We start from the raw sequence: 57,174 nt of genomic DNA, 5'->3' as shown, positions 1-57,174 counted from the left end.
CCCGGGCGCCCGAACCGCTGCCGGACCCGGCCGCACGGAGCCTTCTGGAGGCCGTGCGATGAGCATGGTCCACCTTCTCCTCGCCGCCCTCCTGGTGCTGGCGAACGGCTTCTTCGTCGGCGCCGAGTTCGCCCTCGTATCGGTACGGCGCAGCCAGATCGAGCCGCTGGCCGCGCAGGGCTCCGGCCGGGCCCGCACGGTCCTGCACGGTCTGGAGAACCTGCCGCAGATGATGGCCGCCGCCCAGTTCGGCATCACCGTCTGCTCCCTCACCCTCGGAGCCGTCGCCGAGCCGACCGTCGCCCATCTCCTGGAGCCGGTCTTCCACGCGGCGCACGTCCCCGACGGACTCGTCCACCCGCTCGGCTTCGCCCTCGCGCTCCTGTCCGTGGTCGTCCTCCACCTGGTCATCGGCGAGATGGTCCCGAAGAACCTCGCGATGGCCGCACCCGAGCGGACCGCGCTGTGGCTGAGCCCCGGCCTGGTCGCCTTCGCCCGGATCTGCCGTCCGGTCACCACCGCGCTGGGCGCCTGCGCCGGGCTGGTGCTGCGGTTGTTCGGCGTCGAGCCGAAGGACGAGGTGGAGGCGGTCTTCACCAGCGAGCAGCTCAACCGGCTGGTGGGGGACTCCGGACAGGCCGGCCTCCTCGAACCCGAGGCGGCGACACGTCTGGAGGACGCCCTCGAACTGGGCAGCAGGCCTGTCGCCGACGTCCTGCTGGAGCCGGCTTCGCTGGTCACGGTCGACCCGTCCGTCACCCCGCGCCGGATCGAGGAGCTGACGGTGCGCACCGGCTTCTCCCGCTTCCCGGTCTGCGCGGACGGCGGCGGCCCCTTCATGGGGTACCTCCACGTCAAGGACGTCCTGGAGCTGGAGGACGCGGAGCGGGCGGTCCCGCAGCAGATCTGGCGCCCGATGGCGACCGTAGGGGCCGAACTGCCGCTCGACGACGCCCTGACCGTGATGCGCCGCGCCGCGACGCATCTGGCGCAGGTCGCGGACTCCTCGGGCCGGATCCTCGGCCTGGTCGCCATGGAGGACGTCCTGGAGACCCTGGTGGGGGAGGTGCGCGACCCGGCCCACCGGGTGGTGTCGGTGCCCCGCCGCACGGTGGACGTACCGAAGGCGTCGGAGCTTCCGGCACCCCAGGCCCTCGTGCACTGACGTACCGGACGGCCCTTAGGCCGCGGCCGGGATCGAACGCCCCGGCCGCGGCCTCACACCGCTCCCGGCTCCTGCTTGCCCCGGCCCACCGGCCCGCGCCCCGACAGCACCTCGCCGTACGCCTGCATCAGGTCCGCCAGCCGCAGCGTCGACAGGTCCTCCCGGGTCAGCTCGCCCGCATAGCCGGAGAGCCGCAGATCGCGATAGGCGCAGCTCTTCTCGTACAGCGTCCGCAGGAACCGGCCGTTGCCCAGCTCGTCGATCCAGCCCTGGTCCACCACATGGCCGCTGATGGAGCGCAGCTCGTCCACCGACTCCTCGTCCCACACGTCGTCGTTCTCGGCGGCCAGGACGCTCCCGATCGCGGTGAGTTCGAGCGGCCGGTAGCTGGGGAAGTCGACCCGGCTGGTGAAGCGGGAGGACAGCCCCGGGTTGGTGGCGAGCAGCCGGTCCATGCCCTCCGGATAGCCCGCGAGGATGACGACGAGATGGTCCCGGTTGTCCTCGGCCCGCTTGAGGAGGACCTGAAGGGCCTCGTCGCCGTACGCGTCGCCCTTGCTGTAACCGGAGTTGGCCAGGCTGTACGCCTCGTCGACGAACAGCACCCCGCCGAGCGCCGAGTCGATCAGCTCATTGGCCTTCACCGCCGTCTGGCCCAGGAACTCCCCGACCAGATCGGACCGTTGCGCCTCGACCAGGTGATCGCCGCCGAGCAGCCCGAGGGCGTAGAAGACCCGGCCCAGGATGCGCGCCACGGTGGTCTTGCCGGTGCCGGAGGGGCCGGAGAAGACGAAGTGGCGCTTCGGCGGGTGGACGGGAAGGCCCTGCTCGGCCCGCAACCGGGCCATGTTCAGCTGCGCGGAGAGCGCCTTGACCTGCCGTTTGACCGGCTCGAGACCGACCATGCGCTCCAGCTGCGCCAGCGCCTCGGCCAGCAGGGCGGGATCGCTGGGGCCGGCCGGGAAGGAGGGGGGCTTCCGGGTCCTGGTGCGGCGCACGCCCTCGACGGGCACCGGCGGCCCGGGGGCCGGGTCGTCGCCGAGCAGTCCCGCCTCGCCCAGCGGCCAGGACTCCCGCCCCTCCACCAGATCGGTGCCGAGCAGCGCGTCGCCCTCCGGCTGCGCCTCCGCCGCCGAGCCCCCCGAACCGAAACCGGTCAGGGTCACGGCGGCCAGGTCCGCCGACTCGTCGTACCCGTCGCCCTCGACGAGCGCCGCCAGCCGTGCGGAGGTGTCCATGAACGCCGGGTCCACCCGGTGCACCGCCCGGTACAGCGGCAGGGCGGCGGCGCTGCGGCCGGTGCCCTCATGGGCCCGCGCCAGCCAGTAGCGGAGCTCCTTGCGCTGCGGCTGCTCGCTGCGACATCGCATCAGCGCGGCCGACAGCATCGGCTCGGCCTGTCCGAACATCTCCAGCCGCACCCGCGCCATCCCGCCGAACAGACCCGCCTCGATGCCCAGCATCGGATCGTCGACGAGCTGCTCGGTGCAGCGCACCAACTGCTCCCAGTCCTTGACCAGATAGGAACGGCAGGCGTGCAGGAACCGCACCTGCGGATCCGCGTCCACCGGCGGCAGACCGGCCAACGCCCGGTCCAGCTCGGGCACATGGCGTCCGTCCAGCCAGTGCGAGGCGTGCGCCAGCAGCAGATCGCGCCGGCTCTCCAGCACCGGCTGCACCCACCACCCCAGCCAGTACCAGGAGTTGAGCGTACGGCGGTGGCGTGCGCGCTGTTCGCCGAAGCGGTCGCGGTGCCGGTACATGCGTAACAGGGCCGTGGTGGTGTCGATGCGCAGCGCGTGGAGGCCGAGCCAGCCGTCCGCCATGCCGGGATCGAACCGCACCGCAGCTCTGAACTCCTCCTCGGCCTGGGGGTAGGCGCCCATCGTGTAGGCGTCCATGCCACGCAGCCAGGCGAGGTCGGCAGGGGCGCCAGCGCCCTGTGTGCCGATGTCCATCAGGTCCCCCACAAACCGTGCCCCCAGGATGTCCCGCCCGCACAGCATGCCCACCTGAGCGTGCTGAATCACGGCGCGGAGGAAGGGAATTGACCACACCGAGGTGCATCGTACCTGCGCACGGGGGAGGCGACCGCTCGGTGGCCGGCCTTCGGGGCCGGTGACCGAGGGTGAGGGAATCGCTCTGCGCGGTCGCCGGGGCGGCGGTGGGAGCACAGAGCAAAGCCCCCGATCACGGGGGAACAACCGGGGGCTTCGCGTCTGCGGGGGCTCCGAAAAGCCGCACAATGAGAACGTAAGACCAGTACGGTCCCCCGGTCAAGCGGAGTTGAGGCACTTCTGAGCTGATTTCCGACTGCTCAGTATGGCGGGGCATTTCGGCTACCGTGCGTGACGATTCGGTTCGCTCCCGCGGTCGCGCGAGGCCCCGCCAGCCACATGTACCCCTCCGGCAACTGGCGTACCAGCGCGTCGGCGAACGGCCGTGAGGGATCATCGGCGAAATGCCGCTCCTCGGCGAGCGTCCACCCGTCCCAGAACCCGGTGAGTGCGACGCCGTCGCGGCGTCGGCCCCGCTCCCAGGACGTCTCCCGGTCCAGCTCCATCCAGTGCAGCGCGGCCAGCCACGGGCGCACCTGGCGGCGTCCCGCGCCGACCCCCTCCATCAGCACCACCGGGGCGGGCTCCAGGGACCGCGCCGGGCCGAAGCGGCGCTCCGTCCAGTCGTACGGGGCATAGTGGGCGCGCTCGCCGTGCGAGAGCGGCAGGAGCACCTGCTCCCGCAGCCGCCCCGTCCAGCCGAACAGCTCCTCGTGCGTGGCGAGATCGTCCAGATGGAGGACCGGCGCACCGCCCAGCGCCGCCGCGAGGCGGGCGGTGAAGGTGCTCTTGCCCGAACCGGCGTGGCCGTCGACCGCGACGAGCCGGACCGGCCCGCAGGACGGGGGCAGTGAGCGGAGGTCATCGGCGTGGCGGGCCAGGTCGTCCATGGCCCCAGGGTACGTTCCGGCACGGAGCCGCCCCGGGGAGCGTCTCGAGCCACCGCAGGTCACGCCAGTGGTCCAGACCCATATTGGTCCGGCGGGGCCTGCCGAACCGCTGGCCCGACCCGGCCCGGAACCGGGATAGTTGGCGCACCGCACGGCACCCGCAGACCACCTTCCGCACCCGACCGGGGGTCACGACCATGACCAGTCCGACTTCGCGCAGAACCGTTCTGACCGCCGCGCTCGTCGCGGCGGCAGGCGCCGGCACGGTGGCCTCCGCCGCGTCCGCGTCCGCCGCTCCGTCCTCGCCCCGCGGCTCCGCCGCCGCTCCGGGGGCCCTCGTGGACAACCGCTTCTGGCACACCTACACCGACTGGCGCTGCGGCACGGGCGACGGCACCCGGGTGCTCCCCGGCGCCCGCCCCGGCCTGGTGATCGCCGCCCCGGCCGGCCGCAGGGACTACACCGACCCGCACACCGGCGCGACGGCCGCCTGGGACTACGCCACCTGGACCTCGTCCGTCCACCGCTCCGCCGTCCCGGCCACCGAGGTGATCGCCTCCTGGAACGCCCGCACCCCGGCCGGCACCTGGATCCAGGTCGAGCTGAGCGGCGCCTACGCGGACGGCACCGCGACCCCCTGGTTCGTGATGGGCCGCTGGGCGTCGGGCGACGGCGACATCCGCCGTACGTCCGTGGACGACCAGGGCGACCCCCACAGCTCCGTATGGACGGACACCCTCTCGGTGGACGACCCGGCGAGCGGCGTGCGCCTGGTCTCCTACCGGCTGCGGCTCACCCTCTACCGCGCCCCGGGCAGCCGCCTCACCCCGACCGTCTGGCGGGTCGGCGCGATGGCCTCCGACGTGCCGGACCGCTTCACCGTCCCCGCGAGCACCCCCGGGCTCGCCCGCGAACTGCCGGTGCCCCGCTACTCGCAGAACATCCACATCGGGCAGTACCCCGAGTACGACAACGGCGGCGAGGCCTGGTGCAGCCCCACCTCCTCGCAGATGATCATCGAGTCCTGGGGCCGTCGTCCCACCGCTGAGGACCTCGCCTGGGTCAAGCCCGGCCTGCCCGACCCCCAGGTCTGCCACGCCGCCCGCCACACCTACGACTACCAGTACGAGGGCTGCGGCAACTGGCCGTTCAACGCCGCCTACGCCGCCACGTACCGCGACCTGAACGCCGCCGTCACCCGGCTCGGCTCGCTCACCGACCTGGAGCGGCTGATCCGCGTCGGAATCCCCGTCATCACCTCCCAGTCCTTCCTGAAGGAGGAGCTGACCGGCGCCGGATACGGGACGGCGGGCCATCTGATGACGGTCGTCGGCTTCACTCCCGAGGGCGACGTCATCGCCCATGACCCCGCCTCCCCGGACAACGACGCGGTGCGCCGCGTCTACCGTCGGCGCGAGTGGGAGAACATCTGGCTCAGGACGAAGCGCTACGACGCGAACGGACAGGTCAGAGGGGGTACGGGCGGAGTCTGCTACGTCTTTTGGCCGGCCGAATCGGCGCCGTCCCGACAGCGCGTTCTGCGCTCGCTCGGGCTGGCCTGACCGGTACGTCGCCGCCGCAGGCGGCGGGGCGTCTCAGGCCCGGTCGTGGAGCGTGATCCGGTAGCCGTCGGGGTCGGCGAAGGTGAAGGTCCGGCCGAAGGGGCCGTCGATCGGTGCGGAGACGATGGTGTGACCGTCGGCGGCGAGAGCGTCGTGGATGGCCTGGACGTCGGTGGCGTGGAGCCAGATCGCGGCACCGACGCCGGGCTGGGCGACGGAGGCGAGGTCGGTGCCGGGTACGACGTCGCGGAGGGCGAACGCGATCGGCTTCGTCTCGAATACGACGGCGTGCGGCGGTCCGGCCTGTGAGCGGACGAGGCCGAGGTACTGCTCGTAGAAGGCCTGCGAAGCGGCGAGGTCGCGCGCCTGGAGCGAGATGAAGTCGGGGCCGGTGGCGGGCATGGTGATACTCCTTCTCTCTATGTCAGATTCCTGACATGGGTCACCGTATGTCAGAATCCTGACATGAGTCAAAACGGTGTCGGCGTCGACCTGGACACATCACTGGGCTACCTGCTGAAGGAGGCTTCGAGCGCGCTGCGCGCAGCCATGGAGGAGGTGCTGCGGCCGCTCGGGATGACCGTGACGCACTACTCCTGCCTGGAGCTGCTGGCCCAACGGCCGGGCTTGTCGAACTCCGAGCTCGCGCGGGGCGCGTTCGTGACACGGCAGTCGATGAACGTGCTGCTCCAGACCCTGGAGCGCGAGGGCTCGGTGACCAGGCCCGCGGAGGAGCGGGTCGGGAAGGTTCTTCCCGCGCGGCTCACGCCCCGCGGCCGGCGGAGCCTGGACGAGGCGTCCGTGGCGGTCCGGTCCGTCGAGGTCAGAATGCTGGCCGGGATGACCGAGGCCGAGGAGTCGGGCGCGATCCGGATCCTGCGGAGCATGATCCGGTCCCTGGGCGAGGGCGGCGCGGAGGCGCCCTCCGCCGTCCCGGGGGGCAGCTCCTAGCCCGCGCGGACCGCGGCCTCGATCTGGGCGAGACGGGCGGCGCGGACCCCGGCCGGTCCCGCCCCTGACCCGGCGTCAGACGGTACGCCGTCGGCGTACCGCCCCCACCACCGTGTCGGCCACCAGGAACCCGGCCAGGGTCACCCCCAGGACCGGCAGCGCCCAGCCCAGGGCGGCCACGGCCGGGATGCCCAGGACGAGGGCCGGCAGCGGAATCCGCCGCCACGCCCCGCGCTCCGGGGCCCTGCCGACCGGCGCGGGCCGCTCTCCCCGCGTGGGCCGCCGCTGCCACCACATGCGATAGCCCCAGAAGATCACCGCGCTCAGACCGAGTGCCAGGAGCGCCAGCGCGATCTGGTTGACGATCCCGAACAGCACGCCCATGTGGCCCTGCACACCGAGCTTGCTGAGCTTGTTGAGGGTCGGGTGGTCGGCCCAGCGGGTGCGCGAGGTGATCTCGCCGCTCGCGGTGTCCACGGCCACCTGGTCGTAGTGCACCGGCCAGACGTTGTCGGTCTGCGCCACGACCCACGCGCTCGCCGCGTCCGCCGGCGGCGTCACCTTCACGGTCCCGCCGAGACCCGCGCCCCGGGCCGCCGCGAGCGCCGCGTCGAACGCGGCCGGGTCGGCGTCGGCCGTCGCTCCGCCGGAACCGCCGTGCCCGGCATGCTCCGTGTGGTCCTCGGCGGGGGCCTCTCCACCCGGCAACGCCGTGTCCAGGGCCGGGGCTTCGCCGTTCGCCGCGTCCAGCAGCCGCCCGAACCGCTCGCCGCCGTACTGCGACCAGGTGAGGCCGGTGGCGCTCAGGAACAGCAGCCCCAGCGCCAGCCACACCCCGGTCGCCGCGTGCCAACTGCGCGTCCGGCGCACTCCTCGGGCCCCGCGGTCCGGAAGCAGCACGCCCCGGGCCGACCTCGCGCGCCGCCCCCGGCTGCGCCCGAGCCACAGGACGAGGCCGCCCGCGACGGCCACCCACAGCCAGCTCGCGGCGGTCTCGGAGTACAGCCGGCCGGTCTCGCCGAGGTGGAGATTGCGGTGGAGGTCGTCGAGCCAGGTGGTGAGCGGCGTCGAACCGAACCAGGTCGTCAACTCGCCCCGCACCTCGGCCGTGTACGGATCGACGAACACCGTGCGCTGGTTCTCGCCCAGCTCCGGCACCGCGAGCACCACCCGGGTGGTGTCCTCGGGGCCCGGCGGGGTGATCACCGACGCCAGGGCGCCCTCGGGGTGCGCCGCCCGAGCGGCCGCGATCTGCTCCGTCAGCGGGCGTACCTCGTCCCCGACCCGCTCCACCCGGAGCTGGTCGCCGTACACGAGCCGGTCGAGCTGGGGCGTGACCGTGTAGGCCAGCCCGCTCAGCGCGGCCACCAGCAGGAACGGAGCGACGAGCACACCGGCGTAGAAGTGCAGCCGGACCAGGAGATGCCGCACCTCCGCCCAGGAGCGGGCCGGTCTCGGCCGCCCGGACGGGGGTTGCGCGAGGCCGTCCGGTCTCCCGGAGGTCGGCCGGTCCCCCGGGGCGTCGTCCGCGGCGGGATCGTTCTGCGGTATCTCTTCGGTTCTGTGGGACATGAGCGCTCCTCGGGGGCAGACGGTGACGGACGCGGGCCCGACGGTCAGCCCTGTCGCGAGGTCCGGCGGGGGAGCCGGGCCCGAGGACTGCTGCCGCGGTCTCTTCCCATGGGGCAGTAGTCGGCCGCGTGGCCGAAAAAGTTCCCGTACGTCCCCGGATCCGCCAGAGGCCCGGCTGCGGCGTCCGCGCCGGAGGGCTCAGCCCCCGCGCTTGTCCCCGGCGTCCAGGGCCGCCCGCTCCAGCCGGTCCCGGTGGCCCTCCCAGTACGCGGCGTCGCCCGGCGGCATGCTGTCGTTGCCCTGGTTCATCCCGACTGAGCCATCGATGAGTTCGCGGAGGATGTCGGCGTGCCCGGCGTGCCGGTGCGTATCGCCGATCACGCGTACGGCGGCGTGGTGCAGCGTCACGTCGTCGCGGCCGGCCGGCCACCACGGCACCCTGCCGACCGTGTCCAGCGCCAGCGCGTCGAGCGTCGCGTCCGCGTGCGCCCACGCCCGGCGGTACAGGCCCACGATCCGCTCGCGCGACTCGTCGGCGGTGGCCCACATGTCGGCGTTCGCCTCGGCGCCCTCCGCGACCCAGGGCAGCGACTCGCCTGACGGCCGTCCGAAGGTGTCTCCGAGGTAGCCGAGTTCGACGCTCGCCACGTGCTTGACCAGGCCCAGCAGATTGGTGCCGGTGGGCGTGAGCGGGCGGCGGATGTCGTATTCCGAGAGCCCTTCGAGCTTCCACAGGAGGGCGTCGCGGGCGTTCTGCAGATAGAAGCGGAGTATGTCCTTGGGGGCTGATTCGTTCATGGGATCAGTCTGCCGCTCGGCCGATCGGTGTGGCGTCGCCCACAGCGCGCCCCGTCCGCGCCGCCGGCCCCCGGCGGCGAAATCCGTGCCGTACCGCGGGAGCGGGACGCCGGTGGGCCCCGGGCCGCGTCCGGGCGTGACCGGGATCTCGTTCTGCGCTGCCCCGGCCGCTGGCACTCTGGTCGGGTCGGGGGACCCCAGCCGAAGCCGCACGAAGAGTGAGACGCCCATGACAGCGACCACCGCCGGAAACGCCCACCACGCCCGCCGCTCCCGCACCGGCGGCCCCGAGGACGGCTCGAAGCTGATGGAGCACATCGCGGGCTGGGCGTTCGTGGTCGTGTTCGCGATGCTCGTCACCCAGCTCGGCCTGCTGTGACGTCCTGACGCCGATCCGCGGGGGCCCGGCGCCGATTCCCGGGGGCAGGGCACGCGAAGGGGCGGAGCGCCCGCCCGGCGCCCCGCCCCTTCCGTCGTGCCGTGAACGCTAGCCGATCGACTTGATCAGCTCGCCGTTGCCGGTGTCACCGCTCAGCTCCCAGAAGAACGTGCCGCCGAGGCCCTGCTCGTTCTTGTAGTCCATCTTGGTGCCGATGGTCTCCGGGGTGTCGTAGCTCCACCAGTTGTTCCCGCAGTGGGCGTACGCCGTGCCGGCCACCTTGCCCGTGGCGGGGCAGCTGTTCTTGAGGACCTTGTAGTCCTCGATGCCCGCCTCGTACGTACCCGCCGCCGCGCCGGTCGCGGTGCCGCCCGGCTCGGACTGCGTGACGCCGGTCCAGCCGCGGCCGTAGAAGCCGATGCCCAGCAGCAGCTTCTCCGACGGGATGCCCAGGGACTTCAGCTTGGAGATCGCGGCGTCGGAGTTGAAGCCCTCCGACGGGATGCCCGGGTAGGAGGTCAGCGGGGAGTGCGGGGCCGTCGGGCCCTGCGCCGCGAACGCGCCGAAGAAGTCGTACGTCATCGGCAGGTACCAGTCGAGGTGCTTCGCCGCCCCCGCGTAGTCCACCGCGTCGATCTTGCCGCCGTCGGAGCCGTCCGCCGTGATCGCCGAGGTGATCAGGTTGTCGCTCCCGAAGGACTTGCGCAGCTCGCCCAGCAGCGCGCCGTAGGCGTCGCGGCCGCTGGTGTCACAGGTGAGACCGCAGGCGTTGGGGTACTCCCAGTCGATGTCGATGCCGTCGAAGACATCGGCCCAGCGGGGGTCCTCCACCAGGTCGTGGCAGGACTTCGCGAACGCGGCCGGGTTCTGCGCCGCCTCACCGAAGCCGCCCGACCAGCTCCAGCCGCCGAAGGACCACAGGATCTTGAGGTCGGGGTGGAGCTTCTTCAGCTTGCGCAGCTGGTTGAAGTTGCCGCGCAGTTCCTGGTCCCAGGTGTCGGCGACCCCGTCGACCGACTCCTCGGCGGTGTAGGCCTTCTCGTAGTCGGCGTAGGAGTCGCCGATCTGGCACTTGCCGCCGGTCACGTTGCCGAAGGCGTAGTTGATGTGGGTGAGCTTGTCCGCGGAACCCGACGTCACGATGTTCTTGACGTGGTAATTGCGGTCGTACGTACCCCAGTTGGTGAAGTATCCGATCACCTTGTCGCCCGCCGCGGTGGGGGCGGCCTCGGCGGCGGCCGGGGCCGCGGCCGGCTGTACGGCGGGGGTCGCGCCGGCCGGGGACATGCCCGCGACGCCGAGCAGAGTGGCGCCGAGGGCCGCCGTACAGGCGGCCGCGGCGAGCGCCCGGAGCCGGGCGCGGGGACGGTGCAGCTTGAGCATCGTGGCTCCTCGTGGGGGAGGGCTGGTGCGTGGGGGGTGCGGGTCGAACTCCGGGCAACCGCGCCCGGTTTGACATGAACGCGGTGGGGCGTTCGGTCGAACCGTAGAAGGACTAGACCAGTGGGGTCAATGGTTCGGACCAACCAATTCGCTGATCTCCCACGGTCCCTGCGGGCCTCCGACCTGCCCGTTGCCCCGTGACGGGAGCCATCCGATCGGGCATACTCAAGCCGCCACAGCCGATGACCGCGCCACCCGTGACCCGGGAGGGCAGGATCGGCGGGGCAGTCTGTCTTTCCCGGGTCACTTCCGGGAGATCACCCGGCGGCGCCTCTCACACCCCGAGCGCGCGACCGCCGCAACGCCCGACAGGGAGGAGAGCGCCGTCATGTCCGACCGTGCCCCGCAGCCGGTGGAACGCCGTCTGCCCACCGAGGAGTCCCGGCAGCTCGTCGCGCTCGTCCGCGACATCGTGTCGAAGGAGATCGCTCCCCGGGCGGCCGATGAGGAGGAAGCGGGCGTCTTCCCGCGCGAGGTCTTCACCCTGCTGTCCGAGTCCGGACTCCTGGGACTCCCGTACGACTCCGCCCACGGCGGCGGTGACCAGCCCTACGAGGTCTACCTCCAGGTCCTGGAAGAGCTGGCCGCCGCCCGGCTCACCGTCGGCCTCGGCGTCAGCGTCCACTCCCTCGCCTGCCACGCCCTCGCCGGGTACGGCACCGACGAACAGCGCGCCGCGCACCTCCCGGCGATGCTCACCGGCGGCCTGCTGGGCGCCTACTGCCTCTCGGAGCCCGCCTCCGGCTCCGACGCCGCCTCGCTGCGCACCAAGGCCGTACGGGACGGTGAGGAGTGGGTCATCACCGGGACCAAGGCGTGGATCACCCACGGCGGCGTCGCCGACTTCTGCACCGTGCTCGCCCGGACCGGCGTCGAGGGCCCCCGGGGCATCACGGCCTTCCTCGTCCCCGGCGACGCCGAGGGGCTGAACGCCGCCGTCCCCGAGAAGAAGATGGGGATGAAGGGCTCGCCCACGGCCCAGCTCAACTTCGACGGCGTACGGGTCGGCGACGACCGGCGCATCGGCGAGGAGGGCCAGGGCTTCGCGATCGCCCTGTCCGCACTCGACTCCGGGCGCCTGGGCATCGCCGCCTGCGCCGTCGGGGTCGCCCAGGCGGCCCTGGACGAGGCCGTCCGGTACGCCACCGACCGCCACCAGTTCGGCCGCCCCATCGCGGACTTCCAGGGGCTGCGGTTCATGCTCGCCGACATGGCCACCCAGATCGAGGCCGGCCGGGCGCTGTACCTGGAGGCGGCGCGCCTGCGCGACGCGGGGGAGCCCTTCTCCCGGCAGGCGGCCATGGCGAAGCTGTTCTGCACGGACGCGGCCATGCGGGTGACCACCGACGCCGTCCAGGTGCTCGGCGGATACGGCTACACGCTCGACTTCCCGGTCGAGCGGCTGATGCGCGAGGCGAAGGTCCTTCAGATCGTGGAGGGCACCAACCAGATCCAGCGCATGGTCATCGCGCGCCACCTCGCGGGTCCCGAGACGCGCTGAACCGCAGCGGCGTATCCGGCCAGGAGGGCAGCGCCGCGGCCTGGGTCCACTCCAGGTCGCGGCGGCCCGGCAGGGTCCGTCCGGCGCTCTCCCACTGCCTGAGCAGCGCGCTGTAGATCGGCGGGTCCGCGGGGGAGCCCATGGGCGAGGCCCCGGTGGACCGGGGCAGCGGCTGGGCGGGCCTCTCCGGGGCGGGACGGTCGCCGGACACCGGCCGGGGCGCCGCCGCCCGATGGTCGGCCGGACCGCCCGGCTGCGGGGCGTGCGTACCCGGCCGCGGAACCGATTCTTCGGGGGCGGGTGCGGCGAGCCGGCGGCGACCCGACCCGACTGTTGAATGCAGCGTGGTCATACCGGGCCAACGCGGCAGGGCGGGCCCGGGTCACTGTCCCGCCGATTCGTGCGCTCGTTCGCGGGGGCTCGCGCCCCGGGCCGGCGACCGCGAGAAGCGGCGCCGCGGCACCACGGCGGCCGGGCCGTCGTGGTGCTGGGCAGGGCGTACGGCGTACGGGTCAGGCGGCCTCGTGCCGCATCCGCTGCACGCGCAGCGGACGGGAGCCGGGTCCTCCGGCGTGCGAGAACGGCTGCATCCGCCAGTCGAGCTCCTGGGGGAGCGTCAGCAGCAGCCCCGCCTCCTGCTCCTGGAGCTCCAGCGTCTCGTCCGCGGGCCGGGCGTCCGTGGCGCCGCGACCGGTTCCGGCGCAGACGGTGAGGACGAAGGGATTCCACGGGGTGGGGCACCGGGCGTGCTCCGGCAGGACGTCCTCGTCGGCCAGCAGCGCGATGGGCTGGGCGCAGTCCGGGCAGATCACCCGGACCATCTCGAACATGTCGTACGCGTCGGCGCCGTCCTCGTCCGGATCGACGGGCTCCGGCTCGGTACGTCCGGTGAGCTTCAGGCTCTGCATGGAAATTCCCCCCTCGGGTGGGCCGACCAGGCGACACGCCCTCGACCACAGCAAGCACTTCCCGGCACGCGTGGCCGGTAACCGCGAGGCGGCCCGCTACCGACCCGTAAACCTGTGGCATTCGTCACATGCCGCCCGCAGGTGCCGTTCCGTGACCTTCGCGACTGTGCCGTTGGCCGCCCGGGGCCATAGGTTGATCCGCATGGAGGAGCTGGACCGTCAGATCGTTGAGTTGCTCGTCAAGGACGGGCGGATGAGCTACACCGACCTGGGCAAGGCCACGGGCCTGTCCACCTCGGCGGTTCATCAGCGCGTCCGCAGGCTGGAGCAGCGCGGGGTGATCCGCGGCTATGCGGCGGTCGTCGACCCCGAGGCCGTCGGACTGCCCCTCACCGCGTTCATCTCGGTGAAACCGTTCGACCCGAGCGCGCCCGACGACATCGCCGAACGGCTCGCCGGAGTGCCCGAACTGGAGGCCTGCCACAGCGTCGCCGGGGACGAGAACTACATCCTCAAGGTGCGCGTGGCGACTCCGCTGGAGCTGGAACACCTGCTCACCCGGATCCGCTCGCTCGCCGGCGTGTCCACCCGGACGACCGTCGTGCTGTCCACTCCGTACGAGGCCCGGCCCCCGAGCATCTGAGGGACGGGGCCATGCGCGCCGCGCGGGGGGCCGGGGGCCGGGCGGCGTCCGGCAGGCGCGAGACTGGACCCATGAGCCAGAGCACCGCCCCCCAGAGCGCCCCCGAACACCGCACCGTGCTGTTGCGCGGCGGCGACGTCCACAGCCCCGCCGATCCGTTCGCCACCGCGATGGTCGTCGAACGCGGGCATGTCGCCTGGGTGGGGTCCGAGGGGGCCGCCGACGCCTTCGCGAGCGGCGTCGACGAGGTGGTCGACCTCGAAGGCGCCCTGGTCACCCCGGCGTTCACCGACGCCCATGTGCACACCACCGCCACCGGCCTGGCCCTGACCGGGCTCGACCTCCGGGGCGCCCACACGCTGGCCGAGGCCCTCGACCTCGTCCGTGCGTTCGCGAACGCACGGGCCGCCGGGGACGTCCTGCTCGGACACGGCTGGGACGCCGCCCGCTGGCCCGAGCAGCGCCATCCCTCGCGCGCCGAGCTGGACGAGGCGGCCGGCGGCCGGGCCCTCTACCTGCCGCGGATCGACGTGCACTCCGCGATCGTCACGACGGCCCTGCTGGACCTCGTCCCCGGCGTCACCGCGATGGCCGGATACCACCCGGACACGCCGCTGACCGGCGACGCCCACCACGCGGTGCGGGCCGCCGCCCACGGCGCGCTCCCGTCCGCCCAGCGGGCCGATGCCCAGCGCGCCGCCCTCGACCACGCCGCCTCCCTGGGCATCGGCAGCGTGCACGAGTGCGGGGGCCCCGAGATCTCCGACGAGGAGGACTTCACCTCGCTCCTCGCCCTCGCCGCCGAACGGCCGGGACCGCGCGTCTTCGGCCTCTGGGCCGAGGAGGTCGCCGACGAGAAGGCCGCCCGGCGCATCCGCGAACTCGGCGCGATCGGCGCGGCCGGCGACCTGTTCGTCGACGGCTCCCTCGGCTCGCACACCGCCTGCCTGCACCAGCCCTACGCGGACGACCCCAGCAGCGGCACCGCCCACCTGGACGCCGCCCGGATCGCCGCCCATGTCACCGCCTGCACCGAGGCGGGCCTCCAGGCGGGCTTCCACGCCATCGGCGACGCCGCGGTCACCGCCGTCGTCGACGGGATCAGGACCGCCGCCGGGACGCTGGGCCTCGACCGGATCCGGGCCGCCCGGCACCGCGTCGAACACGCCGAGATGCTCACCCCCGAGACCGTCGCCGCCTTCGCCGAACTGGGCCTCACCGCCTCCGTGCAGCCCGCCTTCGACGCCGCCTGGGGCGGCCCGGACGGCATGTACGCCCAGCGCCTGGGCGCGGAACGGGCCGCCACCCTCAACCCGTACGCGGCGCTGCTGCGGGCCGGAGTGCCGCTCGCCTTCGGCTCCGACAGCCCGGTCACCCCGCTCGACCCCTGGGGCACCGTCCGGGCCGCCGCCCACCACCGCACCCCGGAGCACCGCGTCTCGGTCCGCGCCGGATTCACCGCCCACACCCGGGGCGGCTGGCGCGCCATCGGCCGCGACGACGCGGGCCTCCTGGTGCCCGGCGCCCCGGCCGACTACGCCGTCTGGCGGACCGCCGAACTCCTGGTCCAGGCCCCCGACGACCGGGTCGCCCGGTGGTCCACCGACCCCCGCTCCGGCACCCCCGGCCTGCCGGATCTGACGCCCGGGGCCGACCTTCCCGTCTGTCTGCGGACCGTGGTCTTCGGACAAACTGTCTACGTACGACCGAACGAGTGACGTCGAGCCATTTCGTACCGCCGATCGATGGCCTGACGGCTGGTCCGCGACCTGCGCCCCTTCGGCACTGACCAGGCAATATCGGAAAAAGTCGCAGGTCGCACGGGTGTTGACAGAACGCGCCCACCGGCCGGTAGGTTCGGCCGGGTCCACCACAGGACGTCCGACCGGTTAAACCTCCACGCAGTCGTCGAACGCCGCTGGGTCATGAGGTGGTGTGCCGCACCGGCGCACCACCGCTGACAGCCAGGTTCAGCGCCCGCGCCTCGGGGGCGAGGGAAGGGTTCAGCCGGACGGAGGGTGGGACCCGGGTGGGGCCCGGACGTTCAGTAGACAACGGCTTTCGGTCGACCCGCAGCCAGCGGGTCCCAGGTCGGCCCGAAGGGCGCCGGGCCCCGATCCGCAGTTCCTCCGTCGTCCTGCCGCCGTGCCGCGGACCCGTGTTCTGTCCGTAGTTCCACGGATCTGTCCGCACCGCGCCACACGCCCGCGCGACCGCGTCGGAGTCCGGCGGCAGTGTGCTGGATATGGTGTCCCCCTGTGTACGGACTTTAAGGGGCAGTAGTGAACGACGGCGGTCAGAGGCAGTTCGGCCCGCTCGGCAAGGTCCTGGTGATCATTCCGACCTACAACGAGGTCGAGAACATCGGGCCGATCGTCGACCGGGTGCGCGCCGCCGTCCCGGATGCCGACATCCTGGTGGCCGACGACAACAGCCCCGACGGCACCGGCAAGGCGGCCGACGAGATCGCGGCGGCCGACGGCCAGGTGCACGTCCTGCACCGCAAGGGCAAGGAAGGGCTCGGCGCCGCCTATCTCGCGGGCTTCGCCTGGGGCTCCGAGCACGGCTACGGCGTGCTCGTCGAGATGGACGCCGACGGCTCCCACCAGCCCGAGGAGCTGCCCCGGCTGCTCACCGCGCTCAAGGGCGCCGACCTGGTCCTCGGATCCCGCTGGGTGCCCGGCGGCCGGGTGGTCAACTGGCCCAAGAGCCGTGAGGTGATCTCGCGCGGCGGCAGCCTCTACTCCCGGCTCGCCCTCGGTCTCTCCGTCCGGGACGTCACCGGCGGCTACCGCGCCTTCCGCACCGAGACCCTGGACGGCCTCGGGCTGAGCGAGGTCGCCTCGCAGGGCTACTGCTTCCAGGTGGATCTCGCCCGCCGGGCGGTCGAGGCGGGCTACCACGTGGTCGAGGTCCCCATCACCTTCGTCGACCGGGAGATCGGCGACTCGAAGATGAGCCGGGACATCCTCGTCGAGGCGCTCTGGCGGGTCACCGGCTGGGGCATCACCTCCCGCGCGAACAAGGTCCTGGGCCGCAAGCCCCTCTGACAGCCGCTCCACGAGGGCGGCGGGGGCCGGGCTTCATGATCACCCCCTTACGCCGCTTGCACGCCGGTACGGGCACACTGGGGGCATGACGACCGGCACTCCGCCCCCGACCCGTCCCCGGCGCTCGCGCGCCCGTAGATTCCTGCCGCTGGCCCTGGCCGCCTGGCTGGTCCTGGAGATCTGGCTCCTGACCCTGGTCGCCTCGGCCGTGGGCGGCCTCGTCCTCCTGCTGATCCTGGTGGCCGGAGCCGCGCTCGGCGCCGTGGTCATCAAGCGCGCCGGCCGACGCGCCTTCAAGAACCTGACCGAGACCCTCCAGCAGATGCCGGGGCAGCCCGGCGCCCCCGTCACCCCGCCGGCCGCCCCCGCGGGCGGCAAGGGCACCCGGGGCAACGGGCTGCTGATGCTGGGCGGTCTGCTGCTTCTGATCCCCGGCCTGATCTCGGACGCGGCCGGACTGATCCTGCTGGTGCCGCCGGTGCGCACCATGATCAGCCGCTCCGCGGAGCGCTCGCTGGAGCGCCGGATGCGGGCCGCGTCGCCGGGCAGCCTCTCGGACGCTTTCCAGCAGGCCAGGATGCACCGGCCGGACGGGAAGGTCGTCCCGGGCGAGGTCATCCGCGAGGACGGCTCCCAGGCGCCCTCCGGGCCCGACGACGACCCCCGGGGCCCCCGCCCGCCCCTCACGCCCTGACGGACCGGGCTCCCGGCCCCGGCCGGGAGCGCTGTCATCGGAGGCATGCCAAGAGCCGCGGGCCGTGACACATGTTCTGTGTCACGGCCCGCGGCTCTTGTGCTGTGCTGTTGTCGCGCTGGGTGCGGTGCTCCGCGGTCAGGCAGACTTCCTGCTGTCCCGCGGGTGCACGGCGATGTTCATGGCTCCGGAGCGCAGAACCGCCAGCCTCTCGGCCAGCACCTCCTCCAGCTCCTCGCGGGTGCGCCGCTCCATGAGCATGTCCCAGTGCGTGCGCGCCGGCTTGCCCTTCTTCTCTTCGGGGCCGTCCCCGTTCACCAGGAGTGCCTGGGCGCCGCACGCCTTGCACTCCCACTCCGGCGGAATGTCCGCCTCTACCGAGAACGGCATCTCGAATCGATGTCCGTTCTGGCATGCGTACTCCACCGCCTGGCGCGGGGCCAGATCGATGCCGCGGTCCGTCTCGTAGCTGGTAACCACAAGTCGCGTGCCGCGGAGAGCTCGCTCACTCATGAATCGTGCCTCCCGGGCTTGTCGCCCACAGGACAAAATGTCGCTGTCGTCGTCATCCGGTCAACGTCCGGTCGGCGGCAAAGATTCCCGTTGCCGGTCATGCGTCGCCCGTCGTGCCGCTGCTTTATCTGGGTTGGATACCCGTCCATGCCCGGTTTGTCACCTCTGGTGGATGTTGTCACCCAACGGTTGAACCGCTTCCACTCGCAGTAACGGTCCTCCGGGCAGGCCAAAGACGTATACTACCGGCCTTTGACTTCAACGTCTAAATCCGTTCCGGCACCGGGTTGCCCGCGGCCACGACCGCCCGCCTCACCGGGACCCGCGCGAGCAGCACCGCGCCGAGGACGAAGAACACGATCAACGAGATGATCGCCTGCCGGTAGCTGCCGGTCATCTGGTACGCCAGACCGAACACCAGGGGCCCCAGCCAGCTCAGTCCGCGGTCGCTCATCTCGTACGCGGAGAAGTACTCCGCCTCCTTGCCGCGCGGCACCAGATGCGAGAACAGCGACCGCGAGAGGGCCTGGCTGCCGCCCAGCACCAGGCCGATCGCCGACGCCAGAACGAAGAAGAACACCGGCGAGCCGGCGGGCAGCAGGTACGCGGCGACCAGGATCACGGTCCAGATGACCAGCGACCCCAGAATCGTGCGCTTGGCGCCGTGCGTCCGGGCGAGCCGCCCCATGCCGAGCGCCCCCGCCACCGCCAGGACCTGCACCAGCAGTACGGCGACGATCAGCGTCGTCTGATTCAGGCCCAGCTCCTCGGAGCCGTACAGCGAGGCCTGCGAGATCACCGTCTGGATCCCGTCGTTGTAGACGAGATAGGCGAGCAGGAAGGAGAGCGTCAGCGGATGGCGGCGCATGTCGCGCAGCGTGGCCCTCAGCTGCTTCCACCCGGATCCGACCGCTCCCTCGCCGCCCGGCGGCACCCGGCGGTCGCGCAGCCGGCGCAGCGGTACGAGGGTGAACGCGCCCCACCACACCCCGGCCGAGGCGAGACAGATCCGCACCGCGTCGGACTCCGCGAGCCCGAAGGACTCGTGGCCGGTGTAGAGGATCAGGTTGAGGACCAGGACCAGGGCGCCCGAGGCGTAGCCGAAGGCCCAGCCGCGCGAGGAGACCGCGTCGCGCTCCTCCGGTTCGGCGACCTGCGGCAGGTAGGCGTTGTACAGGACCATCGACACCGAGATCGAGGCGTTGGCCACGATCAGCAGGAACGCGCCCAGCAGATAACGGTGACCGTCCAGGAAGAACATCCCGGCCGTCGCCGCGGCCCCCGTGTAGGCGGCCGCCGCCAGCAGCGGCTTCTTGCGCCCCGTACGGTCCGCGGCCGCGCCCACGATCGGCATCAGGACCACGGCCACCACGATGGACGCCGAGACGGAGTACGCGAACAGCGAGCCCGCGCGCACGGGTATGCCCAGGGGGTGCACGAAACCGTCGGGACCGGCCGCCGCCTCGGCGATCGACGTCAGATACGGACCGAGGAAGACGGTCAGCACGCTGGTGGAGTAGACGGAGCAGGCGAAGTCGTAGAAATACCAGCCGTGCCGCTCCCGTCTGCGGGCGGCCGCCGTCCCGTCGCCCGGCGGCGGTCCGGACGGATCGGCCTTCCCTGCGGTCCCGGTGCTCATGCCGCGTCCCCTCGGTCGTCCCCTGTGGACGCGGACGGACCGGGCGTCAGGACCAGGCCCCCCGCTCGCTCAGCACCGTACGCAGCGTCTCGATGTGATCGGTCATGATGCCATCCACGCCGAGGTCCAGGAGCGCCGCCATCCGCTCCGGTTCGTTCACCGTCCAGACGTGCACCTGGAGCCCGAGCGCGTGCGCGGCGCGGACGAAGCGGGCGTCCACCACCGGTATGCCGCCCTGCCGCTCCGGGACCTGGGCGCAGACCGCGCCCGCGCGCAGCGCCGCCGGGATCCCGTACGAGCGCAGGCACAGACCGAGGACGCCGCGCACGCCGTACGACGTGGCCAGCCGCGGCCCGGCCAGGCGGTGCGCGCGGGCCACCCGGGCCTCCGAGAACGAGCCGACGCAGACCCGGTCCCAGGCGTCGGTGCGGCGGATCAGGCCGAGCAGCGGCTCCAGCGCCGACTCGGCCTTGAGGTCCACGTTCCAGCGGGCCCGGGGGAACTCCTCCAGCAGGTCCTCGAAGAGCGGGAGCGGTTGGCTGCCCCCGACCCGGGCCCGGCGCACCGCGCTCCAGGGCAGTTCGGAGATCCGGCCCCGGGCGTCGGTGACCCGGTCCAGGGTCGCGTCGTGGAAGGCGACCAGCCGGCCGTCCGCCGTGGTGTGCACATCGGTCTCGAAATAGCGGTAGCCCGCCTCGGACGCCCGGCGGAAGGCGGCAGCGGTGTTCTCCACACCGTCCGCCGCCCCGCCGCGATGGGCGAAGGCGATCGGCGTCGGGTGGTCCAGATAGGGGTGGCTCGGTTTCACTGCGGCAGTATGGCCTGCCCGGATGCCGGGTCGGCAACGGGCCCGGAACCGGTGGGCGGCGCGGGGGTGGACGGCCCCCCGGAAGCGGGCGTGACCTCGGGGCCGGCGGGCGCGGGCAGTGCGAACATCCGCAGGAAGAACTGGGCCAGTGGGCCGATGGCCAGCGCGTACAGCACCGTCCCGGCCCCCAGCGAGCCCCCCAGCAGGAAGCCGGTCGCGACGACCGCCACCTCGATCGCCGTGCGGACCAGTCGGATCGAGCGACCGGTGAGGTGGTTCAGCCCGGTCATCAGGCCGTCGCGCGGCCCCGGCCCGAACCGGGCCGCGATGTAGAGCCCGGTCGCCACCCCGTTGAGGACGATGCCCAGGACCATCACGGGGACGCGCCAGCCGAGGCCCTCCAGGTCGCCGACCACGGCGAGCGTCCCGTCCATCGCCAGCCCGACCACGAAGACGTTCGAGACCGTGCCGAGCCCCGGCCGCTGGCGCAGCGGGATCCACAGCAGCAGCACCACCGCGCCGATGATGATCGACACGACGCCGATCGAGATCCCGGTCCGCTCGGCGAGGCCCTGATGCAGCACGCCCCACGGCTCCAGGCCCAACTCGGCCCGCACCAGGAGCGCCGAGCTGGCCCCGTACAGCGTCAGGCCGACGTACAGCTGGACCAGCCGCCGGGTGAGATGGGTGGTGCTCCGGCCGGTGGTCCTGGCCACGTCGTGCCCCCTGGGCTAGTGATAGTGGACTGCTTCATGTCACCCTGTGGCAGGGGATCGGCTGCCAACCATGGCCAATGTGATGAAGGTGGACTGATTTTCGATGGCGCAGTGGACATCGACGGTGGGAGCAGCCCAGTTCGCCCGGCAGCTCCAGTCGCAGCAGGCCCGGCCCACCGGACCCGGCGGCCGCAAACCGCCCGCCTACCGCGCGCTCGCCGACGGCGTACGGCTGCTCGTCCTGGAGGGCCGGGTCCCGGTCGCCGCCCGGCTCCCCGCCGAACGCGAGCTGGCCCTGGCCCTGTCCGTCAGCCGGACCACCGTCGCCGCCGCCTACGAGGCGCTGCGCGCCGAGGGATTCCTGGAGTCGCGGCGCGGTGCGGGAAGCTGGACCGCCGTCCCGGCCGGCAACCCGCTGCCCGCCCGCGGCCTCGAACCGCTGCCGCCGGAGTCGCTCGGCTCGATGATCGACCTGGGCTGCGCGGCGCTGCCCGCGCCCGAGCCCTGGCTGACCCGGGCCGTCCAGGGAGCGCTGGAGGAGCTGCCGCCGTACGCCCATACCCACGGCGACTACCCGGCCGGACTGCCCGCGCTGCGCCGGATGATCGCCGACCGCTACACCGCGCTCGGCATCCCGACCATGCCCGAACAGGTCATGGTCACCACCGGCGCGATGGGCGCGATCGACGCGATCTGCCACCTCTTCGCGGGCCGCGGCGAACGCATCGCGGTCGAGTCCCCTTCGTACGCCAACATCCTCCAGCTGATGCGCGAGACGGGCGCCCGGCTGGTCCCCGTCGCGATGGAGGAGGGGCTCGGCGGCTGGGACATGAACCGCTGGCGCCAGGTGCTGCGCGACGCCGCACCCCGGCTCGCCTACGTGGTGGCCGACTTCCACAACCCCACCGGCGCGCTCGCCGACGAACAGCAGCGCCGGGACCTGGTGGAGGCGGCCCGGTCCGCCGGAACGGTCCTGGTCGTCGACGAGACGATGAACGAACTCCGCCTGGACGCCGGCATCGACATGCCGCGCCGGGTCTGCGCCTTCGACCCGGCCGGCAGCACGGTCCTGACCGTCGGCTCGGCCAGCAAGGCCTTCTGGGCCGGGATGCGGATCGGCTGGGTGCGGGCCGCCCCCGACGTCATCCGCAGCCTGGTCGCCGCCCGCGCCTACGCCGACATGGGCACCCCCGTCCTGGAACAGCTCGCCATCAACTGGCTCATGGGCACGGGCGGCTGGGAGCAGGCCGTCGAGGTCCGGCGGAGCCAGGCGCGCGAGAACCGGGACGCCCTGGTCGCGGCGGTGCGCCGGGAGCTGCCGGACTGGGAGTTCGCCGTGCCGCGCGGCGGGCTGACGCTGTGGGTGCGCACCGGCGGCCTCTCCGGTTCGCGGCTGGCCGTGGCGGGCGAACGCGTCGGCGTCCGGGTGCCGTCGGGCCCCCGCTTCGGGGTCGACGGGGCCTTCGAGGGATACGTACGGCTGCCGTTCACGGTGAGCGGGCCGGTCGCCGACGAGGCGGCCCTGCGTCTGGCGGCGGCGGTGGACCTGGTGCGCTCCGGAGCGGGCGTCGGGGCCGACGCCCCGCGCAGCTTCGTGGCCTGAGGGCCCCCTCCGCCGAAACGCCCGCGGGCGGGAAGCGGACCTTCGCCGGTCCGCTTCCCGCCCGCGGTGCTGTGTCCGCGTGCTCAGCTCTCCGCGCCCGCCGGCTGCGCCTCCGCCAGCGGCTCGGCGGGGCGGGCCTCGGCTACCACCGCCTCGACCGGAACCGCCTCGACCGGACGGGCCCCGGCCTCCACCGCCACGGGGACCTGTTCCGTCGCCGGACCCTCGTCGGCGCTCTCCCTGACGGGCGCGGCCTCCATCGGGGCGGGCCGGTCGGGCAGCAGGTCGAGCACCGCCTGCCGGTGCGCGTCGCTGGTGGCGTCGTCGTACGGATCCGGGGTGGCCGGCACCTGGAGCCGCAGGACCGGGCCCGCGCCCAGACGTACGTAGCCGCGGCCCGCGGGCACCTCGGGCGGCGGCGTGGTGTGCGGTTCGGCGCCGAGCACGGCTTCGATCTGCTCGCGGGAGGCCGGTCCGAGGACGGCGCGGGCGCGCGTGTGGGTCCGCACGGTCTCCGTGAGGGTGTCCAGCGCGTCGAACTGCTCGGCCAGGACGACGGTGACCTGGGCCGCCCGGCCGTGCCGCAGCGGGATCCGGAGCAGCTCCTGAGGGTCGGGCCTGCCGTCGGCCGCCGCGAGATGGCCGAGGACGCCGGGGCGGTCCAGCAGGATCCACAGCGGGCGGCGGATGTCCTCCGGCGCCGGGCGGCCGGTCTGGCGGGCCAGGTTGGCGGTGATCAGACGCCGCTCCGTCTCGTGCGCCGCCCACTCCAGCGTGGCCAGTGCCCCGCCGAGCCCGGACTCCACGGCGAGGACGCCGGGACGCCCGGAGAGGGCGCCGTACTCACCGGTCCCGCCGCCGTCGACGATGATGACGTCGCCGTCCCGGAGGGCCTGGAGGGCGATCGAGCGGACCAGGGTCGTGGTGCCGCCGCCGGGCTGCCCGACGGCCAGCAGGTGCGGTTCGGTGGAGCGGCCGCCGGTCCGCCAGACGACGGGCGAGGCGTCGATCGTCGTGTCGCCGTCGCGCACGGGGACGGTGCGCGAGACGGCGTCCGGGTCGGTGAAGCCGAGGACCGTCTCGCCGGGGGCGGCGACGAAGCGCTGGGCGGCGATCGTCGTGGGGAGCGCGTCCAGCACGGTCATGACGAGGCGGTTGGCCTCCTCGTCCCAGCCGAAGTGGTACTCGCGGCCCCGACCGGACTTGGTGTGGAGCAGCTGCTCGATCCGGGACCGGGCGGCGGCCTCGCCGTCCGTGAAGTACGCGGGGTAGGAGATCTGCAGGCGGGTGAGCCGCCCGCCGTCGAAGGCGTACCCGTCGAAGGCCTTCTCCCAGTCGCCGCCGTGGGCGAACAGCGGATCGGGGTCGTCGGCCGTCGAGAAGTACGGCACGAGCGCCTCGTACAGCGACCGCAGGCGTGCGGTCTCCGACTCGTCGGGCCCGGTCCGCACCGGGGTCCGCTCCCGCCCCTTCCAGGCGGCAGCGCCCATCACCGTGATCAGGGCCAGGATCGGCCCGTAGGGGACGAGCGCCACCACGAGCACGCAGGCCGCGGCGAGGAACAGCTTGGGACCACGCCGTTCCTTGGGGGTCGCGACCCACTTCTGGCGGCCTGACACGGCCAGCAGGCGCAGACCGCGGATCACCGTGATCAGCGGATGGAGGACATCGGTGGCACTGTCGGCGGCCGTGCGCGCGATCTCTCTGCTGCGAGTGATCGAAGCGCTGCCGCTGCTCAGAATGCGGGGGAGTGGTCGCCGGGCCACGTCGGTCTCCTGAAGGGGTGGGAGCGGTTGCGGAGCGTCAGAACTTGATCCCGCCCAGCAGGCCGGCGAGGCTCGCCCCGCCGGCCGTGATGCTCGGCGCGATGGCGGTGCCGGCCAGATAGAAGCCGAACAGGGCGCAGATGATGGCGTGGGATGCCTTGAGCCCGTCCTTCTTGAAGAACAGGAAGACGATGATGGCGAGCAGTACCACGCCCGAGATGGAAAGGATCATGAGCGGTTCTCTCCTGGTTGAAGGGGACAGTCACCATGAGTCCTTCCAGGATCACGGGAAGTATCTATACGACAAAAGGTGCAATCGAGTGAATATCCCGCGCTTTCACTTGACTGGCCCACAGAAGTCGGCCCCCGGGGAGCGGCATTACCTCGTCCGTGCCGGGCAGGGAACAGCCGTGGTCATCCCTTGCCGCATCCGGACCGGGTCATGTCGGCCCGGGAGCAGTACCCTGTCGATTCACTCGTACGGCCCCGTGCCGTACTCCCCACCAGGTCAACCGCGGCGCTGACCGCCGCGGCAGCAGTCAAGGAAGGCGGTCCGTCCGATGAGCGAAACCCCCGATCCCGAGGTGGTCGAGCTGGCGACCAAGGTCTTCGACCTGGCCCGCACCGGCGAGACCGAGGCGCTCACCGCGTACGTCGACGCCGGAGTCCCCGCCAACCTCACCAACGACCGGGGCGACACGCTGCTGATGCTCGCCGCCTACCACGGGCACGCCGGGACGGTCGCCGCCCTCGTCGCCCGCGAGGCCGACCCGGACCGGGCCAACGACCGGGGCCAGACCCCGCTGGCCGGAGCCGTCTTCAAGGGCGAGGACGCCGTCGTCGACGCCCTGCTCGCCGGCGGCGCCGACCCGGCCGCCGGAACGCCGTCCGCGCTGGACACGGCCCGGATGTTCGGCAAGTCCGACCTGCTGGAACGCTTCGGTGCCCGGTGAGACGCCGGCGGACGCGACCATGAGAGCGTCCGCCGTGGGCTCCGCTGACCGGTCCGTCGTAAATGTGGTCGCGGTGGCGAAATGGCTGGGTCATCATGACGTCGCGGGCCCGCTCAGGGCCACCGACGAGAGGCAGAGGAAGATGCTCTACACCAGGCGAAAGACGGCGGTCGGCGGATCATGTCACTGCGCGGCGTAGCGGTGTCCCCCGGACACCCCCGCGTGCCGAGAGGCACGGGGTACTGCACAGTCCCGGTTGCGTCGACAGCTTGATGTGAGGCTTTCTCCCATGTTCGATCCGTTCATAGCGCCGAGCGGCACGCTGCTCGGCCTGTTGCAGAGGGGCCGTGGCGACGGCACGCTCCACGCGCTCGCCGCACCGCGCCCCGAGGCCCTCGCGGCTCTCAACTACTGCGTCGTGAGCGACCCCCGTCACGACTGGCAGGTGGAGAACCGCTCCCTTTATTACGCGCGCCTCTACCTCGACCTGGACGGCGGTATCGAGGAGATCGGGCGGCACCTCGCCGACCCCGACGACCTCATCGATACCGACGACTCCCGCACCGGCCTGGCGCTGTCCGTCCTCGGCCACCTCGCCTCCTACGGACGCGGCGACGCCCTGGTCCTGCTCCGCCGCTACGCGGCGACCGGCGCCAACTGGGCCTGGGCCCTGGACGAACTCGCCCTGCGCGACGACGACGCCGGCCTGCGCTCCCTCGCGCAGCCCGTCCTCGCCCGCTTCCCGGCCACCGACGAAGGCGCGGCCGACCTCGCCGCCGCCGTACGGGACGCCTTCGAGCCGCGCCCCTGGCGGCTGTGGGCCGACGACCCGCGCGAAGCGGTCGGCGCCCGGGTCAGGGCCGCCGGCGAACAGGGCTCGTTCGACCGCTGGCAACGCCAGATGCGCCCCGGGGGTCCCCGCCCCGGCTGGAGCGTCCAGGCCGTCTTCGACTGGGCCCAGCAGGCCCTGGAACGCGGCAGCGAACTGCACGTCCCCGCAGCGCGCTGCCTGTCCGCCGTCGCCGGACCCGACGACCGGCCCCGGATCGTCGAGGCCGCGCGCAGCGGCCCCGAAGGCGCCCGCTGCGCCGCCCTGCACTACCTCGCGGAGGCGGGCGACCCCGCCGTCCTCGACCTCATCGAGGCCGCCGCCGTCAGCTCCGCCCGCACCGTGGCCGACACGGCCATCGCCGCCTTCGAGCGGATGACCAGCGACGACGCCGTGGAGCGGGCCAGGCGCTGGGCCCACCGCCCCGACTCCCTCGGCGCATCCGCCGCCGGAGTGCTCGCCTGCCGAGGCACCGCCCAGGACGCTCCCCAAGTCCTCGGCGCGCTGCGGGAGGCCGTACGCGGCGACGGGCCCGACGCCCCCCGGCTGTGGACCCTCGTCGACGGAGCCGGCCGCCTCGGCATCGCCTGCGCCGCTCCCGTGCTGCGTCACGTCTACCGCGAGACGTCCTCCTCGCACCTGCGGGGCAGGGCCGCCCGCGCCCTGGCCGCCACCGACCCGTCCTTCGCGACCGGGTTCGCGGTGGAGTGCCTCTGGGACTGCGAGGAGACCACCCGGGAAGTGGCCGCCCTGCACGCCGAGACCGGGGACATCCGCGTCGCCGAACGGCTGCGCCGCCTCGCCGCCGACCCGGCCGAGGAGGCCGAGGTCCAGACGGCGGTACGGAGCCGGATCGGGCCGGACGCACCGGCGGTCTGACCGTACGCACCGGCATCCGACCGTACGCACGGGCCGTGGGAGGAGGGTCGCTGTCAGACCCTCCTCCTAGGCTTCCCATCATGGACATCAACGAGTGGTGGGGGCTCGTCGAACGGGCGCGCGACGCGGCCGGGGACCGGGCGGACGACCGGGACCCGCCCGACGACCCGCTCCCCGGCGCCCTGACCCGCGTGCTCGCGACCCTGGAGCCCGCGGAGATCGTCGACTTCGCCGTCACGGCCGAGGAGGTCACCGACTCCGCCTACCGGTGGCCCCTGTGGAACGCGGCCTACCTCATCGAGGGCGGCTGCGGTGACGACGGCTTCATGGATTTCCGCGACGGGCTCGTCCTGCTCGGGCGCGAGGTCTTCACCCGGGCGGTGGCCGACCCCGACTCGCTGGCCGCACTGCCGGTGGTGATCCGGATGAGCCACGGGGAGAGCGGCTGGATGGGATACGAGTCGCTGAACGTCCCCGTCGCCGAGGCCCACCGACGCCTCCGGGGCGAGAGCGTCTCCCTCGACGCGGCGGTGGAAGCGGCTCTGCGCGACCGCATACGCCCGGCGGACCCCGCGGGCGACACCTGGGACGCCGAGGACCCCGACGCGGCACGCCGGCATCTGCCCCGGCTGGCCGCGCTCTTCCTGGACTGAGCCGCGGCCCGTGCGCTGCCTCTGCGGGGCCGCGGGCGCGGGCACAGAATGGCGCCATGACCGGACGCTGGGAGTTCTGGATCGACCGGGGCGGCACCTTCACCGATGTGGTGGGCCGCCGCCCGGACGGCCGTCTGATCACCCGCAAGCTCCTCTCCCACGACCCCGGCCGCTACGACGACGCGGCCGTCGCCGGAATCCGGCTGCTCCTCGGTCTGGACCCCGGCGAACCGGTGCCCGCCGACCGGGTCGCCGCCGTCCGGATGGGCACCACCGTCGCCACCAACGCCCTGCTGGAGCGGCGGGGCGAACCGACCGTCCTGCTGATCACCGAGGGCTTCGGGGACGCGCTGCGGATCGCCTACCAGAACCGGCCCCGCCTCTTCGACCGGCACATCGTCCTCCCCGAGGCCGTCCACGAACGCGTGATCGAGGTCCCCGAACGGGTCGACGCCCGAGGCCGCACCGTACGGCCCCTGGAGCTCGCCCCCGTACGCGAACAGCTGCGCGCCGCCCACGCCGACGGTCTGCGCAGCGCCGCCGTCGTCCTCCTCCACGGCTACCGCCACCCCGCCCACGAGCGGGCCGTCGCCGAGGCGGCCCGTGCGGCAGGGTTCACCCAGGTCAGCAGCTCCCACGAGGTCAGCCCGCTGATCAGGCTCGTCCCCCGCGGCGACACCACGGTCGTCGACGCCTACCTCTCACCCGTCCTGCGCCGGTACGTCGACGAGGTCGCCGCCCGCCTCGACGGGATCCGGCTGATGTTCCTCCAGTCCAACGGCGGCCTGCGCGAGGCCGCCCGGTTCCGCGGCAAGGACGCCGTCCTGTCCGGCCCGGCCGGAGGCGTCGTCGGCATGGTCCGCACGTCGCAGCAGGCCGGATACGACCGGGTCATCGGGTTCGACATGGGCGGCACCTCCACCGACGTGTCCCACTACGCCGGCGCGTTCGAACGGGAGCTGGGCACCCGGGTGGCCGGGGTCCGGATGCGCGCCCCGATGATGAGCATCCACACCGTCGCGGCCGGCGGCGGCTCCGTCCTGCACTTCGACGGCAGCCGCTACCGCGTCGGACCCGACTCGGCCGGTGCCGACCCCGGGCCCGCCTGCTACCGCCGGGGCGGCCCCCTCACCGTCACCGACGCCAACGTGATGCTCGGCCGCGTCCAGCCCGGCCACTTCCCGGCGGTCTTCGGCGAGGGCGGCGACCTGCCGCTCGACGCCGGCCCGGTGCGCGAGCGGTTCACCGCGCTCGCCGACGAGGTGGGACGCGCCACCGGACGCCGGCCGGACGAGGCGGAGGTGGCGGCGGGCTTCCTGGAGATCGCCGTGCTCAACATGGCCAACGCGGTCAAGAAGATCTCCGTGCAGCGCGGCCACGACATCACCCGCTACGCCCTCACCGGCTTCGGCGGCGCGGGCGGCCAGCACGTCTGCGCGGTCGCCGACGCCCTGGGCATCGACACCGTCCTCGTCCCCCCGCTCGCCGGGGTGCTCTCCGCGTACGGCATCGGCCTGGCCGACGCCACCGCGATGCGCGAGCAGTCGGTGGAGGAGGAGCTCGACGCGGCCTCCCGGGAGCGCGTGGAGAGGCTCTGCGCGGAGCTGGCCGACCATACCCGCCAAGCCCTGCGCGCCGACGGCATGCCCGACTCCGCGATCACCACACAGGCCCGCGTCCTGCTGCGGTACGCCGGGACGGACGCGGCGCTGCCGGTGGCCCTGGACACGGAGACCGCCATGGCCGGGGAGTTCGCCGCCGCCCACCGGACCCGGTTCGGCTTCACGATGGACAAGCCCGTCGTCGTCGAGACGGTCTCGGTGGAGGCCACCGGGGCCACGGGCACGACCGGGGCCACGGGCACGACCGGGGCGATGGGCGCGACGGGGGCGACGGGGGCGATGGGCACGACGGGGGCCACGGGCGAGACCGGACCCACGGGCGTGACCGCCGCCGGGTCCGGGCCCGCAGATGACGCCGGGCCCGCTCCCGCCGCCGGCCCCCGCGGCGCCCCGCCCCGCCCGGCCGACACCGTGGACCTCCACGCCGAGGGGCGGTGGCAGCGGGCCCCGCTGTACCGCCGGGCCGACCTGCGTTCCGCCGACACCGTCACCGGGCCCGCCGTCGTCGCCGAGGACGACGCCACCACCGTCGTCGACCCCGGCTGGCGGGCCGACGCCGGGCCGGCCGGACACCTCGTCCTCACCCGCAGCCGCCCCCGGCCCGAACGCACCGCCGTCGGCACCCGGGTCGATCCGGTGATGCTGGAGGTCTTCAACAACCTCTTCATGTCGATCGCCGAGCAGATGGGCGTCCGCCTGGAGAACACCGCCCACTCGGTCAACATCAAGGAGCGCCTCGACTTCTCCTGCGCCCTGTTCGACGCCGAGGGCAATCTGATCGCCAACGCCCCGCACATCCCGGTGCACCTCGGCTCGATGGGCGAGTCGATCAGGGAAGTCCTGCGACGCAACGAGGGCGCCCTGCGAGCCGGCGACGTGTACGCCGTCAACGACCCGTACCACGGAGGCACCCATCTGCCCGATGTCACCGTGGTGACCCCCGTGTTCGACGAGGACGCAGGACCGGAGCCGGGCCGGCTCCGCTTCCTGGTCGCCTCGCGCGGGCACCACGCCGAGATCGGCGGCATCACCCCCGGCTCCATGCCCGCCTTCAGCCGGACGATCCACGAGGAGGGCGTGCTCTTCGACAACTGGCTGCTCGTCCGCGACGGCCGGCTCCGCGAGGACGAGACCCGCGCCCTGCTCGCCGCCGCCCCCTACCCCTCCCGCGCCCCGGACACCAACCTCGCCGACCTGCGCGCCCAGATCGCCGCCAACGAGAAGGGCATCGCCGAACTGCGGCGCATGACCGACCAGTTCGGCGCCGACGTCGTGGACGCCTACATGGGCCATGTCCAGGACAACGCCGAGGAGTCCGTACGCCGCATCGTCGCCGGACTGCGCGACGGCCACTGCCGCTACGAGACCGACAGCGGGGCCGTGATCGAGGTGCGGCTGACCGTGGACCGCGACGCCCGCGACGCGCACCTCGACTTCACCGGAACCTCGCCCCAGCAGTCCGGCAACGCCAACGCCCCCCGGTCGGTCGTCATGGCCGCCGTCCTCTATGTCTTCCGCACCCTCGTCGGGGCGGACATCCCGCTCAACAGCGGCTGCCTCAAGCCCCTGGAGGTGACCATTCCGCCCGGTTCGATGCTCGACCCCGCCTACCCGGCGGCGACCGTCGCGGGCAACGTGGAGACCTCCCAGGCGGTCACCGGAGCCCTGTACGGGGCCATCGGCGGCCTGGCCGAGGGCTCCGGCACCATGAACAACCTCACCTTCGGCAATGATCACGTCCAGTACTACGAGACCGTCGCCAGCGGCTCCGGAGCGGGCGACGGCTTCGACGGCGCGGACGCCGTGCAGACCCATATGACCAACTCCCGGCTCACCGACCCCGAGATCCTGGAGTGGCGGCTGCCCGTCCTGCTGGAGAGCTTCGCGGTCCGGGACGGCAGCGGGGGAGCGGGCCGGTGGCACGGCGGAAACGGCGTCGAGCGCCGCATCCGCTTCCTGGAACCGGTCACCCTCGCCCTGCTCTCCGGACACCGCCGCGTCCCGCCGTACGGAGCGGACGGCGGGGAACCGGGAGCGCTCGGGGAACAGCACATCGAGCGGGCCGGCGGCGAGGCGGTCCCGCTGGAAGGCTGCGACACCGCCGAACTGGCCGCCGGTGACGTGCTGGTGCTGCGGACGCCGGGCGGCGGGGGATACGGACCCGCACCGCGCGGAGCCACCGCCCGGGGCCGGTCGCATTAGCGCCGTTTCGACCGTTGTCAGTGCGAGGACCTAATCTGTCCCACGTGACTTCGCCTGCCTACCCGGACAACGCCTCGCCGCAGCTCAGCGCGGGGCCGCGGCCTGCCCCGGGCCCCGCCGCCGACGAGGGGCTCTCGCGGCGGCTGCGCGCGCTCGCGTGCACCGCGCCGCTGCACGACCTCGACGTGCGCAAGGCGAATCTGGCCGGCGAGTACACGGTGTACGCCATGGCGGAGGTCGCCCTCGCCGCGATCGACCACGTCACGCTCAACATGGACTTCGACACCGGAGCCGACCACGACCAGATAGTGGCCAGACTGCTGTCCCGGGTCGGCGCCCAGGCACCGGACCGCCCCGTCGCCGAGCACGAACGCGTCGCCCGCTGGGTCCTGGAGAACCTGATCAACGTCGGCAGCGTCGACCGCGGCTTCCGCGCGGTCTACGGCACCTTCGGCCCCGACGGCGTCTACGTCCGCCGGGACTACGACTTCAAGCTGATCGAGGAGGTCCCGGGCTACGGCGGCACGGTCTACCTCCGCGCCACCGACGAAGCGGTCAACGTCCTGGTCGGCGCGCTGGACACCGATGTCACCAGCGCCCAGATCGCCGCCGAGGTCAAGCTGGAGGTCCTCATCAGCCGGGGCCGCCTCGCGGACGCCCAGCTCGCCGCCGAACAGGCCCGCTACCGCACCGTGCAGTACGCCGAGACCCTGCGCCGGACCCTGGAGGCCACCCGGCGCAACGTCCGCGCCGTCGACTGGCTGCACACCGTCCCGGACATGATCGCCGAGGCCCTGGACCACGTGGCCGACCGCTACCGCCACGAGAACGCGATCCTGACCAACATCCGCAAGGCGCGCGACGAGGCGGAGGACCCCGAGCACAAGCGCCGGGCCGCCGAGCTCGTCGACATCGTGAAGGACTGCATCCGCCGCCACACCCAGCTCCAGTCCCGGCTCCTGGAGGCGGGCCCCCTCTTCCGCGCGGAACAGGACCGGCAGGCGTTCGCCCCGCCCACCGCCCACGCGGGCCTCGATCTGTACGGGCAGCTCCTCGCCCCGCTCCTCCCGCTCCCCGTCGAGCAGTCCACCCGGGCCACCGACGCCTTCTTCGCCCACGGCACCGGACTGCGCACCCCCACCTCCGTACGGGTCGGGGACCTGGTCGACCTGCTGCTCACCCCGCCCCTGGAGCGCGAGCACCTGGGCGCGGCGATGCCCGAGCCCGACCTGATCGCCACCCCGGACGACAGCCGGTTCAGCGAGGAGCAGCTCGCCCGCGCCATGACCCTGCTCGACCTCGAGCACGATGCCCCGCGCCGCCTCTCCGGACTGCTCGCCGAGGCCCGCCGTACCGGCGACACCGACCTGCCGTACCTGGTCGCCCTGCTCGCCGTCCACGCCGCCAGCCCGCCGGTCGGCACCGCCTACCGCCAGGGCGAGCGGCGGCTGCTGTTCGCCGTCGACGACGGGGCCGAGCTGGACGACCCGGAGTTCGGCGGCGCCGACCTGATCGTGGGCACGGCCCTGCTGGACGCCGTCGGCATGGCCGCCGACCGCCAGGAGGCCTCATGACCGGCCCCGCCCGCCTTCCGCACCCTCACCTTCTTCGCACCGAGGAGTCCCAGCCGTGAGCGACCACGACGCCGAGCACCCCGACGCGTGGACCGAGCCCTCCGCGTACACGGCTCCCTCCACGACGTACGCGGGCGACTCCGCGCACCCGGGCGGGGCCGAGCCCGCCGGACAGACCCCCCTCACCCCGGCCGACGCCGCCGACGCGGCCCGCCTGGTCTCCTTCGGGCTCCAGCCCAAGCTGCTGCCCGCCCGCGACGCCGAATACGCCGACCTGCTGCGGCGCTACCGGGAGGAGAGCGCCTTCGCCCGGCTCGCCGACGCCGTCGCCACCGGTCTCGGCCTCATCGTCCTGGAGGTCTCCCCGCGCGCCGGGATGGCCGTCACCGCGGGCGAGGACTCCGTCTTCGCCGTCCGCATGGGCGACTACGCCCGCCGCGCCTCCTCCGACGCCGCCGACCGCTTCCTGCACGGCCTCGCCCACCTCGCCGTCGCCGCCCTCGCCTTCCCCCGCCCCGAGGACCTCGCCGACGACGTGTACATCGGGCGCATCACGGTCAACGGCGTCGACGCCTTCGTCCGCCAGGCCTGCAAACGGCTGGAGGAGCGCGCCGAGGAGCAGGGCGACAACACCGATCCGGCCAGCGACACCCCCGGCCTCGAATCGGGCTGGCGGATCTACACCCGCCGCAGCGCCACCGGCGCCACCAAGGACGCCCGCCGGCTCGCCGGCTCCACCACCGGCATCATCGGCAAGGCCGTCGCCTTCCTCACCGACTCCGGCTTCCTCCAGCGCACCGGCGACGACGCGGGCGGCGCCTACCGCACCACCGCCCGCTACCAGCTCCAGGTCCGCGACATGGCGGGCAGCGCCGCCATGGCCGAACTGCTGGAGCTCGGCGTCGTCACCGTCACCGACGGCTCCGCCACCCTGCTGCCGCCGCCCGACCCCGACTCCATGGAGCTGGCCGCCGACGCGGGCCTGCCCTTCCACTCCTGACTCGCCCAGCCCGCACGCCCCCGCCGCTCTGCCCCGCTCACCGAACGACGAGAGTCCGCCGCCATGTACGAGTTGTCCCGCGTCCGCCTCTACTCCATCGGGCCCGCCGGTGCGCGCTACGCCGACACCGTCCTCGACCTGCGCGGCGTCGGCGCACCCGTTCCCAGCCCCGCCCCCGCCCAGGCGGAGTTCTTCGAGGACGAGCCGGTCGGCCCGCCCCGGCGGCCCGCACCCGCGGGCGTCCTCTTCCTGGAGAACGGCGGCGGCAAGTCCGTCCTGCTCAAGCTGATCTTCTCGGTGATGCTCCCCGGCCACCGCAACACCCTCGGCGGCGCCAGCTCCGGCGTGCTGCGCAAGTTCCTCCTCGCCGACGACTGCGGGCATGTCGCCCTGGAGTGGCAGCACACCCTCACCGGCGAGTGCCTCGTCGTCGGCAAGGTCAGCGAGTGGCGTGGCCGCCAGGTCTCCAACGACCCCCGCAAGTTCGCCGAGGCCTGGTATTCGTTCCGCCCCGGCCCCGGGCTCAGCCTGGACAGCCTGCCCGTCGCCGAGTCCTCCGCCGTCGGCCGCCCCGCCGAAGGCGTCTCCGGCGCCCGCGGCAGGCGGCGCACCATGAAGGGCTTCCGCGACGCGCTGACGGACGCGGGCAAGTTCTATGCGCACCTCGACGTGCACTGGGAAGAGATCCACGACCGCTGGAACGAACACCTCGGCGACCTCGGCCTCGACCCCGAACTCTTCCGCTACCAACGGGAGATGAACGCCGACGAGGGCGAGGCCGCCGGACTCTTCGCGGTGAAGAAGGACTCCGACTTCACCGACCTGCTGCTCCGCGCCGTCACCGACACCCGCGACACCGACGGACTGGCCGACCTGGTCAGCGGCTTCGGCAACAAGCTGGGCCGCCGCGCCGAGCTGACCGCCGAACGCGACTTCACCGCGGGCTCCGTCGACCTCCTCGGCCGGATCGTCGAGGCCACCGACACCCGGGCCCGCACCCGCGACGTCCACGCGGGCGCCGAACGCCGCACCCGCACCCTCGCCCGCCGCCTCTCCGTCCGCGCCGCCGAGGAGCGCGGCCGCACCGCCGAGCTGGCCGGACGCGTCACCGCCGCCGCCCACACCGTCACCGAAGCCGACGCCACCCGCGGCCACCGCGCCCAGATCGCCGCCGAGCTCGCCTACCGGCACGCCTCGCTGGCCCTGACCGCCGCCGAGAAGAGCGCCGCCGCCGGACGCAAGGAGCTGGTCGAGGCCCGCACCCTGCACGCCGCCTGGCAGGCCGCCGAAGCCGTCCTGCGCCACCGCGCCGCCGCCGACCGCTCGGCCAGGGTCGCCGTCGCGATCCGCGAGGCCGAACGCGACGCCGCCCCCGCCCTCGCCGCCCGCAGCGCCGCCGCCACCGACCTCGTCCGCGCCCTGCACAAGGCCGCCGAGGAGGGCGAGCGCGTCGCCAACGAGGAGGAGGAGCGCTCCGACACCCTCCAGGCCACCGGCGAACGCGCCCACCGCGACGCCACCGTCGCCGCCACCGAGGCCCAGCGCGCCCGCAGCGAGGCCGGACACCTGCGCCAGCGCCTCGCCGAAGTCGGCCAGGAGACCGCCGAAGCCGTCCGGGCCGGCTGGCTCGACGACACCGCGCCCGACGCCGACCCCGCCCGCGCCGCCCTCGCCGCCAGCGACGCCGAACAGTCCGCCGTCGCCGCCTGGGACACCGCCCGCGAGGCCGCGCGCGGAGCCGCCGACACCGCCCGCGAGGCGGCCGCCGCCGAGAGCCGCGCCGATCTGGCCGCCGCCCGCGCCGCCGACGGGGCCGGGGCGGCCGAGCAGAGCCACGGGGACGAGCTCCGCGCCGCCGAATCCATCGCCGCCGACCCCCGCCTGGGCGACCTGCTGGGCCTGTCCTCCGGCACCGGCGTTCCGCACCCCCGCAGGGAAGCCGCCGACGAGACGCCGACGCCCGCGCAGAGCAGCACCGCGCGCACCACCGGCCCGGGAGGCAACGACGACGGCACGGCCGGTGCGGCCACCGCCGCCGAACCCGCCGCGGACCGCGCCGTGGCCCTCGCCGACCAGCCCGCCCCCCTCCAGCAGCCCCTGACCGCCGAAGAGTTCGACCGCGCCGCCGACGAGCTCCGCGACCTCCTCGACCAGTCCGTCGCCGCCGCCGAACGCCGCCTGTTCGACCTGCGCACCGCCGCCGCCGACGACGCCCGCATCCTCGGCGCCCTCGGCGAGGGCGGGCTGCTGCCCCCCGGCCCCGACGTCCTCGCCACCGTCGAGTATCTGGGCGAGCACGGCATCCCCGCCCTGCCCGGCTGGCGCTACCTGGCCCAGGCCGTGGACCCGGCCGACCACGCCGCCGTCCTCGCCGCCCGCCCCGAGCTCGTCGACGGCGTCGTCATCACCGACCCCGACGCCCACACCCGCGCCCGCGAGGTCCTCGGCAGCGCGGCCCTGCTGCCGCGCTCGGCCGTGGCCGTCGGCACCGCCGCCGCCCTCCTCGCCCCCGTCCCGGCCCCCGGCACCGGGTCCGACGCGCAGAACGACGGAGTCTTCCTCGTCCCGCCGAACCCGGCCATGCATGACGAACACGCCGCCGACGAGGAACGGCACGCGCTGCGCAGCCGCGCCGCCGCCCGCGACGAGGACATCAGGACGCTCGCCGCCCGGCTCTCCGGGGACCGCGCCCTCGCCGCCCGGATCGGCTCCTGGCGCGCCGACTGCCCGCCCGGCATGCTCACCGAGCTGGCCGAGGCCGCGGCCCGTGCCCGTACGGCGGCCGAGGGCGCCGAAGCCGTCCTCGCCGAGGCCCGCACCGTCCGCGCCGAGGCCGACGAGGCCGCCGCCGACACCGCCCGGGTCCGCGACGAGCGCCAGGAAGCCGCCCAGCGGGCCCGCCGCGCGGCCGACGCCCTCGCCGGACTCGCCCACCGCCTGCGGGAGCGGGCCGGCTGGCAGGTCCGGCTGCGCGAACTGGTCGACGAGGCCGCCGAGTCCGAGGCCCGCGCCGCCGTCTGCCTCGACCTCGCCCGCGCCGCCGACGAGGACCGCAGGGCCGCCCAGCGCGCCGGGGACGACGCCCGCCGCACCGCCCGCGCACTGCGGGCCGAGCGCGCCGAGATCGCCGGCGTCCCCGAAGTCCTCCCCGAGCCCGACGCGTCCCGCGCCCGCACCGCGCTGCCCACCCTGCGCGAGGCCTACCGGGCCGCCTCCCAGCTGTACGAGAAGGTCGGCGTCGGCGCCGACCTGCGCGCCGAACAGGCCCGCGCCGAGAGCGACGAGAGCGCCGCCCTCGCCGAGCTGGACCGCCTCACCAACAAGGTCCGCACCCGCGCCGCCCAGCTCCTGGAAGGCACCGACGGAGCCGACGGCCCCTCCCGCCAGGCCGCCGCCGCCCGCGCCGAAGCGCACGTCCAGCTCCTGGAGACCCGCGCCTCCACCGCCAGTGAGCACCTGGGACGGCTGCGCGGCGAGGCCGAGCGGCTCGCCCCCGACGACGAGCGCCCGCACCACACCGAACTGCCGGACGACCTGGTCCCGGCCGACGCCGAGCAGGCCCAGACCCTCCTGCGCACCGCCACCGGGGAACTGGCCGCCGCCACCGGGGCCCTGGACACCGCCCGCGCCGCCCACAGCGAGCTGCTGTACGCCCACCGCACCGCGGAGGACTCCGCGGGCGGCTTCGACGAGACCGCGGCCCTGCTCCGGGACCTCCTGCGCGACCACGGCGCGGAGGACGGGAGCGAGGACCCCGACCCGTACCCCGGCACCCTGGAGGAGGCCCGGCAGTCCGCCGCCGAGGCCCGCCGCTCCCTGCGAGGCTGCAACGCCGACCTCTCGGCGGCCGAGAGCGCCGTCCGCGAAGCGAGCGACATCCTCGTCCGGCACGCCAACTCCACCCGGTACGAACAGGTCCGCACCCCGGCCCGCCAGCAGATCCGCGAGCTTCCCGCGTCCGCCCTGCCCGAGCACGCCCAGAAGTGGGCCGACGCCTTCGCTCCCCGGCTGCGCGTCCTCACCGACGAACTGATCCAGCTGGAACGCAACCGCGACTCGATCGTCGACCGGCTGCGCGGCCTGGTCGATTCGGCGCTCACCACCCTGCGCTCCGCCCAGCGGCTGTCCCAGCTCCCCGAGGGGCTGGGGGAGTGGTCGGGTCAGGAATTCCTCCGGATCCGCTTCGAGGAGCCCGACCAGGCCACCCTCACCGAACGCCTCGGCGAGGTCGTCGACGAGGCCACCCACGCCGCCCTCAAGAAGAACTCCGACCTGCGCAGGGACGGAATGTCCCTGCTGCTGAGGGGCGTCGAGGCGGCGCTGCGGCCCAAGGGCATCGCGGTGGAGATCCTGAAGCCGGACGCGGTGCTGCGCGCCGAGCGCGTCCCGGTCGGACAGATGGGCGACGTCTTCTCCGGCGGCCAGCTGCTCACCGCCGCCATCGCCCTCTACTGCACGATGGCGGCCCTGCGCAGCAACGACCGGGGCCGCGACCGTCACCGGCACGCGGGCACCCTGTTCCTCGACAACCCGATCGGCCGCGCCAACGCCACGTATCTGCTGGAGCTCCAGCGGGCGGTGTCGGACGCACTGGGCGTACAACTGCTCTACACGACCGGCCTGTTCGACACGACCGCGCTCGCCGAGTTCCCCCTCGTCATCCGGCTGCGCAACGACGCCGACCTCAGGGCGGGGCTGAAGTACATCAGCGTGGAGGAGCATCTGCGCCCCGGCCTGCCGCAGCAGGACCCGGACGGAGAGACGGTCCACGGCGAGATCACCGCGACCCGTATGTTCAAGCGGAGCGAACAGACCCCGGCCGCCCCCGACCCGGCCCCCGAACCGGGGGAGTGACGCCGCCCGGTCATGTGGCCGGGCGAGTGAAGCCGGCCGGCCACATGACCGACCGGGGCCGGGTCAGGCCCGGGAGAGGTCGCCGGTGTTCCGGCGGCCGCCTATGCCGCCGCCCGTGCCGTCCCGCTCGGCCGCCCGCTCGGCCCGGCGGGACCGGCGTCGCTCACGGCGTATCTGCCGGGCCGAGCTGCTCGGCACGGACACCACGCCGTTGCGCTGGTTCCACACCTGCCGGGTCACCCAGACGTCCAGCACCGCCCAGGTGGCGACCACCGTGCTGGCCACACTGCTGAGCACCATCGGGAAGGCCAGCCAGGAGCCGGTCAAGGTGCTCAGAAAGGCGACCATCGCCTGGATGATCGTCAGCGACATGATGAGAACGGCGCGCACGGCGGCCGTCCGCACCGCATCGGGCATACGCCGTTTCGAGGCCGGCTCCTCGACCCACAACTGCCGCGGGATCCCTGCCCCGTTCGAGGCGTCCACCCCCGCGGCCGCCGGTACTCCGGCGCTACCGCGCTCCTGCGTGCTCAAGGTCCTTCAACTCCCCACCACTGTCCGACTTCAGGGTGGCTGCCCGGCTTGCGCCGGTTCTACGCGGGCGGAACACGTCCGTCCTGCCGCGCACGACCCCACCGTGCGTCTACCCCGTACATATGGACGAACCACCCGTCCCGAAGATTCCCGTGAAAAGCGCCCGCAGGGCACAGAAGGTCACGGAGCGAAGAATTCCAGCCAACTGATACGTGCCGGTACCAGCACGTCCGGTCGGTATCCTCTGTCGCTTTCGCGAATTTCATCTCCGGGAATACCAGGACAACTCATGATCAAGTCCCAGGTGGACGGCTGAAAATCATCCGGACGTGTCTTCGAGTTGTCTCGGTGTCAGTAGTAGGCTCGCGCCGTTTATTGACACAGGGCCGAAGAACGGCCGGGAGAAGACTACCCCCGCGGTGCGGGGCCGATCTGGGGGAGGCCATGCGCTTTCGCGGGAAGTCCATCCGCAGGAAGATCGTGGCGTTGCTGCTGGTGCCGCTCGTCTCCCTCACAGGCCTGTGGGTGTTCGCCACCTACATCACCGGCCGGCAGGCCGGCGAACTGATGAACGCCGGATCCATCGTGGAGAAGGTCGGCCACCCCCTGGAGGACGCCGTCCGCGCCGTACAGGCCGAGCGGCGGCAGACCCTGGTGTACCTCGCCGACCCCCGGGCCTCCGACGCGCTCCCCGTCCTGATGGGCCAACGCGCCGCCACCGACCGCACCGTGGACGAGGTCAGGGAGAACGCGCGGGCCCAGGACGTCCGCGAGGCCCTGACCGACGCCGACGCCAGTCGTCTGGACGCGATCCTCAGCGCCGTCGACGGACTGGAGGCGCTGCGCGACTCGGTGGAGAAGCGCACCATCAGCCGGGCGAAGGCGCTGGACTTCTACAACGGCCTCGTCGACCCCTCGTACCGCTTCCTCAACGGACTCCACATCCTGGAGAACGTGTCGATGGACAAGCAGATGCGAGCCCTGGTCGGCGTCTCCCGGGCCCGGGAGACGCTCTCGCGCGAGGACGCGCTGATCGCCTCGGGCCTCATCGCGGGCCGCTTCACCACCACCGAACTGCGCCAGATATCCGGCCTGGTGGCTCAGCGCGAGCTGCTCTACGAGGTCAGCCTGGAGAACCTCCCCGCCGCCGAACGCCGACGCGTCGAGCAGTTCTGGGGGAGCCCCGACACCGAACCGCTGCGCACCGCCGAGGACGGCCTCATCGCCGCCGGCCCCACGAAGCGCCCCGGCACCGTCGACGCCGGCCGCTGGGAGGAGGCGGCCGTGCCCGTCCTCGACCGGCTGGCGGGCGACTCCACGGAGATGGGCAACCGCTTCCAGGACCGCGCCGAACCGGCCGGCTACCGGGTCCTCGCCCAGGCCGGGATCGCCGGAATCCTCGGCTTCCTGGCCCTGATCGTCTCGATCTTCGTCTCCGTGCGCATCGGCCGTGAACTCATCCGCGACCTCTCCCGGCTGCGCAAGGACGCCCACGAGGTCTCCGGCGTCCGGCTGCCGAGCGTCATGCGCCGGCTCGCCTCCGGCGAGCAGGTGGACGTCGAGACCGAGGCCCCGCACCTCAGCTACGAACCCGACGAGATCGGCCAGGTCGGGCAGGCGCTCAACACCCTCCAGCGGGCCGCCGTCGAGGCCGCGGTCAAGCAGGCGGACATGCGCCGCGGCGTCTCCGAGGTCTTCGTCAACCTCGCCCGCCGCAACCAGGTCCTCCTGCACCGCCAGCTCACCCTGCTGGACGCGATGGAGCGCCGTACGGAGAACAGCGACGAACTGGCCGACCTGTTCCGCCTCGACCACCTCACCACCCGTATGCGGCGGCACGCCGAAGGACTGGTGATCCTCTCCGGCGCCGCGCCCTCCCGCCAGTGGCGCAAGCCCATCCAGCTGATGGATGTGGTGCGGGCCGCGGTCGCCGAGGTCGAGGACTACGACCGCATCGAGGTCCGCCGCCTCGCCCGGATCGGCGTGGGCGGACCCGCCGTGGCCGACCTCACCCACCTGATCGCCGAACTCCTGGAGAACGCCACCGTCTTCTCGCCCCCGCACACCGCGGTCCAGGTGCACGGCGAACGCGTCTCCAACGGCTTCACGCTCGAAATCCACGACCGGGGTCTCGGCATGCCCCCCGAAGTCCTCCTCGACGCCAACCTGCGGCTGGCCGAGACCCCCGACTTCGAGCTCTCCGACACCGACCGGCTGGGTCTGTTCGTCGTCAGCCGGCTCGCCCAGCGGCAGAACGTCCGGGTCTCCCTGCAGAAATCGCCGTACGGAGGCACCACCGCGGTCGTCTTCATCCCGGCGGCCCTGCTCACCGACGCCCCCGACACCCACGGCACCGGGTTCCGCCTCGACCGCCGGGCCGAGCGGGCCATCGGCAGCGGCCGGACCGTCGACGCGGCGCAGGGCGCGCCGAGCAAGCCGTCGGGCGGGGAGCGCCGCGTCAACGGCAGGTCCGCGGTCCTGTCGCCGGTCCCCACCGGGCTCACCGGACCGGGCGTCCTGGACGGCCCGGTCGAGTTGGAGGCCCCGGTCGGCCCCCTGGACTTCGCGGGCGACCCGCTGGACCGCTCCGCCGATCCGGCCCTGGACCCGGCCCTCGGCCCCGTCCTGGACGGCGTCTCCGACCTGGAGGACACCGAGAGCGAGCGCGGCGGCATCTTCCGCGCCCGTGACCTGCGCCGCGACGGTGACCGCGAGCCCCGGCGCGACGAGCCCGGCGGCCCGCGCCGGGACAGCGAGCGGGACCAGCACCAGCAGGCCCGCGACCACGGCGACGAGGTCACGGCGGAGGTCCGCCCGATGCGCCCCGCCGGACCCGTGCCGCTGCCCCGCCGCAACCCGCCGACGCTGGTCACCGACCGGGGCCGCCGGGTCGACGCCCCCGGCGACGCGCCGGTCGCGCCCCCGGCGCAGGCCACCGGGCCGGTCCCGCACAGCGCCGACAGGTCCTCCGGGGCGGCCGACGGGCCCCGTACCTCCGACGCCCCCTGGAACGCGCGAGCCGCCGCCTACCGCACCACCGGGACGTCCCGCGCCACGGAGCCGTCCCGCTCGGCGGAACCACCGCCCGCACCCGGGGCGCGGCGCGGCGCGACCCCGGCGTCGGACGGCCCACCGGCCCCCGACACCGTCGGCGGACTGCCCCGGCGGGTCCGGCAGGCCAGCCTCGCCCCCCAGCTCCGTGAGGACTCCGCGGACCGCACCCCGCACCGTGCTCCGCCCGTCGACACGTTCGACGACGTCGAGCGCGACGCGGACGAGGTGCGCGACCGGATGGCCTCGCTCCAGCGCGGCTGGCAGCGCGGCCGCCGGCAGAACGCCGACCCCACCGAGAACACGGCGAACACAGAACCCGCTGAGACCACCGAGACCACCGGCGGCCCCGGCGGCACAGCACCAGGAACCACTCCGGGAGGGGACGGTCGATGACCGCACCGAACGCCGCAGCACACAACCCAGCACGTCATGGCTCGGGCGAACTGAACTGGCTGCTCGACGAACTCGTCCAGCGCGTCGCCAGCATCCGCAAGGCGCTGGTGCTCTCCAGCGACGGACTCGCCACCGGCGCCTCGGAGGACCTGACCCGCGAGGACAGCGAGCATCTCGCCGCCGTCGCCTCCGGGTTCCACAGCCTCGCCAAGGGCGTGGGCCTCCACTTCGACGCCGGCCGGGTGCGCCAGACCGTCGTCGAACTGGACGAGGCGTTCCTCTTCGTCACGGCCGCGGGCGACGGCAGCTGTCTCGCCGTCCTGGCCGACGCCGACTCGGACGTGGGCCAGGTCGCGTACGAGATGACGCTGATGGTCAAGCGCGTGGGGGCCCATCTGGCCAACGCCCCACGGACGACCGGTCTGCCCGCCGGAGGGTGAGCGTGGCGGGCATGAGCGCTCACTCCCCCCGGGACACCGGCCCCGGATCCCCGGACGGGACCGTCGACCCCCAGTCCTCGCGGTGGTACGACGCGGAGGCGGGGCCGGTGGTCCGTCCGTACGCGATGACCCGCGGGCGTACCAGCAGCGCCTCCCGTCATCGCCTCGACCTGATCGCGCTCGTCGTGCCGGAACCGGCGGCCGACGATCCCGGCCGGGACCAGACGCTCGCCCCCGAACACGTGACGATCGTCGAACTCTGCAGCGACATGCCCCAGTCGATCGCCGAGCTCGCCGCCGAACTCGACCTCCCCGTAGGGGTGGTACGGGTTCTGGTCGGCGATCTCGTCGAGGACGAGCTGGTGCACGTCACCCGTCCCGTTCCGCCGGCCGAGCTGCCGGACGAGAACATTCTTCGCGAGGTAATCAATGGCCTTCGGGCGCTCTAGCCGCGTCAAGCAGCGGCCCGTCGAGCCCGTCACCCTCAAGATCCTGGTGGCGGGAGGGTTCGGCGTCGGCAAGACGACCGCGGTCGGCGCGGTCAGCGAGATCAGGCCGCTGCGCACCGAGGAACGCCTCAGCGAGGCGGGCCGGCCGGTGGACGATCTGGAGGGGGTCGAGTCCAAGACCACCACCACGGTCGCGATGGACTTCGGCCGGATCACCCTCCGCGAGGACCTGGTCCTCTATCTGTTCGGCACACCGGGCCAGGACCGCTTCTGGTTCCTGTGGGACGAACTGGCCCAGGGCTCCCTGGGCGCGGTCGTCCTCGCCGACACCCGGCGGCTGGAGGACTGCTTCGCCGCGGTCGACTACTTCGAGCGCAGGAAGATCCCGTTCACGGTGGCGGTCAACACGTTCGAGGGCGCCGACCTGTTCCCCGCCGAGACCGTGCGGGCCGCCCTGGACCTCGACCCGGAGGTCCCGGTGCTCGGCTGCGACGCACGGGACCGGTCCTCCGTGCGCGACGTCCTGGTCGCGGTCGTGGAACACGCCCTGGAGCGCGCGGCACGGGCCCGCGAACCCGTCGCGACCTGAGCCGGGGCGTCCTGGCACACATGCGGCCCGTACCCCCGCCGACAGGGGTACGGGCCGCACGCTGTCCGGCGGACCGGGCCCCGAGTGTTCTGCTGCCGTGACGATCGGTCAAGTCAACGGCAGGGAAAACCTGTCGGGGCCGGCCGGGCTCAGCGGACCGCGACCACCGCTGAGCCGTGCCCGAACAGCCCCTGGTTCGCCGTGATGCCGACCCGTGCGCCCGGCACCTGCCGCTCCCCGGCCCGTCCGCGCAACTGCCGCGTGAGCTCGCAGACCTGTGCGATGGCCTGGGCGGGGACCGCCTCGCCGAACGAGGCCAGACCGCCGCTCGCGTTCACCGGAACCCGGCCCCCCAGCGCGGTCGCCCCCGTGCGCAGGAGCTTCGCCCCCTCGCCCGGACCGCACAGCCCGATGTCCTCGTACCACTCCAGCTCCAGGGCCGTGGACAGGTCGTAGACCTCGGCCAGCGAGAGGTCCTCCGGCCCGATCCCCGCCTCCTCGTACGCGGTCCGCGCGATCGAGGCCCGGAAACTCTCGGGCGACGGGTCCACCGCCACCGCCGAGTCCGTGCCGATGTCCGGCAGGTCCAGCACGGTCCTCGGGAAGGTCGGCGTCACGGTGGAGACGGCCCGGATCCGCACCGGATCACGCGCCCCGTGCCGCCGCGCGAACTCCAGGCTGGACAGCACCAGGGCGGCGGCCCCGTCGGACGTGGCGCAGATGTCCAGCAGCCGCAGCGGATCGGCGACCACCGCGGAGGCGGCGACCTCCTCGGCGGTCACCGGACTGCGGTAGCGGGCGTACTCGTTCAGCGCCCCCGCCGCCGCGTTCTTCACCTTGACCAGCGCGAAGTCCTCCGGTGTGTCCCCGTACAGCGCCATGCGGCGGCGGGCGTACAGCCCGAAGTACGCCGGGTTCGTCGCCCCCAGCACCCGGAAGCGCAGCCAGTCCGGGTCGTCGGGCCGTTCCCCGCCGGCCGGGGCGAAGAACCCCTTGGGTGCCGCGTCGGCCCCCACCACCAGGACCACGTCCGCCAGCCCCGCCAGGATCTGCGCCCGCGCCGTGTCGATGGCCTGGGCCCCGGAAGCGCACGCGGCGTACACGGACGCCACCCGCGCCCCCTGCCACCCGAGCGCCCGTGCGAACGTTGCCCCCGCCACGTACCCCGGATAGCCCCCGCGCACCGTCTGCGCGCCGACCACCGACCGCACCTCGGGCCAGCCGATGCCCGCGTCCGCGAGCGCGGCCCGCGCGGCGACCCGGCCGTACGTGACGAAGCCGCGCCCCCACTTGCCCCACGGGTGCATCCCGGCCCCGAGGACGGCCACATCGCCGGTCATGAGGCGGCCCCCTGCCCCGCGCCGGTGACACGCGCCGCGACGGGCCGCCAGTGCCACGTCGTGTGCACGGTGTCCGTCGCCGGATCCTCGTCCAGCACGCCGGGCACCACCTCCACCACCGAGCCGACGGGCAGATCGGCCACGCTCACCCCGGGGGCGGCCTGCCCCAGCACCACCATGCGCTCGGCGGCCAGCTCGACGGCGACCAGCGTGTACGGCGTCCACGGCGTGGCGGGATCACTGACGTACGGGGGAGGGGGCCGGTAGCGCCCGTCGGTGCAGGACCACACCGTGCCCCGCTTCGAGAGCGGCACCTCCGCCAGATCGCCCCCGGGGCAGCACGGATTGCGGCAGTGGCCGTCCTCCCGGGGGAAGTGGACCGACCGGCAGCCGGAGCAGCGGGTGCCCAGCAGCCGGAAGTCCTCCTCCGCGGCGTCCTCGGTGAACCAACCGGCCACCACGGGTGTACGTGTACGCGGCAAAGCCCCTCCCGGCACTGGATCTGACGGAACGTCAGAAGTGTGCCACGGGTGCCCTTCCCCGGCGAGGGGTCCGGCCCGGCGGCCTCAGCCGCGCCCGTCCCCGCCGTGCTCGGCCAGCCACTTCGCCGCGGTCTCCGCCAGCTCCGCGTCCCGGCCCGCGAGCATCGTCCGGATCATCTGCGCGTCCCCCCGCAGCGACCACACCGGATGCCCGAACGTGGCCGGGTTGTTCTTCTCGATCAGGAAGTGAGCCGGCCACGCCGTGCCGTACCCGATCAACGGCAGGGCCGCCAGGTAGCGCTTCCGGCCGCGCGCCAGCCCGTATGCGGAGATCGCGAGCCCGGTCAGGGTGCCGGTCAGATGGACCCAGCGGGTGGCGGCCCGGGAGTGCATCGCGACGTAGTACGGCCAGAATTCCTCATACGTATCGAACGTCTGCTGTGACATACGGGCACCGTAGCCGCCCGATCGGCAACCGAACACGCCCCTTTCGCGTCCGAATGGAAGAACGGGCGGCCGGAGCCCACGGGGGTGGTCCCGGTCGCCCGTTCCCCGCCCCTCGGGGCGGCCCGTCCGTCAGTGGCCGGCGACCGAGCGGCGGTGCACCGGGAAGTCGAAGTACGTGCTCGGGAACGGCTCCGGCGTGTAGGTGAAGTGCCACCACTCCTCGGGCAGGTTCACGAACCCCGCGGCGGTCAACGCCCCCTTCAGAAGCTGCCGGTTGGCCCGCTGGATCCCCTGTATCCGGGGATCGTCCGTGTGCGACAGGGTGTCGAAGCAGTCGTAACCCGTGCCCATGTCCACCGAGTTGTCGGGAAACCGCTCACCCTCCGGCGCGAAGCAGGGAGTCAGCCGCTCACCCGGACGGTACGGCCTGGTCGGCAGGGCGGGAAGCTCGACGAGCGTCAGATCCACCGTGCTGCCCCGGCTGTGCCCGGACTTCTCCGCGATGTAACCGTCCTCGAACAGCCGGGACTTGTCGACCAGCGGATAGAACTCCCCCTTCATGGACTGGTCTTCCAGATCCTTCGCCCACCGCACGAAGTGGTCGACCGCTCGCTGCGGCCGGTAGCAGTCGTACACCTTCAGCGAGTACCCCTGCCGCAGCAGCCGCTGCTGCGCCCGGTGCAGGGCGCGGGCGGCCGGCCGGGTCAGGATGCAGACCGGCTGCCGGTACCCCTCCACCCGCTCGCCCAGGAAGGTGTGCGCCGTGGTGTAGCGCATCTCCTGAAGGATCGTCGGATCCACCGAGCGCAGCGACACGAACTCCTCGGGGGCTTCCGGCTCGGGGCGCGCCTGCGCCGAGGGGGAGAGGGCGGTCACGGCGAGGAGGGCGGCGGCCGCGGCGGCCAGGGCACGGAGAGCGTTACGCATTCCTGTCATGGCCACATCGTCCATCAGCTTCGCGGCCTCCGGGAGAGGACGCGACCGGGCGGCCCCGGGGAAGCGGGGCGGGACCGTTCGATACAGTCCGCCCGTGTCCGAACCCCTCGACAAGCCCTCCCCGACCGCCCCGCAGCCGCCCCGGCACACGCGGGACTCCCACTGCGGCACGTGCGGAGCCCCGTACACCGCGCTCCCCTCGGCCGACGCCTGGCCCCGCACCTGCCCGCACTGCGCAACCACCGCCTACCGCAACCCGCTCCCGGTCGCGGTGGCCCTGCTCCCCGTCACCGGCCCGCGCTCCACCGGACTCGTCGTCATCACCCGCACCATCGAGCCGCAGAAGGGCGGCACGGCGCTGCCGGGCGGGTTCATCGACCACGCCGAGGACTGGCGCACGGCGGTCGTCCGCGAACTGCGCGAGGAGACCGGCATCGAGGCCGTCGCTGAAGACGTCCGCCTCGCCGACGTCCTCAGCGACACCGCGGGCCACCTCCTGGTCTTCGGCCTCCTCCCGCCCCGCCCCCTGGCAAGCCTCCCGCCCTCGACCCCCACCGACGAGACATCCGGCTACGCCATCCTGTACGGCCCGCGCCCCCTGGCCTTCCCCCTGCACACGGAGGCCGCCGACGCCTGGTTCGCCGGCCGGCAGGGCTGAGGGGGCCGGGCGGCACGTGGGGCCGCGCGGCCCTCGGCCCCGCGTCTCGCCGCGGCTGAGGAGCCGGGCCCCGCGCCAGGCCGCACGCCAGGCCCCGCGCTTCGCCGATCGGCCCCCGCCCCCGGCCGCACGCCGGGCCGCGCACCGGGCCGCACGCCGGGCCGCACGCCGGGCCCCGCCCCCGGCCGCACGCCGGGCCGTACGCCCCCGGTGCGTACAGCCGGACCAGAGCCCGCACACCACCCACTCGGCGGGCCGGGCCCCCGCCACCACGACCGCCCCGAAGGCGTGCTCGCGCAGGACGAGCCCCCCCCCCCGCCCCCGCGCCCTCTGAACGGGCGGCCTCCGGACCGGCCCGGAGGCCGCGCTGCCGCAGGACGGGCCCTAGCCCCCCGCCCCCCTCACCCGCACCGGACAGTCGACCCCGCCCTCCCCGCCGTCCCGCTCCACCACCACGCGGTCCCCCTCCCACCGCGTCACATACCGCTCGACCTCCGCCTCCGCCCACCCGTCGCCCGGGTCCCGCACCACCAGCCCGCCGCCGGTGTGCCCCGGCGCGGGCGCCCACACCTCCAACTCCGGCCCACCGTCCGCACCCCGCACCGGAATCACCGCGCCGGCCCTCGCCAGCACCGGCACCCGGGACCGCGGGGCATCGACCAGGACCTGGCCCGGACCCTCGTACGCCTGCCCGGTCGCCGTGTCGTACCACCGGCCCCGGGGCAGCCGCACCGCCCGCCGCAGCGTCCCCGGCTCCAGCACCGGAGCCACCAGCAGCGCGTCGCCCAGCAGGAACGCGTCCTCGCACTCCCGCAGCGCCCGGTCGCCCGGCGCCCCCCACCACACCGGCCGCACATAGGGCGCGCCCGTCAGCCGCGCCACCTGCGACAGCGTCACGAAGTACGGGTGCAGCCGCTCCCGCTCCACCAGCGCGGCCCGCGCGTGCTCCAGCACCTCGGGCCCGAACTCCCACGGCTCCCGCCGCCCCGCGTCGATCGCCGCATGCGTCCGGAACAACGGCAGATACGCCCCGAGCTGGAACCACCGCAGATACAGCTCCGGCGACGGGAACCCGTCGAACCCGCCCACATCCGGACCCGAGTACGGCACCCCGCACAGCCCGAGCCCCACCACCAGCGACAACGACGCCCGCAAACCCGGCCACCCGGTCGACACATCACCGGACCAGGTGCCCCCGTACCTCTGCATCCCCGCCCAGCCCGACCGCGAGAAGAGGAACGGCCGCTCCTCGGGACGCAGCCGGAGCAGCCCCTCGTACCCCGCCCGCGCCATCGCCAGCGCGTACACGTTGTGCGCCTCGCGATGATCGCCACCGGCGCCCTCCAGCACATGCCGGGCCGAACGCGGCAGCGAAGGATCCCCGAACGCCGCGAAGGACACCGGCTCGTTCATGTCGTGCCAGACCCCCGAGAACCCCTGCGCAAGCCGCTCCTCGTACAGAGATCCCCACCAATCCCGCACAAGCGGATCAGTGAAGTCCGGAAAGACGCACGCCCCCGGCCACACCTCGCCGACCACCACCCGGCCCCGCGCGTCCCGGACGTACGCACCACGCTCTCCGACCGCCCGCCCCGCATCGAACACCGCGTCGCCCGGCTCCGCCTTCACCGCCGGATCCACGATCGACACCAACCGCACCCCGTCCGCGCGCAGCTCCTTCGCCAGCGCGGGCAACGCGGGAAACCGCTCCCGGTCCACCGTGAACACCCGGTGCTCGTCGTAGTGATCGATGTCCAGATGCAGCACGGACAACGGCAGCCCCCGCTCCCGGTACCCGTCGACGATCCGCCGCACCTCCCGCTCATCGCCGAACCCCCACCGGGCGTGCTGCGGCCCCAGCGCCCAGGACGGCGGCAGCGCCGGCGCACCCGTCAGTGCCGTCCACCCCTGGAGCACCCGGGCCGGCGTCCCCGCCACCACCCAGCAGCGCAGCGGACCGCCCTCCATCCGCACCTCGCACGTCCCCGGCCGGTCGTGCCCCGAGCCCGCGCCCTCCTCGCCCTCCCGCAGTACCACCCGCCCCGCCCAGCTGTTGTCGTGGAACGCCAGATGCGTCCCCGCGTCCGACACCACCACCTGCACCGGCATCGTCAGATACAGCGGATCGTCCCCCGGACCGAAACGCCCACCCGGATCGGTGTTCCACAGCCCGTACACCCCGTCCCGCAACCGAGGCCCGCCCGCCCGTCCGCCGAGCCCGAAGAACCGCGCGTCGGCCGGCACCTCGGAGCGCTGCACCCACCGCACCGGCCCCCCGCCCACCGGCTCCCACCAGCGCGGCGGCAGCTCACGCCGCAGCAGCAGCCCGCCGGGCGTCCGCAGCTCCACCGCCCCGGTCCGCGACACCACCACCGTCAGCCGCTCCGAGACCACCTGCCAGCCGCCGTCCTTGTCCGGCTCCAGCACCGCCCGCGGATCCGGCGCGGGCGCCTCGCCCGGCACCGCGTACGACGGCAGCGGCTCCGCCCCGTCCCACGCCCAGAACACCGCACCGCCCACCGACACACGGATGCGCAGCTCCGAACGGGCGAACCGCACCACGCCCCCGCCCGGCCCCGGCTCCGCACCCGTCAGCGCGCCCGGCACCCGGGCCCGCTCCGGCCCGCGCGCCGGCAGCGCCGCCGCATCCGCCGACCGGCGCCGCCAGGCCGAGCACACCGTGCGCAGCCCCCGCACCGAACCGACCAACCTCACCCGACGCACCAGGTCACGACCGTCCATGGCGCACACCCTGCCACCCGTCCGACCCGCAGAACCTCCCGTTCAACTCCCGTTCACCCGCGCCGGCCCCCGCGGGACGGAACCGCTGACGACGGGGCCACCCTGGTGCCGAAGACGATCACATGGCATCGTCCGTGTCAGCCGCTCACGCGCACACCCCAGCCCGTGCGCGCCGACACGCCCACCCCGCGTACCCGTACAGCCAGGGAGCCGCCCCATGACCGAAGCCACGCCCGAGACGCCCCTCTGGCAGCCCGGCCCCGACCGCATCGAGGCCGCGGCCGTCACCCGCTTCCAGAACTGGGCCGCGACCCGGTACGGCGCCCCGGCCGAGGGCGGCTACGCGGCGCTGCACCGCTGGTCCGTCGACGAGCTCGACACCTTCTGGCGCGCCGTCGCCGAATGGTTCGACATCCGCTTCTCCACCCCGTACGAGAGCGTCCTCGGCAACCGCGCGATGCCCGGCGCCACCTGGTTCCCCGGCGCCACCCTCAACTACGCCGAGCACGCCCTGCGCACCGCCGAGGACCCGGCCCGCGCGGACACCCCCGCCCTGCTGTACGTCGACGAGACCCACACCCAGACCCCCGTCAGCTGGGCCGAACTCCGCCGCCAGGTCGGCTCGCTCGCCGCCGAACTCCGCGCCCTGGGCGTCACCCCCGGCGACCGCGTCAGCGGCTACCTCCCCAACATCCCGCAGGCCCTCGTCGCCTTCCTCGCCACCGCCGCCGTCGGCGGGGTCTGGACCTCCTGCGCCCCCGACTTCGGCGCCCGCAGCGTCCTCGACCGCTTCCAGCAGATCGAACCCGTCGTCCTGTTCACCGTCGACGGCTACCGCTACGGCGGCAAGGAACACGACCGCACCGCGACCGTCGCCGAGCTCCGCCGCGAACTGCCCACCCTGCGCGCCGTCGTCCACATCCCGCTGCTGGGCACCGACGCCCCCGAAGGCGCGCTCGCCTGGGCCGCCCTCACCTCCGCCGACACCGAACCGGTCTTCGAGCAGGTCCCCTTCGAACACCCGCTGTGGGTCCTCTACTCCTCCGGCACCACCGGCCTGCCCAAGGCCATCGTCCAGTCCCAGGGCGGCATCCTGCTCGAACACTTCAAGCAGATCGGCCTGCACTGCGACCTCGGACCCGAGGACCGCTTCTTCTGGTACACCTCCACCGGCTGGATGATGTGGAACTTCCTCGTCTCCGGCCTCCTCACCGGCACCACCGTCGTCCTGTACGACGGCAGCCCCGGCTACCCCGACGTCAGCGCCCAGTGGCGGGTCGCCGAACAGACCGGCGCCACCCTCTTCGGCACCTCCGCCTCGTACGTCATGGCCTGCCGCAAGGCCGACGTCCACCCGGGCCGCGACTTCGACCTCTCCCGCGTCCAGTGCGTCGCCACCACCGGCTCCCCGCTCCCGCCCGACGGCTTCCGCTGGCTCCACGACGAGGTGGCCGAAGACCTCTGGATCGCCTCCGTCAGCGGCGGCACCGACGTCTGCAGCTGCTTCGCCGGGGCCGTCCCCACCCTCCCCGTCCACATCGGCGAGCTCCAGGCCCCCTGCCTCGGCATCGACCTCCAGTCCTGGGACCCGTCGGGCAAACCGCTGACCGGCGAGGTCGGCGAACTCGTCGTCACCAACCCCCTGCCCTCCATGCCGATCCGCTTCTGGAACGACCCCGACGGCAGCCGCTACCACGACAGCTACTTCGACATGTACCCCGGCGTCTGGCGGCACGGCGACTGGATCACCATCACCGAGCGCGGCTCGGTGATCATCCACGGCCGCTCCGACTCCACCCTGAACCGCCAGGGCGTCCGCATGGGCTCCGCCGACATCTACGAGGCCGTCGAACGCCTCCCCGAGATCCGCGAATCCCTCGTCATCGGCCTCGAAGAACCCGACGGCGGCTACTGGATGCCGCTCTTCGTCCACCTCGCCGAGGGCGCGACCCTCGACGACGACCTGCGCGCCGCCATCAAGCGGACCATCCGCGAGAACCTCTCCCCGCGCCACGTGCCGGACGAGGTCATCGAGGTCCCCGGCATCCCGCACACCCTCACCGGCAAGCGCATCGAGGTTCCGGTCAAGCGCCTGCTCCAGGGAACCGAGATGGCCAAGGCGGTCAACCCGGGCTCCGTCGACAACCTCGACCTCCTCCGCTTCTACGCCGAACTGGCCGCGAGCCGCCGCCGATAGACCGGCTGTCAGTCCCCCTGATTACGCTGAGTGAGCAAGGATTCACCGCGCACAGGGGGACACATGGCGCACACCGGCCACACCGACCACGGCTCCACCCACCACACGAAGCCCGGCACGAAGCACGGCACGAAGTCCGGCGCCACCATGCGACGCACGCTACGCCGCGAAGCACCCAGCACCATCGGCCTGCTGGCCGACGCACAGGACTTCGCGGCCATGCGGCGCTACCGCACCTTCGCCTTCGACGACCACACCGTCTATCTCCAGCAGGTCGAGGGCCTGCTCAAGGCGCTCGCGAGCCAGGGCGTGCACACCACCGTCGCCCTCTTCGACCCGGAGGACTACGCGGAGTTCTGCGCCGAATCGGGCCTCGAAGCCGACACCGGCGCGAGCCGCAGCCGCTTCACCGCGGAGATCGCCGCCGCCGGAGCCACGGTCGCCTACACCGGCCAACGCCTGAGCGACCTCATCCCCGTCCTCGTCTCCCGCGCGGTCCGCCGGGCCACCTGGGAGTACGCCACCCTCCTCCTCGCCGACCTCGGCACCTGCGCCGACTGCGGCCAGGACATCGGACGCGCGGCCTTCGACCGCGCATCGCACCTCCTCATGCGCCTGCTGGAAACGGCGGGACCGGGCGCCCACCACCTGGTATGCAGCACCCCGACGGACAACGACCAGCTCCTGGCCGTGCTCCACACCCACCGCGACACCGCAGGACCGGCCCGCCTCGACAGCGCGGAGGGCGCGGAGTTCGCCTCCGTCCTCGCCGTGGCCATCGCCCTGGAATCACGCGGGGGAGTCGTCCTGCGCACCAGCGCCCCCGACAGCCCGGACCGTGTCCACGGCTGGCGGCTGGCCCACGGCGCACTCGCCCCGCTCACCGCCGGCGAGGTCTTCAACGCCTACTGCACCGACGCGGACACCGGAGAGCCCCTCTCCCCGGAATCCGGGGTGGAGTACTGCGCGGGATTCGACATCGGAGCCGACCCGGCGGAGCCCCACCACTGAGACCCCACACAGCGGGAGGGGCTTCCCGCCCGACGGCGGAAAGCCCCTCCCGGCACACACCTGCCCCGGCTACTCGCCGGACAGCACAGCCTGAGCGGCGCTGCGCGCCTCGTCGGCGGAGTCGGCGGAACGCGCGGCGTTCGCCGCACGCTCGCACTGCGCCAGCGTGTACTTGGCCAGCGTGGCCCGCACATAGGGAATGGACGCGGCGCCCATGGAGAGCGAGGTGACCCCCAGACCCGTCAGCACACAGGCCAGCAGCGGATCGGCCGCGGCTTCACCGCACACACCGCAGCTCTTGCCCTCGGCACGGGCGGCCTCGGCGGACAGCGACACCAGATCCAGCAGCGCGGGCTGCCACGGATCCTGGAGCCGCGACACCGCGCCCACCTGACGGTCGGCCGCGAAGGTGTACTGCGCCAGGTCGTTGGTGCCCAGCGACAGGAACTCCACCTCCTGCAGGATCGACCGCGCCCGCAGAGCGGCCGACGGAATCTCCACCATCGCGCCGAACTTCGCCCGCAACCCGGCCTCGCGGCACGCGTCAGCGAACGCCTTGGCGTCGATGCGGTCGGCCACCATGGGGGCCATGACCTCCAGGTACACCGGCAGCCCCTCGGCGGCCTTCGCCAGCGAGGTCAGCTGGGTACGCAGCACATCGGGGTGGTCCAGCAGGCTGCGCAGCCCGCGGACGCCGAGCGCGGGGTTCGGCTCGTCGGCAGGCGTCAGGAAGTCCAGCGGCTTGTCCGCACCGGCGTCCAGCACGCGCACGACGACCCGCCCCTCGGGGAACGCCTCCAGCACCGCGCGGTAGGCCGCGATCTGCTTCTCCTCGGAAGGAGCCTGCTTGCTGTCGTCCAGGAACAGGAACTCCGTCCGGAACAGCCCGACACCCTCGGCGCCCGCCTCGACCGCCGCGGGCACATCGCCCGGACCGCCGACGTTGGCGAGCAGCGGCACCTTGTGCCCGTCCGACGTGGCGCCGGGACCGGTCGATGCGGACAGCGCCGCCTTGCGCGCGGCGGCCGCACTCTCCAGTTCGGCGCGCTTCTCGTCGCTCGGGTCGACGAAGATCTCGCCGGTGCTGCCGTCCACCGCGACGACCGTGCCCTCGGCCAGTTCACCGGCGCCGGGCAGCGCCACCACGGCCGGAACGCCGAGCGCCCGCGCCAGGATGGCGCTGTGGCTGGTCGGCCCGCCCTCCTCGGTGACGAAGCCGAGCACCAGCGTCGGGTCGAGCAGCGCGGTGTCGGCCGGCGCCAGGTCGCGCGCGATCAGCACGTACGGCTCGTCGCTGTCCGGCACACCGGGCATCGGCACACCGAGCAGGCGCGCCACGATCCGGTTCCGTACGTCGTCGAGGTCCGCGACCCGCCCCGCCAGGTACTCCCCGGCATTGGCGAGCAGCGCCCGGTACGCGGCGAACGCGTCGTACACGGCCCGCTCGGCGGTGCTGCCCACGGCGATGCGCCGATCGACATCGGACATCAGCTCGGGGTCCTGCGCCATCATGGCCTGCGCCTCGAGCACGTGCTGTGCCTCGCCGCCGGCCAGATTGCCGCGCGCGATCAGATCGGCCGCGACCGCCTCCACCGCCTGCCGGGCACGCCCCTGTTCGCGACCGGCCTCCTCGGCGGGAATCGATTTGGCCGGCGGCTCCAGCACCGCTGTACCCATGTGCCGAACCTCGCCGATGGCCACACCGTGGCTCACGCCGACGCCTCGCAGCGTTGTCTCCATTTCACCCGTCTCCGGTTGTGCGGCGACCGAGTCACCGCGGTGGTTGTGCAACTGGCTTGTCACTGCGCCCGAGGCGTCACTGCCAGCCGAACAGTGTGTCGCCGACCTTCACGTCGCCGTCCTCGCGCACCTCGGAGAGCGCCTCCGCGGTGGCTTCCAGGGCCACGATCGGGCAGATGGGTGACTTGCCGGCCGCCTCGACGCCGGCCGGGTCCCAGCGCACGATGCTCTGGCCGCGGGTCACCGTGTCCCCCTTGTTCACGAGAAGCTCGAAGCCCTCGCCGTTGAGCTGGACGGTGTCGATGCCCAGGTGCGTCAGGACCCCGTGCCCGTCCGCGTCGACGACGACGAACGCGTGGGGGTGCAGGGAGACGACGATGCCGTCGACCGGGGACACGGCCTCGGAGGGTTCGCGTACGGGGTCGATGGCGGTGCCGGGACCGACCATCGCGCCGGAGAAGACCGGGTCGGGAACCGCGGTGAGCCCGATGGCGCGTCCAGCAAGAGGGGACGTCACGTTGGTCATGGGGAGCCTCCCAGGGGGTGGAGATTCAGGTGTCGCCGCCGCGACTGATGGGGGACGGCGTACTGCTCAGCAGAGTAAGTCATATGAAGTCCCGGTTCCGCCCGAGACCTACCGCTTGGCGGACCTAGGGGTGCACCAGAAACGATTTGCCTCGACTCTCGGCGACCTGTACTGTCGTACTCCTGCCTGACCCCAACGCGACTTTGAGTCGGGGGTCGGCGGCGACCTTCAAGCCCAGATCCTAACTCTGAACCTTTCTTCGGCATGCCCGCAGGACGTGGTCAAGGGAAACGGAAAAGGCCTGATAGAGTCGGTCCCGCCGGAAAGGGAAAACGCGAAAGCGAAGAACCTGGAAAGCGAAAACTGCTTGACCCGCTTCGGCCGGGAATCGGACGCGAAAGAGTCTGATAGA

Annotated in this window: 46 protein-coding genes (1 of these 46 only partly in view); 25 read left to right on the top strand and 21 right to left on the bottom strand. The window is 73.4% G+C overall.

Annotated elements, in window-relative coordinates; genetic code table 11:
• Together ACH4UK_RS23825 and ACH4UK_RS23820 are read left to right on the top strand one after the other, a co-directional pair.
• Nucleotides 1–62, top strand: partial view of a hemolysin family protein gene (locus ACH4UK_RS23825; protein ID WP_398359339.1) — the final stretch only. 1,297 nt of this gene lie to the left of the window's left edge; only the last 62 of its 1,359 coding nucleotides appear in the window; its start codon lies off the left edge, out of view; the stop codon is at nt 60–62.
• The gene (locus ACH4UK_RS23820; RefSeq protein ID WP_398359337.1) at nt 59–1,165 is read left to right on the top strand and encodes a hemolysin family protein; all 1,107 of its coding nucleotides are present in this window, start codon (nt 59–61) and stop codon (nt 1,163–1,165) included. The genes ACH4UK_RS23825 and ACH4UK_RS23820 overlap by 4 nt, the downstream gene beginning before the upstream one ends.
• A 53-nt stretch (nt 1,166–1,218) precedes the next feature.
• Here ACH4UK_RS23820 and ACH4UK_RS23815 read toward each other — a convergent pair whose 3' ends face one another.
• Together ACH4UK_RS23815 and ACH4UK_RS23810 are read right to left on the bottom strand one after the other, a co-directional pair.
• The gene (locus tag ACH4UK_RS23815) at nt 1,219–3,123 is read right to left on the bottom strand and encodes an AAA family ATPase (RefSeq protein WP_398359931.1); all 1,905 of its coding nucleotides are present in this window, start codon (nt 3,121–3,123) and stop codon (nt 1,219–1,221) included.
• Between the two features lie 359 nt (nt 3,124–3,482).
• Nucleotides 3,483–4,112 carry a uridine kinase gene (locus ACH4UK_RS23810; RefSeq protein WP_398359335.1) on the bottom strand — a complete coding sequence of 210 codons (630 nt, stop codon included), beginning with the start codon at nt 4,110–4,112 and terminating at the stop codon, nt 3,483–3,485.
• 197 nt (nt 4,113–4,309) lie between these two features.
• Here ACH4UK_RS23810 and ACH4UK_RS23805 point away from each other — a divergent pair, with 197 nt between their 5' ends.
• Entirely contained in the window at nt 4,310–5,674 is a 1,365-nt protein-coding gene (locus tag ACH4UK_RS23805; protein WP_398359334.1) for a peptidase C39 family protein, read from the top strand.
• 33 nt (nt 5,675–5,707) lie between these two features.
• Here ACH4UK_RS23805 and ACH4UK_RS23800 read toward each other — a convergent pair whose 3' ends face one another.
• Nucleotides 5,708–6,076: a VOC family protein gene (locus tag ACH4UK_RS23800; protein ID WP_398359332.1), complete on the bottom strand. Its 369-nt coding sequence runs from the start codon at nt 6,074–6,076 to the stop codon at nt 5,708–5,710.
• A gap of 63 nt (nt 6,077–6,139) precedes the next feature.
• Here ACH4UK_RS23800 and ACH4UK_RS23795 point away from each other — a divergent pair, with 63 nt between their 5' ends.
• Complete coding sequence (locus tag ACH4UK_RS23795) at nt 6,140–6,625, top strand: MarR family winged helix-turn-helix transcriptional regulator (protein ID WP_398359331.1); 486 nt, start codon at nt 6,140–6,142, stop codon at nt 6,623–6,625.
• A gap of 75 nt (nt 6,626–6,700) precedes the next feature.
• Here the strand turns inward: ACH4UK_RS23795 and ACH4UK_RS23790 are convergent, their stop codons facing one another.
• On the bottom strand, nt 6,701–8,197 hold the full coding sequence (locus ACH4UK_RS23790; protein ID WP_398359329.1) for a PepSY-associated TM helix domain-containing protein: 1,497 nt from the start codon (nt 8,195–8,197) through the stop codon (nt 6,701–6,703).
• A gap of 198 nt (nt 8,198–8,395) precedes the next feature.
• Complete coding sequence (locus ACH4UK_RS23785) at nt 8,396–8,995, bottom strand: DinB family protein (RefSeq protein WP_398359327.1); 600 nt, start codon at nt 8,993–8,995, stop codon at nt 8,396–8,398.
• A gap of 229 nt (nt 8,996–9,224) precedes the next feature.
• Between ACH4UK_RS23785 and ACH4UK_RS23780 the strand changes: the two genes are divergently transcribed.
• The gene (locus ACH4UK_RS23780; protein ID WP_398359326.1) at nt 9,225–9,374 is read left to right on the top strand and encodes an SCO1431 family membrane protein; all 150 of its coding nucleotides are present in this window, start codon (nt 9,225–9,227) and stop codon (nt 9,372–9,374) included.
• A gap of 108 nt (nt 9,375–9,482) precedes the next feature.
• On the opposite strand, the gene ACH4UK_RS23775 is transcribed toward ACH4UK_RS23780, so the two are convergent.
• On the bottom strand, nt 9,483–10,757 hold the full coding sequence (locus ACH4UK_RS23775; RefSeq protein WP_398359324.1) for a glycoside hydrolase family 18 protein: 1,275 nt from the start codon (nt 10,755–10,757) through the stop codon (nt 9,483–9,485).
• Nucleotides 10,758–11,145: 388 nt separating this feature from the next.
• Between ACH4UK_RS23775 and ACH4UK_RS23770 the strand changes: the two genes are divergently transcribed.
• The gene (locus tag ACH4UK_RS23770) at nt 11,146–12,318 is read left to right on the top strand and encodes an acyl-CoA dehydrogenase family protein (protein ID WP_398359322.1); all 1,173 of its coding nucleotides are present in this window, start codon (nt 11,146–11,148) and stop codon (nt 12,316–12,318) included.
• A 512-nt stretch (nt 12,319–12,830) separates the two neighbouring features.
• Here the strand turns inward: ACH4UK_RS23770 and ACH4UK_RS23765 are convergent.
• The gene (locus tag ACH4UK_RS23765; RefSeq protein ID WP_398359320.1) at nt 12,831–13,226 is read right to left on the bottom strand and encodes a hypothetical protein; all 396 of its coding nucleotides are present in this window, start codon (nt 13,224–13,226) and stop codon (nt 12,831–12,833) included.
• A 202-nt stretch (nt 13,227–13,428) separates the two neighbouring features.
• Between ACH4UK_RS23765 and ACH4UK_RS23760 the strand changes: the two genes are divergently transcribed.
• The 4 genes from ACH4UK_RS23760 to fxsA all read left to right on the top strand — a co-directional run bounded on the left by ACH4UK_RS23760 (nt 13,429) and on the right by fxsA (nt 17,613).
• Nucleotides 13,429–13,869: an Lrp/AsnC family transcriptional regulator gene (locus ACH4UK_RS23760; protein ID WP_096632408.1), complete on the top strand. Its 441-nt coding sequence runs from the start codon at nt 13,429–13,431 to the stop codon at nt 13,867–13,869.
• Between the two features lie 71 nt (nt 13,870–13,940).
• The gene (locus ACH4UK_RS23755) at nt 13,941–15,587 is read left to right on the top strand and encodes an amidohydrolase (RefSeq protein ID WP_398359318.1); all 1,647 of its coding nucleotides are present in this window, start codon (nt 13,941–13,943) and stop codon (nt 15,585–15,587) included.
• Between the two features lie 564 nt (nt 15,588–16,151).
• Nucleotides 16,152–16,919, top strand: a complete 768-nt coding sequence (locus ACH4UK_RS23750; protein ID WP_398359316.1) for a polyprenol monophosphomannose synthase — start codon at nt 16,152–16,154, stop codon at nt 16,917–16,919.
• A gap of 85 nt (nt 16,920–17,004) precedes the next feature.
• Nucleotides 17,005–17,613, top strand: a complete 609-nt coding sequence (gene fxsA / locus ACH4UK_RS23745) for an FxsA family membrane protein (protein WP_398359315.1) — start codon at nt 17,005–17,007, stop codon at nt 17,611–17,613.
• Nucleotides 17,614–17,751: 138 nt separating this feature from the next.
• On the opposite strand, the gene ACH4UK_RS23740 is transcribed toward fxsA, so the two are convergent.
• The 4 genes from ACH4UK_RS23740 to ACH4UK_RS23725 all read right to left on the bottom strand — a co-directional run bounded on the left by ACH4UK_RS23740 (nt 17,752) and on the right by ACH4UK_RS23725 (nt 21,289).
• Entirely contained in the window at nt 17,752–18,126 is a 375-nt protein-coding gene (locus ACH4UK_RS23740; protein ID WP_398359313.1) for an RNA polymerase-binding protein RbpA, read from the bottom strand.
• A gap of 265 nt (nt 18,127–18,391) precedes the next feature.
• On the bottom strand, nt 18,392–19,765 hold the full coding sequence (locus tag ACH4UK_RS23735) for an MFS transporter (protein WP_398359311.1): 1,374 nt from the start codon (nt 19,763–19,765) through the stop codon (nt 18,392–18,394).
• Nucleotides 19,766–19,811: 46 nt separating this feature from the next.
• Nucleotides 19,812–20,573, bottom strand: a complete 762-nt coding sequence (locus tag ACH4UK_RS23730; RefSeq protein WP_398359309.1) for a glycerophosphodiester phosphodiesterase — start codon at nt 20,571–20,573, stop codon at nt 19,812–19,814.
• Entirely contained in the window at nt 20,570–21,289 is a 720-nt protein-coding gene (locus tag ACH4UK_RS23725; RefSeq protein ID WP_398359307.1) for a YitT family protein, read from the bottom strand. The genes ACH4UK_RS23730 and ACH4UK_RS23725 overlap by 4 nt, the downstream gene beginning before the upstream one ends.
• Nucleotides 21,290–21,392: 103 nt before the next feature.
• Between ACH4UK_RS23725 and ACH4UK_RS23720 the strand changes: the two genes are divergently transcribed.
• Nucleotides 21,393–22,892 (top strand): PLP-dependent aminotransferase family protein, encoded by a 1,500-nt coding sequence (locus ACH4UK_RS23720; protein ID WP_398359306.1) that lies wholly within the window; start codon nt 21,393–21,395, stop codon nt 22,890–22,892.
• Nucleotides 22,893–22,975: 83 nt separating this feature from the next.
• Here ACH4UK_RS23720 and ACH4UK_RS23715 read toward each other — a convergent pair whose 3' ends face one another.
• Complete coding sequence (locus ACH4UK_RS23715; RefSeq protein WP_398359304.1) at nt 22,976–24,658, bottom strand: hypothetical protein; 1,683 nt, start codon at nt 24,656–24,658, stop codon at nt 22,976–22,978.
• 37 nt (nt 24,659–24,695) lie between these two features.
• Nucleotides 24,696–24,890 carry a hypothetical protein gene (locus tag ACH4UK_RS23710; RefSeq protein WP_398359302.1) on the bottom strand — a complete coding sequence of 65 codons (195 nt, stop codon included), beginning with the start codon at nt 24,888–24,890 and terminating at the stop codon, nt 24,696–24,698.
• A 328-nt stretch (nt 24,891–25,218) separates the two neighbouring features.
• On the opposite strand from ACH4UK_RS23710, the gene ACH4UK_RS23705 reads away from it, so the two are divergent.
• From ACH4UK_RS23705 to ACH4UK_RS23675, 7 genes are all read left to right on the top strand, one after another.
• Entirely contained in the window at nt 25,219–25,611 is a 393-nt protein-coding gene (locus tag ACH4UK_RS23705) for an ankyrin repeat domain-containing protein (protein WP_398359300.1), read from the top strand.
• A gap of 289 nt (nt 25,612–25,900) precedes the next feature.
• Entirely contained in the window at nt 25,901–27,319 is a 1,419-nt protein-coding gene (locus tag ACH4UK_RS23700; protein ID WP_398359298.1) for a HEAT repeat domain-containing protein, read from the top strand.
• An 80-nt stretch (nt 27,320–27,399) separates the two neighbouring features.
• Complete coding sequence (locus ACH4UK_RS23695; RefSeq protein ID WP_398359297.1) at nt 27,400–27,972, top strand: DUF4240 domain-containing protein; 573 nt, start codon at nt 27,400–27,402, stop codon at nt 27,970–27,972.
• Nucleotides 27,973–28,028: 56 nt separating this feature from the next.
• The gene (locus tag ACH4UK_RS23690) at nt 28,029–31,796 is read left to right on the top strand and encodes a hydantoinase B/oxoprolinase family protein (RefSeq protein WP_398359295.1); all 3,768 of its coding nucleotides are present in this window, start codon (nt 28,029–28,031) and stop codon (nt 31,794–31,796) included.
• Nucleotides 31,797–31,840: 44 nt separating this feature from the next.
• The gene (locus ACH4UK_RS23685; protein WP_398359293.1) at nt 31,841–33,370 is read left to right on the top strand and encodes a hypothetical protein; all 1,530 of its coding nucleotides are present in this window, start codon (nt 31,841–31,843) and stop codon (nt 33,368–33,370) included.
• 55 nt (nt 33,371–33,425) lie between these two features.
• On the top strand, nt 33,426–34,370 hold the full coding sequence (locus ACH4UK_RS23680) for a hypothetical protein (RefSeq protein ID WP_398359291.1): 945 nt from the start codon (nt 33,426–33,428) through the stop codon (nt 34,368–34,370).
• Between the two features lie 63 nt (nt 34,371–34,433).
• Nucleotides 34,434–39,224: a hypothetical protein gene (locus ACH4UK_RS23675; protein ID WP_398359289.1), complete on the top strand. Its 4,791-nt coding sequence runs from the start codon at nt 34,434–34,436 to the stop codon at nt 39,222–39,224.
• A 63-nt stretch (nt 39,225–39,287) separates the two neighbouring features.
• Here the strand turns inward: ACH4UK_RS23675 and ACH4UK_RS23670 are convergent, their stop codons facing one another.
• Nucleotides 39,288–39,641 carry a hypothetical protein gene (locus ACH4UK_RS23670; RefSeq protein WP_398359287.1) on the bottom strand — a complete coding sequence of 118 codons (354 nt, stop codon included), beginning with the start codon at nt 39,639–39,641 and terminating at the stop codon, nt 39,288–39,290.
• 561 nt (nt 39,642–40,202) lie between these two features.
• Between ACH4UK_RS23670 and ACH4UK_RS23665 the strand changes: the two genes are divergently transcribed.
• Genes ACH4UK_RS23665 through ACH4UK_RS23650 form a run of 4 tightly spaced genes read left to right on the top strand, consistent with a single transcriptional unit; the run spans nt 40,203 to nt 44,683 of the window.
• Nucleotides 40,203–43,205 carry a nitrate- and nitrite sensing domain-containing protein gene (locus tag ACH4UK_RS23665; RefSeq protein WP_398359285.1) on the top strand — a complete coding sequence of 1,001 codons (3,003 nt, stop codon included), beginning with the start codon at nt 40,203–40,205 and terminating at the stop codon, nt 43,203–43,205.
• Entirely contained in the window at nt 43,202–43,645 is a 444-nt protein-coding gene (locus ACH4UK_RS23660) for a roadblock/LC7 domain-containing protein (protein WP_398359283.1), read from the top strand. The genes ACH4UK_RS23665 and ACH4UK_RS23660 overlap by 4 nt, the downstream gene beginning before the upstream one ends.
• Nucleotides 43,646–43,656: 11 nt before the next feature.
• Nucleotides 43,657–44,094 (top strand): DUF742 domain-containing protein, encoded by a 438-nt coding sequence (locus ACH4UK_RS23655; RefSeq protein WP_398359282.1) that lies wholly within the window; start codon nt 43,657–43,659, stop codon nt 44,092–44,094.
• A complete protein-coding gene (locus ACH4UK_RS23650) occupies nt 44,075–44,683 on the top strand; it encodes a GTP-binding protein (RefSeq protein WP_398359280.1) in 609 nt (202 codons plus the stop codon). The genes ACH4UK_RS23655 and ACH4UK_RS23650 overlap by 20 nt, the downstream gene beginning before the upstream one ends.
• A 149-nt stretch (nt 44,684–44,832) precedes the next feature.
• Here the strand turns inward: ACH4UK_RS23650 and ACH4UK_RS23645 are convergent, their stop codons facing one another.
• The 4 genes from ACH4UK_RS23645 to ACH4UK_RS23630 form a co-directional block, all read right to left on the bottom strand.
• Nucleotides 44,833–46,023, bottom strand: a complete 1,191-nt coding sequence (locus ACH4UK_RS23645) for a lipid-transfer protein (RefSeq protein ID WP_398359278.1) — start codon at nt 46,021–46,023, stop codon at nt 44,833–44,835.
• Entirely contained in the window at nt 46,020–46,481 is a 462-nt protein-coding gene (locus ACH4UK_RS23640; protein WP_398359930.1) for a Zn-ribbon domain-containing OB-fold protein, read from the bottom strand. Before ACH4UK_RS23640 ends, ACH4UK_RS23645 begins: the two co-directional genes overlap by 4 nt.
• A gap of 108 nt (nt 46,482–46,589) precedes the next feature.
• Nucleotides 46,590–46,952 (bottom strand): DUF962 domain-containing protein, encoded by a 363-nt coding sequence (locus ACH4UK_RS23635; RefSeq protein WP_359630523.1) that lies wholly within the window; start codon nt 46,950–46,952, stop codon nt 46,590–46,592.
• A 129-nt stretch (nt 46,953–47,081) separates the two neighbouring features.
• A complete protein-coding gene (locus ACH4UK_RS23630; RefSeq protein ID WP_398359929.1) occupies nt 47,082–47,879 on the bottom strand; it encodes a M15 family metallopeptidase in 798 nt (265 codons plus the stop codon).
• Between the two features lie 103 nt (nt 47,880–47,982).
• Here ACH4UK_RS23630 and ACH4UK_RS23625 point away from each other — a divergent pair, with 103 nt between their 5' ends.
• Nucleotides 47,983–48,546 (top strand): NUDIX domain-containing protein, encoded by a 564-nt coding sequence (locus ACH4UK_RS23625; RefSeq protein WP_398359276.1) that lies wholly within the window; start codon nt 47,983–47,985, stop codon nt 48,544–48,546.
• 384 nt (nt 48,547–48,930) lie between these two features.
• Here ACH4UK_RS23625 and ACH4UK_RS23620 read toward each other — a convergent pair whose 3' ends face one another.
• Nucleotides 48,931–51,288, bottom strand: coding sequence for a glycoside hydrolase family 31 protein (locus ACH4UK_RS23620; RefSeq protein WP_398359274.1), 2,358 nt, complete (start codon nt 51,286–51,288; stop codon nt 48,931–48,933).
• 217 nt (nt 51,289–51,505) lie between these two features.
• On the opposite strand from ACH4UK_RS23620, the gene ACH4UK_RS23615 reads away from it, so the two are divergent.
• Nucleotides 51,506–53,485: an acetoacetate--CoA ligase gene (locus tag ACH4UK_RS23615; RefSeq protein ID WP_398359272.1), complete on the top strand. Its 1,980-nt coding sequence runs from the start codon at nt 51,506–51,508 to the stop codon at nt 53,483–53,485.
• A gap of 63 nt (nt 53,486–53,548) precedes the next feature.
• A complete protein-coding gene (locus tag ACH4UK_RS23610; protein WP_398359270.1) occupies nt 53,549–54,496 on the top strand; it encodes a hypothetical protein in 948 nt (315 codons plus the stop codon).
• Nucleotides 54,497–54,565: 69 nt separating this feature from the next.
• Here ACH4UK_RS23610 and ptsP read toward each other — a convergent pair whose 3' ends face one another.
• Entirely contained in the window at nt 54,566–56,236 is a 1,671-nt protein-coding gene (ptsP, locus tag ACH4UK_RS23605; protein ID WP_398359268.1) for a phosphoenolpyruvate--protein phosphotransferase, read from the bottom strand.
• 76 nt (nt 56,237–56,312) lie between these two features.
• On the bottom strand, nt 56,313–56,762 hold the full coding sequence (locus tag ACH4UK_RS23600) for a PTS glucose transporter subunit IIA (RefSeq protein ID WP_398359267.1): 450 nt from the start codon (nt 56,760–56,762) through the stop codon (nt 56,313–56,315).
• Nucleotides 56,763–57,174 lie beyond the last annotated feature (412 nt).

The organism is Streptomyces sp. NPDC020884 (assembly GCF_044333935.1).
GTDB lineage: Bacteria > Actinomycetota > Actinomycetes > Streptomycetales > Streptomycetaceae > Streptomyces.
Note: the sequence above shows the minus strand (reverse complement) of the source record. Positions and strands in the feature narration are given on the sequence as shown.

What these genes read in the sequence shown, in the direction of transcription:
- ACH4UK_RS23820 (WP_398359337.1), top strand. Translation starts at nt 59, where the DNA reads ATGAGCATGGTCCACCTTCTCCTCGCCGCCCTCCTGGTGCTGGCGAAC.
- ACH4UK_RS23815 (WP_398359931.1), bottom strand. Translation starts at nt 3,123, where the DNA reads ATGGACATCGGCACACAGGGCGCTGGCGCCCCTGCCGACCTCGCCTGG.
- ACH4UK_RS23810 (WP_398359335.1), bottom strand. Translation starts at nt 4,112, where the DNA reads ATGGACGACCTGGCCCGCCACGCCGATGACCTCCGCTCACTGCCCCCG.
- ACH4UK_RS23805 (WP_398359334.1), top strand. Translation starts at nt 4,310, where the DNA reads ATGACCAGTCCGACTTCGCGCAGAACCGTTCTGACCGCCGCGCTCGTC.
- ACH4UK_RS23800 (WP_398359332.1), bottom strand. Translation starts at nt 6,076, where the DNA reads ATGCCCGCCACCGGCCCCGACTTCATCTCGCTCCAGGCGCGCGACCTC.
- ACH4UK_RS23795 (WP_398359331.1), top strand. Translation starts at nt 6,140, where the DNA reads ATGAGTCAAAACGGTGTCGGCGTCGACCTGGACACATCACTGGGCTAC.
- ACH4UK_RS23790 (WP_398359329.1), bottom strand. Translation starts at nt 8,197, where the DNA reads ATGTCCCACAGAACCGAAGAGATACCGCAGAACGATCCCGCCGCGGAC.
- ACH4UK_RS23785 (WP_398359327.1), bottom strand. Translation starts at nt 8,995, where the DNA reads ATGAACGAATCAGCCCCCAAGGACATACTCCGCTTCTATCTGCAGAAC.
- ACH4UK_RS23780 (WP_398359326.1), top strand. Translation starts at nt 9,225, where the DNA reads ATGACAGCGACCACCGCCGGAAACGCCCACCACGCCCGCCGCTCCCGC.
- ACH4UK_RS23775 (WP_398359324.1), bottom strand. Translation starts at nt 10,757, where the DNA reads ATGCTCAAGCTGCACCGTCCCCGCGCCCGGCTCCGGGCGCTCGCCGCG.
- ACH4UK_RS23770 (WP_398359322.1), top strand. Translation starts at nt 11,146, where the DNA reads ATGTCCGACCGTGCCCCGCAGCCGGTGGAACGCCGTCTGCCCACCGAG.
- ACH4UK_RS23765 (WP_398359320.1), bottom strand. Translation starts at nt 13,226, where the DNA reads ATGCAGAGCCTGAAGCTCACCGGACGTACCGAGCCGGAGCCCGTCGAT.
- ACH4UK_RS23760 (WP_096632408.1), top strand. Translation starts at nt 13,429, where the DNA reads ATGGAGGAGCTGGACCGTCAGATCGTTGAGTTGCTCGTCAAGGACGGG.
- ACH4UK_RS23755 (WP_398359318.1), top strand. Translation starts at nt 13,941, where the DNA reads ATGAGCCAGAGCACCGCCCCCCAGAGCGCCCCCGAACACCGCACCGTG.
- fxsA (WP_398359315.1), top strand. Translation starts at nt 17,005, where the DNA reads ATGACGACCGGCACTCCGCCCCCGACCCGTCCCCGGCGCTCGCGCGCC.
- ACH4UK_RS23740 (WP_398359313.1), bottom strand. Translation starts at nt 18,126, where the DNA reads ATGAGTGAGCGAGCTCTCCGCGGCACGCGACTTGTGGTTACCAGCTAC.
- ACH4UK_RS23735 (WP_398359311.1), bottom strand. Translation starts at nt 19,765, where the DNA reads ATGAGCACCGGGACCGCAGGGAAGGCCGATCCGTCCGGACCGCCGCCG.
- ACH4UK_RS23720 (WP_398359306.1), top strand. Translation starts at nt 21,393, where the DNA reads ATGGCGCAGTGGACATCGACGGTGGGAGCAGCCCAGTTCGCCCGGCAG.
- ACH4UK_RS23710 (WP_398359302.1), bottom strand. Translation starts at nt 24,890, where the DNA reads ATGATCCTTTCCATCTCGGGCGTGGTACTGCTCGCCATCATCGTCTTC.
- ACH4UK_RS23705 (WP_398359300.1), top strand. Translation starts at nt 25,219, where the DNA reads ATGAGCGAAACCCCCGATCCCGAGGTGGTCGAGCTGGCGACCAAGGTC.
- ACH4UK_RS23700 (WP_398359298.1), top strand. Translation starts at nt 25,901, where the DNA reads ATGTTCGATCCGTTCATAGCGCCGAGCGGCACGCTGCTCGGCCTGTTG.
- ACH4UK_RS23695 (WP_398359297.1), top strand. Translation starts at nt 27,400, where the DNA reads ATGGACATCAACGAGTGGTGGGGGCTCGTCGAACGGGCGCGCGACGCG.
- ACH4UK_RS23690 (WP_398359295.1), top strand. Translation starts at nt 28,029, where the DNA reads ATGACCGGACGCTGGGAGTTCTGGATCGACCGGGGCGGCACCTTCACC.
- ACH4UK_RS23675 (WP_398359289.1), top strand. Translation starts at nt 34,434, where the DNA reads ATGTACGAGTTGTCCCGCGTCCGCCTCTACTCCATCGGGCCCGCCGGT.
- ACH4UK_RS23670 (WP_398359287.1), bottom strand. Translation starts at nt 39,641, where the DNA reads ATGCCCGATGCGGTGCGGACGGCCGCCGTGCGCGCCGTTCTCATCATG.
- ACH4UK_RS23665 (WP_398359285.1), top strand. Translation starts at nt 40,203, where the DNA reads ATGCGCTTTCGCGGGAAGTCCATCCGCAGGAAGATCGTGGCGTTGCTG.
- ACH4UK_RS23660 (WP_398359283.1), top strand. Translation starts at nt 43,202, where the DNA reads ATGACCGCACCGAACGCCGCAGCACACAACCCAGCACGTCATGGCTCG.
- ACH4UK_RS23655 (WP_398359282.1), top strand. Translation starts at nt 43,657, where the DNA reads ATGAGCGCTCACTCCCCCCGGGACACCGGCCCCGGATCCCCGGACGGG.
- ACH4UK_RS23650 (WP_398359280.1), top strand. Translation starts at nt 44,075, where the DNA reads ATGGCCTTCGGGCGCTCTAGCCGCGTCAAGCAGCGGCCCGTCGAGCCC.
- ACH4UK_RS23645 (WP_398359278.1), bottom strand. Translation starts at nt 46,023, where the DNA reads ATGACCGGCGATGTGGCCGTCCTCGGGGCCGGGATGCACCCGTGGGGC.
- ACH4UK_RS23635 (WP_359630523.1), bottom strand. Translation starts at nt 46,952, where the DNA reads ATGTCACAGCAGACGTTCGATACGTATGAGGAATTCTGGCCGTACTAC.
- ACH4UK_RS23630 (WP_398359929.1), bottom strand. Translation starts at nt 47,879, where the DNA reads ATGCGTAACGCTCTCCGTGCCCTGGCCGCCGCGGCCGCCGCCCTCCTC.
- ACH4UK_RS23620 (WP_398359274.1), bottom strand. Translation starts at nt 51,288, where the DNA reads ATGGACGGTCGTGACCTGGTGCGTCGGGTGAGGTTGGTCGGTTCGGTG.
- ACH4UK_RS23615 (WP_398359272.1), top strand. Translation starts at nt 51,506, where the DNA reads ATGACCGAAGCCACGCCCGAGACGCCCCTCTGGCAGCCCGGCCCCGAC.
- ACH4UK_RS23610 (WP_398359270.1), top strand. Translation starts at nt 53,549, where the DNA reads ATGGCGCACACCGGCCACACCGACCACGGCTCCACCCACCACACGAAG.
- ptsP (WP_398359268.1), bottom strand. Translation starts at nt 56,236, where the DNA reads ATGGAGACAACGCTGCGAGGCGTCGGCGTGAGCCACGGTGTGGCCATC.
- ACH4UK_RS23600 (WP_398359267.1), bottom strand. Translation starts at nt 56,762, where the DNA reads ATGACCAACGTGACGTCCCCTCTTGCTGGACGCGCCATCGGGCTCACC.